The organism is Pseudoalteromonas sp. Angola-4 (assembly GCF_028599265.1).
GTDB classification, from domain to species: Bacteria; Pseudomonadota; Gammaproteobacteria; order Enterobacterales; family Alteromonadaceae; genus Pseudoalteromonas; species Pseudoalteromonas atlantica.
In genome coordinates this window covers 1-57,671 of sequence record NZ_JAQREK010000018.1, presented here as the reverse complement: position 1 = coordinate 57,671, position 57,671 = coordinate 1, and the positions used below count along the sequence as shown (strand labels likewise).

The window sequence follows — 57,671 nt, the reverse complement described above, 5'->3', positions numbered from 1 at the left end:
AAAATAACCTTGCAAAAATAGATTACAGGTGTAGTCTTAATTTAAAGATTACATTTGTAGGCAATAAAATGATTGAGTTATCAAAAGCAGAATTCGACGTGCTTGATGCGCTTTGGATTAATTACCCAGCAACCGCCAGCCAAATTATTGAGCGCTTAAGCGATGACAAACAATGGCACGAAAAAACCATTAAAACCCTATTGGGTCGATTAGTTAAAAAAGGCGCACTGACCTTTGAAAAAGACGGCCGCCAATATATTTATACTCCTTGTATGGAGCGCGCCGACTACACATTAAAAGAAAGCAAAAACTTTATTGAGCGCTTTTTTAGTGGCCGCATAGCGCCGCTGGTAAGCGGGTTTGCTAAATCAGAGCAGCTTTCGCAACAAGATATAAACGAGTTAAAAAAGGTCATTGATGACTGGGAAAAAAACCAAAAGTAAGGAGTGGCTATGGATATTCAAACCCTGTTTAACTGGTTACTAGAGCAGCAATTATTACTCAGCATAATGCTTGGCGGGTTTATTATATGTGAGCGTTTTAGTTTAAGGCTGCTTGGCCCAGGCTTTGTGTATAAATTAGTATGCCTAATCCCCGTATCGTTACTGGTTGCAAACTTACCAAGTAACATTAAGCCACTGCAAAATAGCGCCATTAGCCATTATTTAATAACGCCTAACCAGCCCCTTATTAATAACTTAGGCCTAAATTGGGCCGTGCTTTATGTAGTGGTTAGCTTAGTGCTGTTTAGCATAGCGTTTGTTGTGCATATTCGCTTTATAAAAAACCTGCAGCTCAATTATTTAATTAATAGCGAACACACTCTAACCTCACACATTAAAACCTATACCAGTAATCATATTGCATCGCCAATGGTGGTGGGTATTTTGCAAAGTAAGCTCATACTGCCTAGTAATTACAAAACCCAGTTTGATAAAGCCACTTTGGCACTTATTTTAGAGCATGAGGCTGTGCACATAAAACGCAAAGATAACCTAATAAATGCCCTGCTGTTACTGACTACTATTTTAATGTGGTTTAACCCGCTCGCGTGGATGGCTTACGCAAGCTTTAGGCGCTTGCAGGAGCTAACTTGTGATCAGCGGGTACTTGCCAATAAAACCACACACCAACATATTTTATACAGCAAAGCCTTAGTTAACTGCGCGGCAGCAACGCCCGCAGGCCTAATGGCTTACTCACACTACGGAGATAAAAAAAACATGTTACAACGACTTACCAATATAAAGCACAGTAGCAATCACTCTCGCCTTGCCAAAGGTGGCTTACTGCTAATAGCAACAAGCATGCTTAGCGGTTTAGCCATAGCAAAACAGCCCCAAACTGAAATAACGAAAGAGGATCATATTTCACCAACAATACGCATTGAACCTGTCTACCCAGCCCAAGCCGCTAAGCAAGGCATTAGCGGCTCGGTTGTATTAAAGTACGATATAGCCGCCAATGGCAGAACAAAAAACATTAGTGTCATTCAATCTAAGCCGTCAGACGTTTTTGATAAATCAGCTAAAGAAGCGCTGGCAAAGTGGGAGTATAAAATCTCTGAGTCAGGCTTTAATGATGTACTTGTACAGCTCGATTTTGCTATAAACAGCGAGGTTGCTAATACCGATTTAATAGAGCGAATTAAAGTATCGCATTAAGGCTAATAAGTGATGCAAGAGCACAAAGCAAGCGCCCTTTTAGGCCGCTTGCTTTGTGGTTTTAACAATAAAATTAAATACTCACTACAATCATGGCAATGGCAGTGCCTAAGCCAATAAACCATACAAGCGAACGTATAATATCTAAGTTCAACCAATAAAAAATGCAATACAAAGTACGCGAAACTATATGAGTAACCGCCAAGGTTTCGGTTACTGCATTTACCGAGTTAGTTCCCAGTACCACCGCAATAGCAACGGCAAACACTGCAAGTGATTCAAAACAATTTTGATGAGCAGCGAGCGTTCGCGCACCAAAGCCCGTTAATTTTGCTTGTTGAGAACGCGGGTGTTTATTGTCGTATTGGCCAAACTTTGCCATTGCAATGGCCACTGGTATTTTTGCAAAATAAGGCATTAATACAGCAAGTAATGCGCATACTACTAATGTTGTCATAATTTATTCTCTTGTTTTAAAACCTAGTTATTTAACCAATACATATAACACACATACACAAAAAAGCCGCCAACACGTTTTATGACATACGCAGGCGGCTAAACAATAACATCATACTTACTATAGCTAAGTTTACCTATAAAGCAGTGCGGCATAATGTCGCAGGTGATGAATATTCACTATCACCCTTAATGCATCGCATTAATAACTAAAGATTGTTAACTTATAGACCTTATTTTTTTTACCGACGACCCCCATGACCTGGATCTTTTTCACTTTTTTAGCCGCCTTTATGCAAGCATGGCGAAATGCCCTACAAAGTAAATTAAGCGCACATGCAAGTGTAGCTGGCGTAACCCTTTCGCGCTTTATTTTAGCCGGCCCTATTGCTGCAGTGTATTTGTATGGTCTTTATCAATATAAAGACACAGCCATGCCTACCTTTAATAATGCCTTTTGGGGGTTTGTTATTGGCGCAAGTGTTATGCAAATACTCGCCACCGGCTTAATGGTAAAGCTGTTTAAAATGAATAATTACGCCATAGGTGCAGGGCTTGCTAAAAGTGAGGCGTTAGTAGCGGCTATTTTAGGGGTATTGTTTTTTGGTTCTGCGCTTAGCCTTCTTGGGTGGCTGGGTGTATTTTTAGGCGCTATTGCGGTGCTTTTACTTAGCGGCATAACCAGCGTAAAACACTTTGATGCTAAAACAGCGTTACTTGGCCTTGCCTGTGGTACCAGCTTTGCCCTTACATCGCTGTGGGTGCGTGAAGCGAGCTTAAATTCAGGGTTATTGTTTCCACACTCAGCTGCATGGGTTTTACTGTTTGTAATAAGCCTACAAACGCTTATATTACTTGGCTATTTATTACTAAAAGAGCCACACACTGTTGGCAAACTTTGGCAATATAAAGGCACCACTGCCGCAATTAGTACTTTTAGCTGTGTAGGCTCTATTGGCTGGTTTAGCGCAATGAGTTTACAGCACGTAGCGTATGTTAAAACGCTTGGTCAGGTAGAGGTATTTTTTACCATGCTAATTGCTGTACTTTGGCTCAAACAGCCACTTAAAAAGCAAGATACCGCGGGCTTAATACTTATAGCCATTGCCGCTGTTTTAGTAATGCTGCCAAATTGAGAACATAAAAAAGCGCAGGCTTTTAAACCTGCGCTACTATAGGCTGCTTATAACGTTTAAAGCGAGTATTAAGCGCTCTTTTTAAGAGCTAATTTTTAGCGTTATCACACCGCAAATGATCATGAGTACACCAGCAATACGGCCAAACGTGGCTGCATCACCGTAAAGTAATATACCCACTAAAAACGTACCCGCAGCACCTATTCCGGTCCATACGGCGTAAGAAGTCCCCATTGATATTTGCTTTTGTGCAAGCCACAACATAAAACCACTGGCTGTTAAAAATGCAATGGCCATTACTATACCCTGCCAGCGTGTGTCGGGATTTTGTGAAATTTTTAAACCAATTGGCCAGCCTATTTCAAGCAAGCCGGCAATGACTAAATAAACCCATGCCATTAAACATCTCTCTTTTTCAAAATTACGTCGTATAAATCTTCGCGGCGATCTTTTAAATTGCGCACCGTACCTTCGCTATGAAGAATTTTTAGCTTATCCATATCAAGGTCGCTAAATAGTAACATTTCAGTATTAGGTGTGGCTTCATTTAATGTTGCATCGTGCGGAAAAGAAAAGTCAGACGGGGTCAATACTGCCGATTGCGAGTACTGTACGTCTAGGCTTTCTACCTCAGGTAAGTTACCCACTGAGCCTGCAATAACCACATAACATTCGTTTTCGATTGCGCGCGCTTGCGCACAGTGACGAACCCGTAAATAACTATTTTTAGTGTCGGTCCAAAACGGCACAAAGAGTATATCAAGCCCCTGCTTGGCTAATATGCGCGAAAGCTCTGGGAACTCTACATCGTAACAAATTTGAATACCTACACGCCCAGCATCGGTATCAAACACGGCAATTTTGTCGCCGCCTTGAATCACCCAATCATTTTGCTCATGCGGGGTTATGTGTATTTTGCGCTGCTCGTCTATTTTACCGCTACGGTGGCATAAGTAACTTACGTTATAAATTTTATCGTCTTCGGCAAGTGGCATAGAGCCGGTAATAATATTGGCGTTATATTCTATTGCCATACGCGACATCGCGTTTTTAAACGTCTCTGTATATTCAGCTAAATAGCGGATAGCTTCGGTTTGATTATTCTGATCACCTAAACCCATAAGTGGCGCGTTAAAAAATTCCGGAAATAATATAAAATCGCTTTTGTAGTCAGATACCGTATCTACAAAGTATTCTACCTGCTTGAGCATTTCGTCAACCGACTCTACACAGCGCATTTGCCATTGCACCGCACCAATACGCACTATCGATTTAGTTGATTCGAGTACGGTGTCGGTTGGCTCATACATTATGTTATTCCACTCAAGCAAGGTGGCGTAACCTACAGACTCTTGATCCTCCGGCAGGTACTTTTTAAGTAACCGTTTTACCTGAAAGTCGTTAGAAAGCTGAAAACTTAAAATTGGGTCGTAAAGCTCTTTTTGGTCAACCTTTTCAATGTATTCCATTGGCGTCATTTCACTACTGTGGTTGTAATAACGCGGAATACGGCCACCGGCTAAAATAGCGCGTAAGTTATATTGGCGGCACAACTCTTTACGGGCATCATAAAGACGGCGCCCTAAGCGCATGCCTCGGTGGGTTTCGCTAATTGCTACATCTAAACCGTATAGCGCATCGCCGTCGGAGTCACTAAATACTCGGTCGTGCCCATCGGCTATATCTTCGTAAGTGTGAGGATTTGAAAAACGCGCGTAGTCTACTTGTACGCTTAGTGCTAAGCCCACCAGCACGCCATCATCTACAATGCCTATTTGCCCTTCAGGGAACTGATCTATCAATCTAAAAATAGTATGGCTTGGCCACGCGCCACCTAAATCAGGATAAGCCTGATCCATCAAGGTTTTAATTTGCGGATACTGCTCTTTTGTTAAGTTACAAATTTCTAGGTGGGTTTTTTCTGCCGACATACACAACTCCTTTGGGCATAATAAAATAAAAGCCGAATGTACGCTAAAGTACACTCAGCTTTGTATCATGTTTTTTACGTTACGCGTACTACTTTAAGCTGCGATAAAAAAGTGTAGTCACTTTCTCTTTTGGCAACCAGCCTGCGTATTCAAGGCCAAGCTCTGCCAATGGATCGGCTTTTAGTACTTGCTCTAAGCTTGCGTTATTTTGCATTGCTTTTAGCATTAAATCTTTGGCTTTTTTAACAAGTTTAGCATACGTTTCCAGCCCTGAACGGTCACTTACCGGCCCATGCCCGGGTATCACTATGGTGCGCTCATCTATTTGCTTAATAACGTCATTTACGGCTGCTAATATTCCATCAACACTGCCGCCGCTATCTACATCTACAAACGGCAAGCTGCCAAAGTTAAAGTAAATATCGCCCATGTGCACTATGTTATCGTTATTAAAAAATATCACTGAATCACCGTCGGTATGTGCATGGGCGTAGTGCACTACATGGGCGTGTTCGTTATTAAAATGCAGCTTTAAATCGTGGCCAAAGCTAATGCGTGGCAGGTAATCTGAGTTTGCACCGTGTTTTTCTTCTAATCGCTTATGTACGTTGTCGTGCGCAATGACATGCGCACCGGCTTTGGCAAAGCTTTCGTTGCCGCCAGTGTGGTCGCCATGATGATGCGTATTAATTACAAACTCTGCACTACCGGGTTTTAAGTCACTAATGGTTTTTTTAATGTCGTTTGAAAGCTTAGCAAATTGGTCATCAATAATGTAAATGCCATCTTCCCCTACACTTGCGGCAATGTTACCGCCTTGGCCAAACAGTACATACACACTGTCGCTTAGTTTTTCTGCCGTTACCGGATTTTCATCTGCATGTGTTGCACTGCTAAGTAATAAGCCTGTTATTAATGCGGGTAGTATTTTTTTCATTTTAGTTCTCTGTTGATTTATTAATGATTATATAGAACGTGATTAACTGTAATTTAGTTCATCGTGCTGGCTCTATCACTATTTGATGTATTAGCGTTTGTGGTAGTAAAGGCGTGTGCTTACCTTCAATGTAGTCACTAAAGCCTGCACGATAAAACGCGGATAGCGGATGCCCCGACTGCCCACCGGGCACTGCCATAATGGCGTTTTCTAAATGCCCTGGTTGGGCAATAAAGCGCTGCGATGCACCAAAGCTTTTGCCTTGTACGGCGGGCATGTAGCTATCGCCAAAAGCTGGCGCTACAGGCATATTTAAAAGCTTAGCCAGTATGGGCATTTGTTTAGCAAACGGGTGCTCAATATTAAGCGCATTTACTTTACCCCACTGCCAATTTTGCAAGTTATCCCCATACTCAGCCCCAAGTGCTGTCACTGTTTGGCTAAATGCACCTAATAACTGCTCGTCCCAATTTTTATACTCAGGGTTTACCCATGAGCCCGGCCTATCCTTAATAAGCTGCCATATAGCTGGTTCTAGATCGCGTTTTACATATTTAAGCGTGGCGTCTTGCTCATTAAGTTTGTTCTCCATGCTTGCAAATACAGTATTAATTAATGTGCTGCGGTAGTGTTTAACTAAGGTATAACCTACCGAGCTTGCACATGCGCATTGCTGCCAGTTTTCAAGTGCACTTATGTACTGTGCGTTTTTAGCTTTGTTTTTTTTAAGCTGATTAAGTAGCAATGTGTGCCATGGCGTTAAAAAGCGGGCTTGGTTATCAAGCTGTAGCGCGTAAAAGTCGCTCTCAGCAAAGCTTTGTTTTTCAAATAATCTATCACGAATTTGGCTCGAACGTGCCCCTAGCGCGTACCCGCCATTGCCAAAGCGTGCATTATCAGTGGCCGACACAACGCGGGAATTACCTGTCCATAATCGTCCATTTTGCGGGTTTTTAACATAAGGGCGCTGAAGCTCATTTTGCTGCCAGTCGGGTGAGTATTCGTTTGCATTAACACTTAGCTCACTCGGTGTTTTACGCGCCGGTATAGCGCCAATATGTTGCCATGCAGCACTGCCTTGGCTATCTACCACCATTAAATTTTGTACCGGAATACCCACATCGCTTGCCACATCTAGCGCATCATCTACGCTAGTGGCTTGCTCTAGTTTGAGCAGGTCCATGTTTACAGCATAAAGTTGGTGTGCAGCCCAGCTAAGTGCATAAGGCTGTTTATTTATATATTTTACTGGGCCATATTCGCTTAACGTTAATGGGTAGTTTTCTACCTCATCATTTGGCAGCGCTATTGGCTCATTTACTTGCCATGTTTTACTGTCATCATTTAGCGCTATCCAATCAGCGGTATCTATGTAGCCGTTAGTAAAGCCCCAGGCAATTTTATTATTTGTACCCACCACAATAGCAGGGGCGCCGGGTAGCGATACGCCAGTTACCTGAGCTTGCTCGCCATTTTGTGTGTAATTAAGCTGCGCCCTGTACCAAATAACCGGTACCGCCATAGATAAATGCATATCATCAGAGAGCATGGCTGCTCCCGTTTGGGTATGCGCACCGGTTACTGCCCAGTTATTGCTGCCGCGCTCTTGGTTTGGCTGAATATTTTTAACCGTGTGCTGTGCTTGCTCTGGAAGTTGAGGAATGGTGCCTGTAAACGGGGCAAGTTTACTGCCATCAAGCGCCGCTTGGTATTGGCTAGGTTGTGTTAAAAAATCAACCATGTGTTGCCCGTATGCTTGCTCAATATGTATGAGAGCTTCATCTCGCTCAAAGGTGGCACTTTGCAAATCAAGGTACATGCTAAATATAACTAATAGGCTATCTTCACTTTGCCATGGTTTTTGCGCTCCGCCTGTAAGTAAATACTCAAAGCTTGCAAAGCCAACTTGTGCCAGCCCTTCGTTTACACCTTGGGCGTAGCTGTTTAATAGTTGTTTATCGCTTTCGGGTAAGGTGTTTAATATAGCGCGGCTGCGTTTTCGCAATTGATGAAAGCGCATTTTTTTATCAAGCCCAAGGGCCGCTTTACCAAATAACTCACTAAGCTCACCGGCGGCGTTACGTCTTAATAAATCCATTTGAAAAAAACGGTCTTGCCCATGCGCATAGCCTAGCCCGTATGCCGCGCTATTGCGGTTTTCGGCCTTTATAACCGCCTGCCCTAGTGCATCACGCGAAATAGTAACCGGCTTATTAATTGCTGTACTTTGGCCTTTACCATCAAGTGTGGGCATACTTAAACTTAATACGCCATACACAAGCGCTGTACCAGCTAACCCTAAAACCACAACGAGTAACACTAGCCATTTGATTACTTTAAACATTAATTTGTCCTTTGCACCATTTGTTGCACATATAATAACCATAGTTTTATTAAATAATAATGTTCTTACTCGCAAAGGGTGAAATAAACATCAAAATCCACGATAATAGCCATTCCACATTTTGTGCAGATCTAGTTGAGACTCATATGACTGAAAAAACATTTATCAAAGGTAAAGACCGCGACCTAGAATCGTCTATCTCTACCATGCAAAACAAGTTAAAAGCGCTAAACATCAATGTTGAAGAAGCACTTTGGCTTAACCCTGTAGCTAACTGTTATTCAGTTCATATAAAAGACAGCGACTGCGGTGTAATGTTTACCAATGGTAAAGGCGCAACCGATAAAGCATCTATCGCCTCTGCGTTAGGTGAATACTTTGAACGATTAAGCTGTAATTACTTTTTTGCCGACTTTTACCTAGGTGAAGAATTTGCAAACAGCGACTTTACTCATTATCCAAATGAGAAATGGTTTAAAGTTGAAGGCAATGAAGTGCCAGAAGGCATAATGGACGAAAGCCTTTGGGATTACTTTGACCCAGAGCGTGAGCTTAATGCCTCACACCTTTTTGACTTTAACTCAGGTAATAACGAGCGCGGCATTTGTACATTGCCATACACACGCCAACGCGATAACCAAGACGTATACATTCCGGTAAACGTAATTGGTAATATTTTTGTTTCTAACGGCATGAGCGCAGGTAACACTAAGTTTGAAGCACGTGTACAAGGGCTATCAGAAGTATTTGAGCGCGCCATTAAAAACCGTATTATCGCAGAAGGTATTTGTTTACCTATCGTCCCTGAAGAGGTTGTAAAGCAATACCCTAAAATTCACGAGGCGTGTGAAGAGCTACGCAGCCATGGTTTTCATTTACGTATTGCCGATGCATCACTAGGCGGTAAATACCCTGTAATGAGCGTAACGCTTATTAACCCTGTTGATGGCTCTGTGTTTGCCTCATTTGGTGCTCACCCATCATTCGAAGTTGCCCTTGAGCGTACGGTTACCGAGCTACTACAAGGTCGTCGCCTTGATCAACTTGATGTGTTCCAACCAGCTACTTTTGACAACGATGAAGTTGCAACGCCTGAAAACATTGAGCTGCACTTTATCGACTCAAGCGGTTTAATCTCGCATGACTTTTTCCGTGCCGACGCCGACTTTGACTTTGTTCATTGGGACTTTAGCGGTACAACAGAGCAAGAATACAACTTCTGTACTGACTTAATTCACAGCATGGGCCACGACATTTACATTATGGATTACACACACTTAAACGTGTATGCATGTCGTATTTTAGTACCAGGTATGTCAGACATTTACCCAGTAGATGAACTAATTTGGCGTAACAACAACGAAGGCGCTAAATTCCGTGAAGCATTCCTATCGCTTGATCAGTACAATGCGCAGCAGTGGATGGACATTTACGACAGCCTAGAAGAAGCAGGCCACAGCGATATTATTCGTGCTGCTGAATTTATTGGCCTTGCCACCGATGCCGACACACCTTGGCATACACTGCGTATTGGTGAGCTTAAAGCGCACTTATGTTTAGCCGCAGGCAACGAAGAAGCCATTGATTGGGTAGACTGGATACTACACACAGGCCAAGTAAACGAAGATGCAATGCGTCACTTCCGCTGTTTAAAAGCCATTCTTGAAATTAAATATGATGACGAGCGCGACTACGCCGACTACCAAGATGCACTGGGTTTAATGTTTGGCAGCGATAACGTAACGCTGGCTATTGAAATAGCAGAAGGCCGTAAATTATTTAATGGTTTAACCTTCCCAGGTTTATCGCTTGAAGGCTTTAAAAAGCATGCAGCACTACTTGATGGTTACCGTAAGTTACATGTCGCTAAGCAAAACCATTGGGCACGTGAAGTAACCGATGCTTAATAGTTAAACTACTAATTATAAAAATAAAACGGCGCTAATTTATCAGCGCCGTTTTTATTTATACAATAAATTAGCTATAGTTAAATTGCCTAAAATAACAGCATGACTTAGCCAATGCCGCCAAAAAATAACAACAAAAAAAACACTACCAGCAACTATAAGCTGACCTTTTGGTTATCGCTTACGCTAATAATACTAGTGAGCATTGTATTAGATAGAATTAACTACAATCGCGCAAAAGACGCCCACCGCCTACAAATTTTATCTCAAGTAAGTACATACCGTGCACAACTAGAGGCCACCTTGGTATCAAACATTCAGCTTGTTCGTGGATTAGCGGTTGCTGTATCAGCTGAACCTGAGTTACAACAAGCACGGTTTGAACAAATTGCCGCGCCTTTGTTTAAAACCTCCAGTGAGCTGCGCCATATTGGTGGTGCACCCGACATGATAATTCGTATGTCTTACCCACTAAAAGGTAACGAAAAAGCCATTGGCTTAAACTTTTTAGAAAACAAAAACCAACGCCTAGATGCCATTAGAGCCCGTGATACCAATACTATTGTTATGGCAGGGCCACTTAAACTAGTGCAAGGCGACATTGCCCTCATTGCCAGAGTGCCTGTTTATATTCCGCCCGAAAACCGCTTTTGGGGGTTATTATCGGTAGTGCTCGACATTGAAAAAGTATACAAAAACTCAGGCATAAAAGAGCTTGAAAAAAACTACAACATTGCTATTCAAGGGCGTCATGGTTTAGGAAAAAAAGGCGAGTTTTTTTATGGCAATAACAATATAACCACACAAGAGCCGCTTGATTTTACGCTTAATTTTCAAGGGGGAAGCTGGCAATTATACGTAGCCCCTAAAGAAGGTTGGAGCCCTGCACCTTCAACTATATGGCCGCTTAGAATCGCCATTATAATTATTTGCGGATTACTAATATGGGCGTTCTTATTTTTTTTAAAAATGCTAAACCGCCAGCAACAAAACGAAAAAATGCTGGAGGCAATGAGTGACCTTGCCCAAATTGGGGCATGGTCATTTAATTTAGAAACCAAACAAGTGTATTGGTCAGATATGACCAAAAAAATCTTTAAGTACCCGCTAAACAAAGAGCCTACTTGGCCTACAAACTTAAATTACTTTAAAGCCGGTGAAAGCAGAGAACGTATCACTCAACTGGTTGAATCTGCAATTAAAGAAGGCAAAAGTTACGAGGCCGAACTTGAAGTAATTGACTCTGAAGGGCGCGAAATGTGGGTGCTTATTCATGGTGAAGCTGAGCGCAAAAACGAGCGCTGTGTAAGAATATTTGGCTCATTGCAAAATATTGATACCCGTAAGCGTATTGAGCTTGAAAACAGCAAAATTGCCCTACATAATGAAATTTTAGCGTCGCTTACAGCCAACGACCTTATTTTAAGTGGCCAATTAAGCCAATCTAAACAAGTTATTACTGAATCTATTTGCCATGCTTTAAACATTGAGCAAGCCAGTATTTGGTTTTTTAATAGCTCAAAAACCTCATTGAGTCCTATAGCAGCCCATAATATTGAAAACAGAATGGGTAATAATAATGCGGTATGGCTTAAAAAAGAGGCGCCAGATTTTTTTGAAGCCATAGAAAAACACGCAGTGTTTAGCACAAGTGATGCCCAAAATCACCCACTACTAAAACCCCTTAAAGCGCATTACTTTGCGCCGCTCAATATTAATGCCATGCTGTGCGCAATCATACCGGCGGGAAATGGCACCATTGGCATAGTATGCGCTGAGCAATGTGCTTCAATGCGCCCGTGGTCACGTAACGAAGAAAGCTTTTTAATTGCTGTAGCCGCTCTCGTGGGCAGCTTGCATTCAAGTCAGCAACGTATTGAAACAGAGCAACAGCTAGTCACCGCCAAAGAGGCTGCAGAGCAAGCAGTAATGGCTAAAAGTGAATTTTTAGCCAGTATGAGCCACGAAATAAGAACCCCCATGAACGGCGTACTGGGCATGCTAAATATTATCAAGCGCACTCAGCTCAACCAACAGCAAGAGCACCATATTGAGCTTGCACAATCTTCAGCCCAGTCGCTGTTAAATATAATTAACGACATTTTAGACTTTTCTAAAATTGAAGCAGGTAAACTTGATATAGAGAATGTGCAATTTAACTTACCTAAATTACTTGGTGAAGTTGTTGAGTCGTTTGCGCTTAAAGTGGAGCAAAATAATACCAATCTCATTTTAGATGCCACCCAAATTACTATCAGCGAAATAATTAGCGATCCGAATAGGTTGCGTCAAATTTTAAATAACCTGATTGGCAATGCCGTTAAGTTTACTATTGATGGGCAAATTCTGGTGACCGCGCAGATAGATGAAACCACCGATGGCAGTTTTTTACATTGCTCTATTATTGATACCGGCATAGGAATAGACGCAGAAAAACAAAAAACTTTATTCGACTCATTCACTCAGGCCGATGCCTCAACCACCCGCCAGTTTGGCGGCACAGGCCTTGGCCTAGCTATTGTTAAGCAGCTTTGTGAACTAATGGAAGGCGAAGTAAGCGTAACCAGCATGCTAAATGAAGGCAGCACTTTTTCGTTTTCTATAAAAATACAGCCCCGTTTAACTAAAGCGCAAGATTTACCCAGCCACTTAATTAATAACAAACATATTTTAATTATTGATGCCTGCACACTTAACGCCAATATTGCCGCCAAACAATTACGCGTATGGGGCGCACACGTTAATATTTTAAATGACTATAGCGGCATCATTAATTATTTTGATAACTGCGATACCCAACCAGACGCATTGCTAGTCGATTATCATTTTTTTGAGCAAGCTGCGCACCCACAAATAAATACATTAAAAAACCGAGTAACCACCAAGCAAAGCAAACTGGTTGTTATGGCACCGATGAGTTATTCGCAAGAGCATAACAACATTGGCATAAATATAGACTGCCTGATATTTAAACCGCTTACTCCGTCAGATTTATTTGATTCACTCACTAACGATAAATACATTGAGCAACAACAGCGCCAAGCACAACTGCAAAATGAGTTAACCGAAAAGCCCAAAGAAATATCAGCGCAGGCGCAAGTGCTTTTAGTAGAAGATAACAAAGTAAATCAGGTGGTGGCCTCAGCGTTGTTAAAACAAGTTGGGCTTACCTTTGATATTGCACAAAACGGCCAAGATGCACTAGATAAGCTAAACAGCAGCCAAGACAAAAAATACCAGTTAGTTTTAATGGACTGCCAAATGCCCGTGATGGATGGCTACCAAGCCACGCAAGCTATACGCGAAGGAAAAGCGGGTAAGCATAATAAACATATTACAATCATTGCTTTAACGGCAAACGCAATGCAGGGCGATAGAGAGAAGTGCCTCGATGCAGGAATGAACGATTATTTAACCAAACCTTTAGATTCCGCAGCACTAGAGCCTAAATTACAACAATGGCTTGGTACACAATAAAGGTGTAAGCTAAAAATACTGTTTACTAATAAAGAAAAGCCATGCATTTATCAGCAAATCAGCAGCGCGTTATTGGCTGCCTTTTAGAAAAACAAAGCACTACACCCGAGCATTATCCACTGTCGTTGAACGCACTGACGAATGCGTGTAACCAAAAATCAAATCGAGACCCGGTTGTAAACTTGAGCGAAAGTGAGGTGCAACAAACACTTGATGAGCTTATAAGTCAGCGCCTTGTAACGCTAGACGAAGGGCTTTCGGGGCGAGTTAATAAATACGACCACCGTTTTTGTAATACAGAATTTAGTAGCTTACAGTTGAGCGCGCAGCAACGGGCAATTATATGTTTACTGCTGTTACGCGGCGCACAAACACCCGGTGAGCTAAGAACGCGCAGCGCTCGCCTAGCTGAATTTACAAACGTTAGCGAAGTAGAAACCGCCCTGAGCGCGTTAGCAAAAGATGACTACGTAACAAAGCTTGAGCGCGAGCCCGGCAAACGAGAAAGTCGCTACATGCACCTTTTTGCTGACCCAGCAGTAGCGCCAAGCCAAGTGCCAGCTAAAGAAGTCGCAGAAGTTAAAAACGATGAAATTAACGAGTTACTTGCAGAAATTGAGGAACTAAAAGCCGAGCTTAGCCGTATAAAAGCACATTTAGGACTTTAATTAATAACCACTAAACCAGATAATGTAAGCCTATTTAAAAACAACTTATTAAATAACGAGGAGCTGGCCATGCGCGCCGAAATTATGGCTGAAATGAAAGTTCAGCCAACTATTGATGTAAACGCCGAAATTACCCGTCGAGTTAACTTTATAAAAGCACGTTTAGTGGCAGCCCATAGTGTATCGCTAGTGCTTGGAATTAGCGGCGGTGTTGACTCATCGACCTGCGGGCGCTTGTGCCAATTAGCCGTAGATGAACTAAACGCAGAGCAAAACACTAATAAGTACCAATTTATTGCGGTTCGTTTGCCATACGGTGTACAAGCAGATGAAGACGAAGCGCAAATGGCCGTTGATTTTATCAAGCCAAGTAAACGCATGACCGTCAACGTAAAACCTGCTGCCGATGCATTACACGAGCAAGCTATGGCGGCAGTAGTAGGCAGTGGTGAAGAGCTACCTGAGCAAGCTAAAGTTGACTTTGTAAAAGGTAATGTAAAAGCACGTCAACGCATGGTAGCGCAATACGAAATAGCTGGCTTTTGCCAAGGCCTCGTTGTAGGTACCGATCACAGCGCTGAAAACATTACTGGTTTTTACACCAAATTTGGTGATGGCGCATGCGATTTAGCCCCGTTATTTGGCTTATCAAAACGTCAAGTTCGCGCACTTGCAACTACCTTAGGTGCGCCTGAACTATTAGTAACAAAAGCCCCAACAGCTGATTTAGAAAGTGACCGCCCAGGCCTCACCGATGAAGAAGCATTAGGACTGAGCTATGATCAAATTGACGACTTTTTAGAAGGCAAGCCGGTGGCTGCAGAGGTTGAGCAAAAACTAACTGATATTTATGTTCGCACTCAGCATAAGCGCCAACCCATTCCGACTATTTACGATGATTTATAACGGCTAAGCAGCTAGTGCTGCGTATGCACTAGCTGATCTATTCACCGTATTATTACGTAAAACAAAAAACTGATTTATAGTTAATTTTAACGCCTGCCAAAGAGAAAACTGCATTACATGACATCTCCTATTTTAATAACAGGCGCTGGTCAACGTATTGGCCTTGCGCTTGCTAAGCACTTTTTATCGCAAGGCCAAGCTATTATTATTACCTATCGTACGCGCCACGATGCAGTCGACGACTTAGAACAACAAGGCGCCGTATGTATACACGCCGACTTTAGCAGCGATGCCGGTATAGCTAGCTTTATTGAAACACTCAAACAGCAAACTCACTCTTTACGTGCCATTGTGCACAATGCCTCTAGCTGGGACTGCGAAGCCAGTAACCCTGATTTTTCGAGTTTGTTTGATAACATGATGCGCATTCATGCCAAAACACCGTATTTAATTAATAATGCCTGTGCACAGCTATTAATGGCATACCAAGCTGATGCTTGCACACCGGCTGACATTATTCATCTTACCGATTACGTTGTTGAAACAGGTAGCCCAAAGCACATTGCCTATGCCACAAGTAAGGCTGCACTTGATAACTTAACCAAGTCGTTTAGCGCTAAGTACGCACCAAATATAAAGGTGAATTCGGTTGCGCCATCGTTGATTATTTTTAATCAGCACGATGACGAGGCTTACCGTGCTAAAACCCTTAAAAAATCTCTTATGGGTATAGAACCAGGTTGCCAAGAAATTATTAATAGTATTGATTTATTACTGCGCAGCCACTACATCACAGGCCGCGCTTTGCCTGTGGATGGCGGCCGCCATTTAAAGTAGAACACACATTAAACTGAGAAATTTATGCATGACGATTTAAAGCAAAGCTACCAAAATATTATTACCGCTGTGGGTGAAGATGCAGGCCGAGAAGGTCTTCTCGACACACCAAAACGTGCAGCAAAAGCCATGGAGTATTTAACTAAAGGGTATCGTCAAACGCTTGATGAAATTACCAATAATGCGGTATTTAACTCAGACGCTGACGATATGGTACTTGTACAAGATATAGAGCTTTACTCTATGTGTGAGCACCACCTATTACCTTTTATTGGTCGTTGCCATATTGCTTATATTCCCGATGGCAAAGTACTAGGCTTATCTAAATTTGCACGTATTGTTGATATGTTTGCGCGCCGCTTTCAGATACAAGAGCAACTTACTCATCAAATTGCTAAAGCAGTTGAAGAAGTAACCGGTGCTAAAGGCGTGGGTGTTATTGTTGAAGCTAAACACATGTGTATGATGATGCGCGGTGTAGAAAAGCAAAACTCAAGTATGCGTACCTCTGTAATGCTAGGTAACTTTAGAAGTGACTCTAAAACGCGTAACGAGTTTTTACAGCTTATTAAGGGTTAATTATGGCCAACGCAATTATTAACGTAACCAACTTACGCTTACGTACATTTATTGGTTTTAACCCAGAAGAACGGGAAAAAAAGCAAGATGTAGTGATTAATTTAGAAATTCACTACCCTGCTGATGACGCCTGTAAAACAGACGAAGTGGACCAAGCGCTTAACTATAAAGTGATCACCAAAGAGGTGATAAACCTAGTAGAGCAAGGGCACTTTTTGTTGCTTGAAAAGCTGGTTGCCGAAATACTTGCAGTATGCCATACACACCCAAGCGTGCATTACGCAAAAGCCAGAGTAGATAAACCGCATGCACTGCGCTTTGCCGACTCAGTTTCGCTCACGCTTGATTGGTCAAAGTAACTTTATAAAACTGCTTGTGCACCACTGGCAAGGGCAATAACGGCTAAATACCGCGCGCCTTTGCCAATGCTCACTAATAATAAAAACAGACTAAAACGCACTTTAAATATGCCGCCAATTACCGTTAGTGGGTCGCCCACAATCGGCAGCCAAGCAAACAGTAAGCTATATACCCCATATTTTTTAAATTGAGATTGCGCTTTTTCAATTCCCTTGGCTGATACCGGAAACCACTTTTTGTGCTTAAAACGCAGTACATGAGTTCCCAACCAATAATTAACACAACTTCCTAGCACATTACCTGAAGTAGCGGCTAACCACAGCAGCCACAGATTAGCTTTTGCTTGGCTTATCATGGTAACAAGTACCACTTCTGACGAACTTGGTAATAAAGTAGCGGACACAAACGCACTAAAAAATAAGGTGATATAAAGCATTAAGTACTTAAAGTAAAAACCCAGCATACAGCTGGGTTTATTAAAGGGTCGTCATTTATTTTATCAAATTTAGACTCAGTGGGTAATTAAACTCTTTCCCTTCATTGGCTTTAATACTGGCTAAAACCACCATGATAAAAGAAAAAATAGCCACTAAAGGCAGCAAAACGAGGCCGATTACGGCAAATACCAGTAAAAAACATACAAAGTAAGCTATAGCCATAGTAATTTGAAAATTAAGCGATTTTTTACCGTGTAAATCGACAATTGACATTTCATCTTTTTTAATAAGCCATACCACTAATGGCCCAAGTATAGAGCCAAACGGAATAACAAAACCGGCTACAGCGCTTAAATGGCAAAGCACAGCCCATGTTTTTTCGTCTTTTGATAACGGCTCAAGCTGTTGATTTTCTTCCATTACGCTCTCCTTATTAGTTAATACATACTGCCTTTTTATTGAGCAGGTGTCTATATAGAGGCAGCTATATTGTTAAATAACACGCCCTAACCCGCTGTGATAAAAAAGTGATAACTTTGTGAGAGTTTCTTGAGGTGGTTATTCAATACTTAGCCTGAATCATCACTTACAGGAAATAATAATGAAAGCTTCAGCATTTACAGTTGCAACCCTTTTAGCAGTAGCTAGCCAATCAACATTGGCAGCAGAGCTAGAAGTAGAAATTACTAACCTTACTAAAGGCCTTTACTTTACACCGGTACTAATAACAGCACACGATAGCGAAGATAAACTTTTTGAAGTCGCAACCGAAGCCTCTGCTGCACTGCAAGCAATGGCTGAAGGCGGCGATATATCAGCACTTGTTACTCAAGCGTCAGCATCGAGCAGCGATATTGCAGAAAACCCAGCGGCAGGCCTTTTAGCACCGGCGGCATCTGCAACAGCAGAGCTCACAACTACCGATGGTAACGAATACCTATCTGTAGCGGCTATGTTACTGCCAACCAATGATGGCTTTGTAGGCCTTGATAGCTGGAAAGTTCCAACAGAGGCAGGCACCTATACTGTTTACCTCAATGGTTATGATGCAGGTACAGAAGCAAATAACGAACTTGTAGTAGAAGGCTCGGGTGCACCTGGTGTATTAGGTATCCCTGCTGCGCCGGGCGGCCAAGCAGGCACTAACGGTACAGGTATTACAACTGGCGATACAAATACGATGGTGCACATTCACCCTGGCGCCCTTGGCGATGATGACCTAGAAGGTGGAAACAGTGATTTGAATAACACTGTACACAGATGGTTAAACCCCGTTGCAAAATTAACTGTGACGGTTAAATAGGAGAGTTAATTATGTCATCTCTTTCTAATTTTAAAAAAAGTGCGCTTATTTTACTGTTAGCCAGCTCACTAGCCGCATGTGGCGATAACGATAATAACGACTCTATTGAAGAGCAAGAACCTGTGGTTGTTGTAGAGCCCGAACCTGTTGTTTATGAGTTTACTATCACTTTTAGTAACTTAACGGCTGGACAACCACTATCACCACTCTCGGTCATTGCATTTGATGAAACCCCACCATGGAAATTTGGTGAGACGGCTTCTGTTGGTTTAGAAATGATTGCTGAAAGCGGCGCTAATGAAGAGTACCTTAGCGATGAAAATGCACTTGCTTCAGCCTCGGCTGAAGGCGGCATTGGCCCAGGCGAAACAACCTCTGTAACCCTTTTAGTTGATGCACAAGATGTTCTTAATTTATCTTTTGCTGCCATGCTTGGGAATACAAATGACGCTTTTACCGGTCTTAGTTCTGTAGATGTATCAACATTGGAAGTAGGCGGTTCAATATCACGAACGACGCCCGTTTACGATGCAGGTACGGAGGCGAATACAGAAACAGCTGACACTGTGCCTGGTCCCGCTGCTGGCGGCGAAGGGTTTAACGAAATACGCGACGATATTGCCGATATAATCACAATGCACCCAGGTGTTGTGTCTAATCAAGATGGCTTATCAAACTCTGCACTAGGTGCTGAACATAAGTTTGATAACCCAGTATCAAAAATCGTGATCACTCGTACACAGTAAAATAGCTTGTAATGGGGATGTGAGGCGACACGGATGTCCCTTTTTTACGAGGTTAACCATGCGGCACGAAAAAATACTGGTAGTAGAAGACGACAGAGAAATAGGGCAATTAATAACAACTCAACTTGCTGCGTTAAATTTGCATGTTGACCATGTTGTAAGCGCTGAGCTCGCACTTAAAAAAATAGCAAAACAACCTTACGGGCTTATTCTACTGGATATAAACCTGCCACAAATGGATGGCTTGAGTTTATGCCGTAAAATTAAAGAGCACTACCCTACCATTTCCGTTATTTTACTTACCGCGCTCAGTAGCGATATGGATCGTGTAATTGGTCTTGAAATGGGTGCTGATGACTATATTTGCAAACCCTTTTTTGCTCGTGAATTACAAGCCCGCGTTAAAACACAATTACGCCACCGCTCACAACTTCTAGCGATACAAAATAACGAAAACGACAGCCCGTGCAACGAACAAACGCTAAATATCGGCTCACTCAATATTGAATTTAGCTCACATCAAGTTTATTTAGACGAACAAGCACTTAACCTCACCGCCACTGAATTTGATTTACTGGTATATTTTGCTCGCCACCCAAACCATGTTTTTAGCCGCCAGCAATTGCTCGACAAAGTATGGGGGTATCAGCACAGCGGGTACGAGCATACCGTTAACTCACATATAAATAGGCTACGCGCCAAACTTGAGCTACATCATCAAGCGCCTATTATCGAAACCGTTTGGGGCGTTGGCTACAAACTAAACCCAAGCCAACTTACTTAAGAGCCTTATTATGAACCTATCTTTGTATCAAAAATTAGCGGTGTCGTTGGTGGTTATATTTTGCTTTATTTGTGCACTCGTTTACAGCTGGAGTAAACAACTAGAGCTCACCTCAAAACATCATGGCGAGCAAAACCTGCACTTAGCCCTTGCTGAGCATTTAGTACAAGATAACCCATTAATAAAAGAAGGCGTATACGACTACGCAGCCCTAGAAAACCTATTTCATACCTTAATGTTATTAGGCCCCGCATTTGAGTTTTATTTTGTAGATGAAAACGGAAAAATCCTCACTTACTCAGCAAAGCCTGGTAAAGTTAAACGCACTCATATTAATTTAGCCCCTTTAAAAAAGCTGATTAACAACCCAGCTGCAGCGCCAATTTATGGTGATGATCCAAGAAATAAAGCGCAGCAAAAAATATTCTCTGTAGCGCCTGTTTTTAATAACGATAAGCTGCAAGGGTACTTGTATGTAATTATTGGCGGTGAAGCTTACGATACCTCTTTAAACACAATTAAAAATAATGACAAACTATGGCTTGCCGCATTATGGCTTGGAGCTGCACTTGCATTTTTACTGATTGCGATGCTTATTTTACTGCGCTTTTTTACCAATCCTATTCAGCGATTAGCCCGTGATGTAAGCAATATTGAAGCAGCTAATTACAGCCTTACCGATACCAAGCTCAGTAACTATTCAACCCAAAAAAGTAACGAAGTGCACAGTTTAGGCCGTAACATTCAAGCCATGGTTACCCGGATTGACGAGCAATTTAAAGCACTTGAGCAAAGCGATAAACAGCGTAAAGAGCTACTTACCCATTTATCGCACGACTTACGTACGCCTCTTGCCTCTTTGCAGGGGTTTTTAGAGGTGCTTAACCAATCGAGGTCGCAATTAAGCGCTCAAGAACAACAAGCATACTTACATGTATCCCTTAATAACTGCGCGCAGCTTAAACAGCTTATTGAACAAATTTTTGAATTAGCCCATTTAGAAAACGGCGAAATAAGCATACACAAAGAAACCTTTAATTTAGGTGAGCTTATTTACGATTGCATTGCGAAGTTTTCTCTAACCGCCGAGAAAAAAGGCCTTAACTTAACGGTAGAGCCTGCAATTTGCGATTTTCCTGTTGTAGCCGATATTGCAAAACTTGAGCGTGTTTTAAGTAATTTAATTGATAACGCAATAAGGCACACACCTAAAGGCGGCAGCATAGCTGTAAACGTTAAGCGTATTGATGAAAAGCAATTATTTGTGCAGGTTTCTGACACCGGCGCGGGTATTAAGCATGATGAGCTAAACGCTATTTTTAATCCGCATTACCAGGCTTCAAATTCAAATAATGAAGGGCGCCAACAAGGTGGCTTAGGGTTGGCTATTTGTAAGGGGTTACTAAAACTTATGGACAGTGAAATAAATGTACAAAGTGAGCTGGGCAAAGGCACTATGTTTAGCTTTAACTTGCCGCAAAAAATAAAGGTATAGCCAACGGCTATACCTTTAGAACATTACTTAATTTTGATTTTGTTAGTTTTTAATACCGGCTAAGTCAAGCATAAATGCATAGTTTAGCGCAGTATCTTCTAGGCGTTTAAAGCGACCAGACGCCCCGCCATGGCCGGCTTCCATATCTATTTTAAACAGCAGTTTATTATCATCTGTTTTATAGTCACGCAGCTTTGCAACCCACTTAGCCGGTTCAAAGTATTGAACTTGTGAGTCATGTAAACCGGTAGTCACTAACATATTAGGATACGCTTGCTTTGAGACTTGATCATACGGCGAGTACGACAGCATGTAATCGTAATACTCTTTTTCATTTGGGTTACCCCACTCACCATACTCATTGGTAGTAAGTGGTATGCTTGCATCAAGCATGGTGGTGACTACATCAACAAAAGGCACTGCTGCAACCACCCCTTTATATAGCTCTGGTGCTTGGTTAACCACCGCGCCCATTAATAAACCACCAGCACTACCACCGTAGGCAAATATTTCGTCTTTTGCGCCATAACCTTGTGCCACTAATGATTTGGTTACATCAACAAAGTCGTTAAAAGTGTTCTTTTTAGTTAATAACTTTCCGTCTTCATACCATGGGCGTCCTAACATTTGCGAACCACGCACATGCGCTATAGCAAACACAAAGCCACGGTCTAATAAGCTTAAACGTGAGCTTGAAAAAGTAGGGTCCATAGTGGCGCCGTACGAGCCATAACCATATTGCAGTAACGGGTTAGTCCCTTCTTTTTTAAATGTATCTTTACGGTACACTAAGCTTACCGGCACTTTTATACCATCGCGCGCACCTACAAAAATACGCTCCGAGGCATAGTTATCTGCGTTAAAATCACCTAACACGGCTTGCTGTTTAAGTAGGGTTTTATCACCCGATTTAAGGTCAATATCGTAAGACGAAACCGGTGTCGTCATACTGGTATAATAAACACGTAATTTGTCGCTGTTTATATCGTTGTTGCCATAGCTTGCAATGGTATAGGCACTGTCGTTAAAGCTTAGCGTGTGCTCATCTCCAGTCGATAAATGGCGAACAATAAGGCGCGACTGACCCAGTTCTCGCTCTTGATATACAAGGTAGTCTTTAAATAAATCAACGCCTTCTAGCTTAATATCATCGCGCGGCGCAATTACCGTTTGCCAATTTGCTTTATCATGCGCTTTATCTACATCCACCTTCATAAGCTGAAAGTTAACCGCATTTAAGTTAGTGACGATGTAATACGTATTGCCAAGCTTTGAAATACTGTATTCAAGGTCGTCCTCACGCTCAATTAAGCGCTTAGGTTTAGCTTTATTATCATCTGCGCTGAGTACCGACATACCAGAGGCATTGGTGCTGCTGTGCCAAATATATATTTCTGAGCCATCTTTGCTCTTACTAATACCCGTGTAATAACTTGTATCAGCTTCTTCGTAAATAAGTTCATCATCGCTTTGCGGTGTACCTAACGTATGGCGAAAAACTTGATAGCCAAGTAAGGTTTGTGCATCTTTTTTAATGTAGTAAAAGGTTTTATTATCGTTTGCCCAAATAACGCCGCCGTTTGTTCCCTCAAGCGTGTCTTCGAGTAATTGGCCTGTGGTTAAATCTTTTACCTTTATGGTGTAAATTCTACGGCTAACGGTGTCTTCCCCGTACGCCATTAAATTTCCGTTAGTACTTACAGATAAGCCACTTACAGCAAAGTAGTCGTGATCTTTGGCCAACGCATTTACATCTAAAATAACTTGCTGATCAATGCCTTTAAAATCGCTACTGCGAACATAGGTAGGGTATTCGTTTTCGCCACGCGTTTGTGATGAATAAAAATAGTCGCCTTTTTTAACAGGCACCGAGTCATCGTCTTTTTTAATACGCCCTTTTAACTCTTCAAATAACTTATCTTGCAATGTTTGAGTATGCGCAAGCATTGCCTCGGTATAAGCGTTTTCAGCATTTAAGTAACTTATAACATCTGGCGCTTTACGCTCGTCATCACGCAACCAGTAGTAATCATCAATACGCGTATCGCCATGAATCGTCATTTCATGAGGTACTTTTTTAGCAATTGGCGACACGGCGCTCACTGGTTTTTCTGTTTGTTGTGTTTGCATAGTAGTTGCTGTATCTGAAGGTGTACTTTTTGGCGCATTATCACACCCGGCTAGCACAGCGAGTGATAACGCGGCTAGCGTGAATGAAGAACGAATCATTATGAAATCTCTATAGTTTTTATTATTGGTGCTATTAAATATACCTAATAATAAAGCGTGGTGTAATTTAGTTTGTGAAGCTATGTAAAAAGGGAGCCGAGGCTCCCTTTAAAATAACGTGCTAGTTATAAAATTACTTTTGTTTACGACGACGCATAAATGCAAACGGCGCAGCAAGTAATGCTAACCAAGCTAGTGAGCCCGATGAACCATTGCTTTCAGGCTCTGGTGTTGGCGTCACTGGCTGAGGGTCTGCAATGGTATCGTTAACAACGATTGATACCATAGTTTCTTCGGCGCTAGTGCCTGATGCTTCACGCACTGTGTATGTAAAGCTATCTTCACCAGAGAACTGTGCATTTGGCGTATAATCAATCGTGCCATCTTCATTCACGGTTGTAGAGCCATTTGCAGGTGCAGAAACCACCTCAACAGTTGATGCCACTAAGCTGCCATTTACTTTTACACCTTTATGAGCTGAAAACTGCGTATTATCAGTCTCAGATGAAGCTAGTGCATCAAATACAAAACGCGACTCAGCCATATCATTAGCTAATACATCAATAGTCACTGTTTGCTCTTCATCAACTTCTACCGCATCTGCAGCTGTGTAATGGCTACGATCTTTTGCAAAGGCTTGATATTCAATTGCAACACTACCACCCTCTACTCGATTAACTATATACCCTTTACCCAAGGCTGTACCTGTCATAAGCGTATCTAATGTTTCACCTACTTTCCCATCTGCGGACTCAACACCTGCCGAATAAGGTGCTGGTAATACAGGCACATCAATGTAGTTAAATCGAATTTCATCGCTACCTTCTTTAATAATTACTTGGAACGTATATTCTTCGCCTGTTCCTGCGTAAATCTGGGCGTCGTGCCATTCAACAACATAGTAAATATCATCGCCACCACTCAATACACCAATGTACAACTCACCACCACCAGTAGCGCCACCGGCTAGGTCAAAATCAGCCCATAAAGGAGCGATAACACCATTTGGCGCAGTTAGATTTGGCATTATTTGTGGATTCCAACCACCCGAAGTACTTACCGAGTCACCTACAGCAATAAAACCATTATCAGAGATAGTAAATGCAGAGTATTCTTTACCATCAAACATAAAGTCTGCATTAACAGAAACACTAAACTCATCACATTCACCACTACATGCGAATGGTGCAATCCCTAAATCTGGTAACGATAGAGTTCCTAAAAAGTCCTCGTCGTCAATTGTAAAGCCAGTTCGAGCTACTTGGCCTTTCCAGTTAATCTCTTTGCGATCTTCACTTAACGTAATTGTTCCTGCGCCGTTTGTTTCTGTTGCCACAGGGGTTGAACCCTTAAGTAGCTCAGCATTTTCATCAAGCTGAATATTAATTTCAAACTCTTCACTGTAAACAGTATTTTCAAAGTTAACGTCAACTTTAGCTGGAGTTGAGCTATTTAATGAGTCTGCATCTACAGATACGTTTAACACGCTTGCGTTAGTTGTTTCATCATCATGAATAGCAAATGGTAAATGTGCGATTTGACCTGTCTCAGTATGAGTCCACACTACATGACCAAAGTTCCAGCCTTTAACATCATTAAACGTTGAATCAATATCAAGGTTAAACTCAGCAACATCAGTACTTGTTTCTGTACCTTCTGCATCCGTTGAAGTAGAACCATGCGCGCCAAGCATAACGGTGCTAGGCGAAACTGTAATTTCAGCGCCTTGCATATCGGTTACTACTTTTGCAGTCCACTCACCAGCAACATCAGTCATATTTTGCACGGTATTTGAGAAGCTACAAACGCTTAAACAACTAGGGTCAGCGTAAGAGCCATGAGAAAACGTAAGTGCAGCGTCTAATGCGCTTGGCATATCTAATCGACCAGCACCTACATCAAATGCATCAGCTTTGGTTACTAAGTCTTCTTTATGTAGGCCATCCATTTTAGATGAGCTCATAAGTGCCGTTTTGATTTGTACCGCATTCCACTCAGGGTGAGCTTGCTTCATCAATGCTGCCGCACCAGCAACATGGGGACTTGCCATACTTGTGCCTGTAATCGCATTAAAGGTAATACCATTACCTTCATCTGGCGAGTACGCAGATAAAATATCTGTACCTGGCGCTGCAATATCAGGTTTTAAGAAGCTAGGCTCGCCATTAGGACCACGCGAACTTGAAGAGTTTACTGCATCAGTAAATTTCTCTTGAATTGTTCTTTTAACACTAGGGTCGAGTGAAGCAATAACAGGCTCTTCAGCTGCAGTTAACAGCTCAACCAAGCTTAAACCATCTTCTTGGCTAATCGCTGAGGCTGGAATAGTTGCCTCATCCATAGACATACCCATAGCGCCACCAGCAACGTTGTTATGAATTATAACCGCCGTCGCGCCCGCTTTTTCAGCATTTGCCGCTTTAGTGGTAAAGGCACAACTACCACGAGAGATCAATGCTACAGAGTCAGCAAATGAGATATCTTCAGCAAACTCTTCACACCCTTCAAAATTATCAGGAGCAATCACTTGCGCCGAAATAATAGGAAGTGAAATAGGGTCTGTTAATAAACCATTGCTTCCTTCAATACTTAAATAGGTTTCGCCTGCCACTTCAATTTGTTGAGAGAAGAAACGCCCTGTTTGTGTATTAGCAACTGTTAAACCAGACTCAATACAGCTAGGACAACCAATAGTTTGTGCGCCGTTACCATCGTTACCTGCTGCGGTTACAACCACTACACCCGCTTCTTCTGCAGCAGTGAATAAATCACTGTATGCACTGCTTGATGGATTACCACCAGCACCACCGCCCCACGAGTTATTAATTACGTCTGCGCCATCTTTAATGGCCGCTTCTAATGCCCCCATTAGTGCAACGGTAGTACCGCTGCCGCGTCCATCGGCTGTGTGCCAAAGCGCTTTATAAGCCATTAACTGTGCCGCTGGTGCCACACCTGAAATTGACACGTTATTGTCTTGGTAAGTAATTTCAATTGGGTTACCTACAGCAGTACCAGCAACATGCGTTCCGTGACCGTCGTAACCTAGTGGAGAACCAATATATTCATCAGGATGAACATCACTTGGTGTTGGGCCAAATGCACGCGCCACAATTAATTTATTATTACAAAAATCAGCTTCACCGCCCTCTATACGACAGTAATCTGGGTTTTCTGCAATGTAAGCCGCTTCTTCTTCACTAAACTCTGCGGCTGCAAAACCCACATCTGAAAACATAGGGTTTTCTGGACGAATACCCGAGTCAATAATAGCAACTTTAACGCCTTTACCAGCTTCAGACTGACCACCAAGCGCTTGCCATGCCTCAACGCCTTTAATTACGTCAATAGAAGCATCCATTAACGTGTGGTATTCAGTATCTAAAAATACTTTTTTAACACCTGAAAGTTGCGCAAGCACTTCTTGTTGACCTTGCGCGCCTTCAATTACGATACCGTTAAATAGCGTGCTAAATGAATGTGATACAGAGCCACCACTCACTGATGCAGCATTTTTCGCTACACTTTTTTGTTTTGCTTTTAAGTAGCTGCTGTACTTTAAAGCCGGTGCTGAAGATAGATTAACTTTACTATCCCCAGTTACTGCTGCAGAGGTTGCTTCAAGCCCTGCAATGCCGCCTTTGTAGGTTGCTAGCGGCTCGTCTTCAAGTTGAATAATATAACGCGCTTTATTAGAAATAGTTTTATTTTGAGAGTATGTTTTTACACTTGATGTTTCTGGGACATATCCTTTAGATAAATCAGGTGCGGCGGCTGCACCGTATGACATCATAGCTAAACCAATAGCTGATGAAATAGCGGTTCTTTTTAGTGTTATATTAGACATTATTTCCCCTGGAGTGAGTTTTATATTATTGTATTTACTCAATTCAATATTATTAGAATTGTGATTTTAATATAAAACTTCAGCACCTATGCTAGCAACAGCGATATTACAAGTAAGTTACAACCCGACGTGCTTAAGCACTCTTTTTGCACTTAACATACTGTATATTAAGTGCTTTTATATTGATTTACATTTGTAAACCACTGTAAACAAATCCTAACTCCTCTATGGAAAATAAATGAGTAACGACGTTATAAATATTTTAACCATGGCCAAAGTAATTCAGACTGCCGTCGCCCCTGTCTTTTTAATTACGGGTATTGCTGCCACGCTCGGGGTTTTATCTAATCGTTTAGCACGCATTACTGACCGTGCGCGACAACTTGAGCGAAAACTCAAGGTAAGTACCGATGAAGACTTTAATAAAACCCTGGCCACAGAGCTGCGAGCCCTGTTAAAGCGCTCTCGATGTATTCATATTGCTTTTAGTATGAGTGTGCTTAGCGCCCTGCTAGTATGCGCTGTGGTTATGCTGTTATTCTTATCACACATTCAGTCTATTAATTTAGGGGTAACAATTGCCAGCTGCTTTGTGGCTGCAATGGCCTTATTAATATGTGGTTTTATGTCGCTACTTGGTGAAGTATTTTTGGCCACCCGCAGTATGCGCCGAGGGATGATATTCGCTGATATAGATTTAAACGATTAACTTTTAATTAATTTTGCTCTATTCGCTTGAATAAAAGCAGAGGCTAAGATACAAAAACACTCGTCGAGAAATAAAATATAAGGATTAATAAACATGAAATTAAAACAATTTTTAGCAGGGGTTGCTTTAGCAACATGTACACTTAGCGTATCTGCAAATACTGCATTTAAAGAGCCAAGTGATGCTATTGAATACCGTCAAGCTGCGTTTTCTATGATTTCAGTGCAAATTAGCGATATGGGCGCAATGCTAAAAGGTAAAATTCCTTTTGATGCAGAGCAATTTAAAATGCGCGCTAATAACGCAGCAGCTCTTTCTAAAATGCCATGGGAAGCGTTTTACGAAGGCACTGATAAAGGTGATACAGCAGCATTAGCTGATGTATGGTCTGATAATGCAACCTTTGTTAAAAAAGCCAATGCCTTTGCTGCCAATGCAGATAAGCTAGCTTTAGCAGCTCAATCTGGCGATAAGGCGGTAATTGGTAAGGCATTTGGCGCATGGGCCAAAGGCTGTAAAGATTGCCACAAGCAATTTAAAGACTAATTACAATTAAAACAATACACACTAAAACGGCGCTTTATGCGCCGTTTTGTTTTTTTGTTAGCTATTAACTTAGCAAATAACTAAGTGGTTCTTTGCCCCACGTAACTGCCAGTAGCACTAACAATCCAACAAAAATAGCCCACGCCAACCAAGGAGCTTTCGTGTTATCTATATTAGTTTGAGTGGCTTGCTCGCTGTTAGCCTGTTTACCGGTGATCATTGCTTTGACAAGTGGTTTTCCTTTTATTTTATACACAACAATGGCAGTAACATGCAGACAAATGGCATAAAATAAAATATCGAAATTAAGGCGGTGCAGCCAATTTGCAAAATCAACCGTTGAGCTCGACACATACTCAACCAAAGGCCCATCAGTCAAAATGCCATCACTGCTCATTAGTCCGGTCACTAACTGCACTATAATAAGTACAAAAAACAACAAAACCATGTAGCTACCTGGCGCCGAATGACCCACTCCTTTACTGGGTTTTTTAAACTCTTTAAATACTGCTATTGGCGAGTGCAGTAACGCGCTTAACTTTGCCGTTTTACTGCCCACCAGCCCCCAAACTAAACGGGTCACTATTAATGCGATTGCGAAAAAGCCAGCCACAAAATGAAGCTCAATCATGCCCTCGTCAATGCTAAAGTAAAGCACAGCAATATTAATCACTAATAACCAATGAAAGCTTCTTATAAAGCCATCCCATACTTTTATACTTTGCATATAAATCCTTAACTTGTTGCCAGGCTCTGGCACATTATTTTGATACTAAAGCCATTATTCCAAAGTTTTACTACCGCTGCATTAATGATATTACATAAAGCGCTATTTATGGCACACTAAACGCACAAACTTATTACTTACTTGTATTAATGAATATAACTAAACGCGCAGTATTAAAAGGTTTTTTTGATATGCTCCCGCTTTGTCTGGCGGTTGTTCCTTGGGGAATATTATGTGGCTCTTTAGCGATTCAAAATGGCTTTAGTGCCTTTGAAACACAAGCAATGTCATTACTTGTATTCGCGGGTTCAGCACAATTAGTTGCAATTGAACTAATGGCCGGTAACACCCCTTTACTGACTATTTTATTTACCACATTTATTATTAGCTCTCGGCATTTTTTATACGGTTTAGCCGTACGCCATAAAGTTATTTCACAGCCATTACGGTGGCGCTTACCAATAAGTTTTGTACTAACCGACGAGCTGTTTGCCTTTTCGCATCACCGCAAAGCCTATAAAACAAAAGCGCGCCTAATATACGCTTTAAGCGCGGGTTTTAGTTTTTATATTGCATGGAACCTTTGGACACTCATAGGCATAGTTGCAGGAAGTGTGCTCCCTGATTTAACAAATTTAGGGCTCGACTTTGCTATTGCAGCTACATTTATTGCGCTTGTGGTACCGGGCATAAAAAATTTAGCCTCGCTGGTTACTGTGATTGTTGCGGGTATTAGCGCCACAGTTTTAAAAAGCACGGGGTTTGAGTTGTGGTTGGTTTGTGCTGCTCTACTTGCAATGAGTGCAGGCTACTTTACTGCAAGGCTTACACAAAAAAAGGACAGCCCATTATGATGCTCACTATATTATTAATGGCGTGTATTACCTTTTTTACTCGTTACTTATTTTTACATCAACGCCTTGGTTTTAAAGTGGGCCCTAAAATGCAGCAGTTTTTAAGCTTTAGCGCACCCGCTGTACTAACCGCTATTTGGGTACCCATTATTTTTATAAATGAAGACGGGCTCAACCTAAACTGGCACAACCCTTATTTAAGCGCAGCCATCGTTGCCATTATTGTTGCCTATAAAACACATAATATTTATTACACAACGCTTGCCAGTATGGGGTTATTTTTAATTTTAAACTAGGGCGTGTTGACCTTTGGCGTTTGAATTTGCAGCAGTATGTTTGGTTTTTAGGCAAGGCAGAGCCTGTGAAGTGTGGTTATTCCCCATAAATAGGCGATAACGTAGCATAAATGCCAAACATGCGCTGCCCTTTGGGTTCTGCCTAGGGGCGATAAACTCTTTGTTGCCTACATGGATGTAGGTAAGGGGCGTGAGCAGGACGCGGAAGCTTTGCTCGGTTTTTACTTAGCCCACTAGGTTACAAACCTCGCGCCGCGATTTGATCGCCCCTAGGTTGAACAAATTTCAATCCGCAAAGTTCAACACGCCCTAAATAACAACCAACCCATTAGCGCATAGTTAAGCGCGGTATTAACAAGCCTAAATTTTATACTTTTAGTAACGCGCTACAGCGGGTAGAATGTAGCTAACAACAATAAAAAAGCATCCATCATGCATGAATTTCATCAATTAACGGCTACTGCGTTAGACGGTAAAACAATTAATTTTAGCGACTTTGAAGGCAAGGTTGTGCTTATTGTTAATACCGCAAGTGAGTGTGGTTTTACTAAGCAGTACGAGTCGCTACAAACTCTTCATAGTAAGTACGCGAAAAACGGATTGGTTATTATTGGTTTTCCATGTAATCAATTTGGTCAGCAAGAGCCAGGCGACGCAACGCAAATACAACAAGGCTGTTTAATTAATTACGGGGTAAGCTTTTTAATGGCCGCTAAGGTGGATGTAAACGGTCGTCACGCCCACCCTGTATTTAGGTATTTAAAATCGGCCTTACCCGGCTTTTTAACACGAAAAATAAAGTGGAACTTCACCAAGTTTTTGATAGCGTCCGATGGCACACCTATCAAGCGCTATGCGCCTTTTACAAAACCAGAAAAGCTAGAAACCACTATTCAACAAGCACTCGCTAAATTAAGTGCACAATAAGTAATAAAGAGGCATAAAGCCTCTTTATTGCCAATATTTAGCCTTTAAACATGCGTAAACGCACATTCAAACCCTAATAAAAAGGCGCATTATTTTAACTAGCACAATTTAGTCTATGTAATCGTTTAAGTCGTCTTCACCTAGATTTTTACGCAAACGTTTTTGCTCAAGGTAATCTTCCAACTTCTTTTTCACCTTTTGCTTTTTTTTGTCATGCTGATTACGCCCGACCATTTCGTACTCGTCTTCAACAAAATCATCATCTAGCGCATCGTAACTAAATGTCTTACCCACAACCCACTCCATAAAGTGTTTGAGACCAACTCAGGTTTATTCCTGCACTTGGTAAATTAAAAAATGTTTAGCGCTAAAATACGAACAAATTAACACCAAAATAAAGCCACGTGACTATCGTAAATAGCCTTCATGTCAATATTGTGAATAAATAGCGCTAAATTAAGAAAGTGGAAAGTGAGAGTTTTTTATCGTTTCGACAAATAAAATTTATCATTTATTTATTTTTAGTGTTTTTGACTAAAAAGTAGTTTATTTATCAAAATTAAAAATCATTACAAACACACAAATTTTCATAACCCACTGTTTTAAAATAAAAACAAATAATGGCATCAAACTTGTTAATACTTAGCTGTCATCAACAATTATTAGAGAATAAACATGAAAAATTTACTATTAGTAAGCGCTTTAATTTGTACACCCGCTGCAATGGCACATAACGATAACAATGCGGGTATTTCGTTTAGCAATGAGCAGTGCAATGTAGAGTTTAAAAACGATGTACGCATTAAACCTAGCGAACTAGAAATTTTTACCGCATCTAATCAATTCATGCGCTTTAACAGCAATGGCAACTTAACTATAAATGGCGAACAAGTATCCATTAATAGCGAACAGCGCCAAGCGCTTACCCAGTATTCTGACAACTTACGTACGCAGCTACCTGAGGTCGCTAATATTGCCCTAGACGGAGTAAAAATAGCCGGTGTAGCACTAGAGGAAGTAGCTAACGCATTTAATATTGATGGCCTTGATGACTTATCTGGCCTGATGGACGATATAAGACTTGAAGTAGAAAACACCTTTTATCAACAAGGTACGTTTGTAATGGGCCAACAAAGCTTTAATCAATTTGGTGAAAACTTTGAACACCAATTTGAGGAGCAAATAGAAACCGTGGTTGAGTCTGCCGTTATGCAATCAATGGGCAGTATTTTAGTTGCTTTAGGCTCTGAGCTGCTTGGTTCGGGTGGAGATATGGATGCATTTGAGCAACGCATGGAAAATATGGGCGCGCAAATAGAAGAAAAAGTAGAGCTGCATGCCAGTGCGCTTGAAAAGCGTGCCAACTCTTTATGCGACAGCTTTGCCAACATAGCACAGCAAGAAGAGCAATTAGTAGCGCAGTTACCGCAGCTAAAAGGCTACGAGTTATTTACCATTAAACAAAACTAATACACCGCACCGTATTTAACATCCCTTTAGCAGCACTTGTATATTAGGTGCTGCTTTTTTCATTCTTTTAGCGTGTGAGCCAGCGCACCTAACGTGGTAATAGCCTGGTCTATTTTTTCGCTCCACTGCACCCCGTAACTTAGCCTAATACAGCTTTTATACTTATTACTTGCTGAAAAAATAAGTCCGGGGGTTATGCTAATACCAGCTTCTAACGCCAGTAAAAATAACTTTTGACTGTCTACCCCTTGGCCTAAATCAAGCCAAATAACACACCCACCTTTAGGGTCACTAATACGTGTATTTTTAGGCATCGCGTTTAATAAGCACCACCGCATGCGCTCTTTGTTATTACGTAAGCGCTGCCTAAGTACTTTTAAATTACGGTCATACTCACCACTGGCTATAAACTCAGAAAGCGTCCACTGATTTATAAGTGAGGCAGAGCAACTTAATGCACGCTTATGCCGGCGCGCTTGACCTGCAAACTTGCCTGCTATTAACCAACCTACTCGATAACTTGGTGCAGCCGTTTTTGAAAACGAGGCGCAGCTGATCACAAGCCCCTTTTTTGAATACGCTAAAGCGGGCGTGCCACGCTTGGCAGTAAAGTGCAGATCACCGTACACATCATCTTCTATAAGAACAACATTATGTGACTCTATTAAGTCCACCATTTGCTTACGGCTTTCATCGCTCATAAAGCTGCCAACCGGGTTATTTATGGCGGTCGAAAACAAGCATGCTTTTATATCATGTTGTTCAAGCGCTTGAGCTAAGTCGTTAAGCCAAATACCATTGTCGGGGCATAGCGGAATTTCAAGCGCCTTTAATCCTAAGCTCTCTATTAGTTCAATAATGCCGTGATAACACGGGGTTTCAATTGCAACCACATCGCCGGGCTTAGTAACACACTTAAGTGCGATAGCCAGCGCCTCTTGCGCGCCATTGGTGATCACCAGTTCATCTATATTTACACCAATACCAAAGCCTAAGTATCTATGCACTAATTGCTTTTTAAGCGCAGCAAAACCATCAATAGGGCCATAATTAATAACACTCGCCCCAGCAATTGTCATAACCCGGCGCATGGTACGGGCTAAAGCTTTATCGGTAGGCGCTGCAGCAACGGGATTGGCAATACCAAAGGCAATTATATTAGGTTGATGAATAGCGCTGTATACCTGCTCTATTAATGCTTGTTTATTTACAGTGACAGGCTCACGGCTTAGTTTTACACGCTTTGGCAAACTGTAAACTGTATTAAGCACCGTTAAAAAGTAGCCCGATTTTTCACGTGCCTCTACTAACCCTTGATCTTCTAACGCTTGATACGCTTGCTTAACCGTCGGAATGCTAATATTTAAGTTACTGGCCATTTTACGAAGCGAAGGAAGCTTTTCCCCAGGTAGTAACACCTTTTGCGCTTGCATGTCTTTAATTAGTTCAATAACTTGTTGGTATAAAAACTCGGCTTTTTGCTTATTGGCAGCTGGCTGCATATCTCGCCTCAAATCTGTATAGGTTACATTTATACTTTTCTGTATATGGTAAGTATACAGATAGACTCTAAAATAACCACTCAATCGGTTTTTTAGAGGTTTGCCATGAAAAGCGCAGCGCTATATCTCACAACAGTGTTAATTTGGGGCTCTACGTGGCTCGCGATTTCGTTTCAGCTAGGCGATATTGCTGTGGAGCTTTCTTTGTTTTATCGCTTTGCCATTGCAGCTGCATGTATGTGGCTATTTGTGGCCTACAAAAAGCCTAATATGCGATTTTCGTTAGTCGATCATGGCTTTTTTGCTTTATTGGCCATTTCTAACTTTGGCTTAAATTATTTGCTTTTGTATTGGGCACAAAACTACCTCTCATCGGCAATGGCCTCTATTGCATTTTCAATGTTGCTGATAATGAACATAGTCAACACCCGTTTATTTTTTGCAAAGCCCATTGCCAAACGTATTTACTGCGGCGCGTTAATTGGCGTAGTGGGTATTATTTGTCTGTTTTGGCCGCATTTACAGCAATTCGACTTGAGTAATGGGGCGTTGGTCGGGTTACTACTTGCCCTTGGGGGTACCTTTGTGGCTTCATTGGGCAATATGATTAGTGTACGTAATTCTAATCGTCAAATAGGTGTGCTGCAGGGTAACGCATGGGGCATGTTATATAGCGCAGTAGGTTTAGCCGTTTATGTATTAATAAATGGTATAACGGTCAGTTTTAGTGCCCCTACCAGCTATTGGTTGTCGCTATTGTATTTATCGGTTTTTGGCACTGTGATTGCGTTTGGCTGCTATTTTGCCTTGTTAAAAAACATTGGCCCCGAAAAAGCAAGCTACGCCATAGTGCTGTTTCCGTTAGTGGCCGTTGCATTAAGCAGCTTTTTTGAAGGCTTTGAATGGCATGCAAACACCTTTGCCGGCTTTAGTTTAGTACTACTGGGTAATGCAATTGTACTTACCCCCACAAAAAGAATTAACGCCTTTTTAGCAAGCCGCTGCGTTGCTAAAAATGGCTCCGTCCCCAGTTAGAGGCGTTTTTAACGCACTAACACAAAAGCGCCTACCCTACTGTAGGCGCTTTTTTATTGGTATATGAAAATTAATAGCCTGCTCATGAATAGCAATAACCGCGGGCGTAACACCTACTAGCTCGCCATCGGCCTCAATTAATAAATCTCTAGTATTAATACGCGCCTGTTTGAGTTGGCTATAAGTAAGCTTTTTTAAAGTATGGTGGCGCTTAAAAATTAATTTAATAAAGCTATATAAGTGATCAACAAGACTACCCGCTTGCATTTGGTAGCAATCAAGCAGCCCATCATCAATTTTAGCCCTAGGTGCTATTTTAATGCCGCCACCAAAATACTGAGAGTTCGCAAATACAGTTATTAAATTTTGATAGCTACATTGCTTATTTAAAAATGCTCCATTTAGTGTGCTTGCTTTGTAAGTAAAGAGCGATTTAAAGCTCATCCACTTATAGCGCCAAGCTGACATGCTTTGTAAATGACCCAACTGCTTAATTACATGAGCATCAAAACCAACACCAGCCACATTAATAAAGTAACGAGTATTAATTTTACCTACATCAATTAAGTGTGTGGGGGCATTAAAAATAGCGTTTTGCCATTGTTTAGCTGTGCAATGAAAGCGACGGGCAAAATCGTTGCCCGTACCACAAGGTAATATTGCCAAACTACATGCACTGTTAATCACGCCATTAAGCGCCAAATTAAGCGTGCCATCGCCACCAATAGCCACTGCTATTTGGCTTTTTTGTGCATTCAATTTAACGTTTGCTAAGTCGTACTCAAAATTACCTGTCGTTTTAACCGTAATATAGAGAATATTTTTCTTCTGGCATGTTTTTTTAAGCCAATCAAAGTGTTCTAACACCACGTTTTTTACGCTCGGTTTAACTATTATTAACAACTGCAAGTAATTTACCTCCTATGAGCCAGTACGCCAGCATAAATAAGAATTAAGTTAAAATTAATTTATCTGAATAATTAATCATAAAAGTGCGTAAAAATTTACTAAAAACATTAAAAAACACAAAAAATACTTATAAAACAAATTAAAAGCTTGTTCCCCTGGTTAAATAACTATGCAAAATGGGCACTTAGTAGTTTTAATTAAAAACAAAACAATACAAATTCAGATAAAAATAACTAATAGCCAAGCCTTAGTTTATATTGTTGTATTTTTAAACAAAAAAGAGTCAAAATGCTCGCGATTTAAACACATACACCTTGGAGCAAAGACATGAACCCAATAAACACCCTAAACCAAAATGCAGCAGCCCACCTTGGCGTAAAACCAACTAACCGTAAAGCTAAAATGCTTGCTAAATTAAACCGTATGGGCAAAAAGTTAGCATTAAACAGCGCCGCGCAATACAAATAATCAACCTTGTTATGATTATTAAGCAGGGGCAGTAAACAACTAACCACTATTGAAAGCGCTTCTTTAGCTCCCTTAGTTTGCTGCCACCCTTTAATTTTTAGTTTAAATCCTTCTAATTTCCCTCTATTTACAAAAAAAACCGTAATTACGCCTACTTTTTAAGCAAACAGTTTATTTGCTATTTACACGACGGTATCACCTAAGTATTATTCTGCGTCACGGAGAGATGGCAGAGTGGTCGAATGCACCGGTCTTGAAAACCGGCATAGGTTTGTAGCCTATCTAGGGTTCAAATCCCTATCTCTCCACCACTATTTAATTAATGGTATGAATAAACTACCGTTAATACAATCTGTTATGCGTTGGAGAGGTGTCCGAGTGGCCGAAGGAGCTCCCCTGCTAAGGGAGTATAGAGTTTGTAGCTCTATCGAGGGTTCGAATCCCTCCTTCTCCACCATTTCTTATTAAAAACCGCTTAGTTGCGGTTTTTTTGTGCCTGAAATTTAACAACCCATGTAGCCAAGGAGGGTGAGAATCCTCGCTAGGGTTCGATAAAATGTCTGGAACACTTTAAGCCGCCGTAGGCGTTGCAAAGCAATTAATTACATGGATGTAATTAAGCTAATCCCTCCTTCTCCACCATTTCTTATTAAAAACCGCTTAGTTGCGGTTTTTTTGTGCCTAAAATTTAACAACCCATGTATCCAAGGAGGGTGAGAATCCTCGCTAGGGTCCGATAAAATGTCTGGAACACTTTAAGCCGCCGTAGGCGTTGCGAAGCAATTAATTACATGGATGTAATTAAGCTAATCCCTCCTTCTCCACCATTTCTTATTAAAATAGGTGAATCAAAACACATTGAATACACTGGGTAGTTACGGCATTATTAATAACAACTCCACTAACGTAAGTTTAATTATGTTTCGTTTAATTGCACCTTTAATAGGCCTTGTGGCTTTAAGTACACACGCAGCCCAAGACATTACGGTTTATAAATGCACAATTAAAGGAGTCGCTACATTTAGCCAAACACCCTGTGCTGACAATGCAGAAGTTATTAAGCTAAAACAGCCACTAGTTGCCGATAAGTACGGCAATAATGCAAACTCACCCGCAATTCCTGGTGCCTCTGTAGATAACTACATTGAGATTAAAAAAATTGATCGTGAAATTAAACGCCACCAGCTTACTATCAAAAACTATAAAGAAGACTTAGCCGACGCCAAACAACAAGCCAGCTATGTTACTCAAGATCAAGCTAATAGAATGGGCGCCGAATCAATAGCCGATGCGATAGCCACTAAAACTACGGCGATTCAAAATCGCTATAACGCATTAATTAGTGCTGTAGAGCAACAAATCTCTATTTTACAGCAGCAAAAACAGCAGCTGAGCAAACAACCTTAACTGCTAAATAAGCAGTTTACACGTTGCGCAAGGTACACTTTTTACAACATATATTAAAAAATACCGCAAATAACATACTGTTCGCTATACTGATATTTAAAATTAAGTACTTTTAAAAAGTCAGGGAGCTATGTGAAAAATTTTAACTCAAAATATCATTCAGTTATCTTTTACATAATTTTTTCATTAGCGTACTTTTTAATTGGTATTTCACTCACTAAACTCGCCTTTAATACTCAAATTATCCCGGTATGGTTACCTGCAGGCATTGCCTTAGTTGGATGCTATATGTGGTGGTGGCGCTTCATTCCAGCGCTTTTTATAGCAGCCTTTGCTTTTAACTTTAATATTTTTGACAGCACAGCTCACGATATGGTGTTGGTTGGCAATACCTTCAGCCAAGCCATGTATATTGCTATTGGCATTGTATTGCAGGCAATGGTGGGGGCTGGTTTACTTAAATATTGGCTTGGACACCCGCTGTATTTTAAAAAACGCGCAAGTATCATTTATTTTATTCTTGTTGTGGGCATTGCGGTTAGTTTAATTTCAGCAAATTTTGGGGTTTTTGCGCTGAGCCAATTTAACTCCGCATACGATATTAAAGATCATTGGCAAAATGTGTTATTTTGGTGGCTAGGAGACTCATTAGGCGTAATTATTGCCACTCCTCTGCTATTGGTGCTTACTCAGTTTAAGGGGCAAAATAGGCCTATATCGCCGCTGCCTACGTTAGCGGTATGTAGTATTTTATTTGTATCTGTTGCAGTAACTACCCAGCTTTATAACCAAGAAAACAGACAAAATACCGTTAAAGTCGCCGAGCGAGAAGCTCACATTATTGAAAATAGCTTATATCGCTACATCAACCAAAGTTTAATAGCGGTGCAAAGCTTAGCCAGCCAAGTACAATCTAACCCAGATTTAAACCAACAAGACTTTTACGCCTACGCCAGCGAGTTACTGGCACAGCATTCGTTTATTAAAGCGCTTTCGTGGAATCAAAAAATAGCGCAAAGTGAGCGAGCTTCGTTTACCCAAGAAGTTGCCGATATATACCACCTAGACTTTGAAATTGTCGGCGAGCCCCTTGAACCAGACGATCCTATGGTCATCGTTAAATACATTGCTCCTTTTAATGGCAACCAAAAAGCGGTTGGTTTTAATGTGTATTCAAACCCAGACAGAAAAGCATCGCTAGTAAACCCTGCAATTAGGTATCAGCCAGTCAGCACTAAAATTATTCAGTTAGTGCAAACAGCTGAGCCTGAGCCTGCCTATCTGCTATTTGCCCCCGTGTACGAACAACAACAGCAAAAAGCTATTATAAAGGGGTACGCAACAGGTGTGTTTTTAGTGCGTAATATTATTGAGCAAGCGATTAACGAGCAACAATCAGAGATGTTTTCTATTGCGCTCTATGAAGATGTAAATAAGCCCGCATTTTATAGTAACTACGGCAAAAGTTTAAATATTGCTCAGGGCAGCCGTGTTATGAAACTAAAACTCAGCTTTGGTGGGCAAACATGGAATGCACATTTAGCCTTAAAAGAAAAATACCTTGCCCCCCATAATAACCAATTAACACTGTATTTAATGGCCTTGCAATTGGTGGTATGCGCTTTAATTTTAATTGTTTTACTGCTTTTTAATCAGCAACAAATTGCCCTTACCCGAAAAGTCGCAGAGCGCACCCATTCGCTTGCGCAAGCTAAAAAGCAATCTGACTTAGCTAATCAGGCTAAAAGCCGATTTTTAGCCAATATGAGCCATGAAATACGCACACCATTAAATGCAGTTATTGGCTTTTCATCATTAGCGCGCAAAGAAGACAACGCACACACTCTTATTGGTTACTTAGACAAAATAAACTCTTCATCTAAAAGCTTACTAAACCTGATTAACGACATACTTGATATTTCAAAAATTGAATCACATAAGCTTAAGCTAGAAAGCACAGCGTTTGACCTTCATGCAATTATAAAGCGTATTAACACAATGTTTGAGGCCAGTGCAGCCAATAAAGGCATTGGCTGGCAGGTTAGCAGTCATCTTCCGGTAGATACTTGGTATGTAGGCGACCCTTTACGCTTTGAGCAAGTAGTGCTAAACCTTTGCAGCAACGCAATAAAATTTACAGAGCAAGGCAAAGTAAATGTAGACTTTGGCGGAGAGTTTATCAGTACTGACAAAGTTAAAATTACCGTAACCGTTACAGATACGGGTATTGGCATAAAGCCTACCCAGCAGTCCAAGCTATTTAGTGCCTTTACCCAAGCCGACGACTCAACATCAAGGCGATACGGTGGCACAGGCCTGGGCTTAACAGTCGTAAAAGAGCTCAGTAAATTAATGGGCGGTAACGTCACATTACAGAGCGAACCAAACGTTGGCTCTACGTTTAAATTTGACGTTGAGCTTCGCACCAGCCCAGTACAAGAGCAAGCCGAGCTTGTATACTCGGGTACTAAATTGGCGGCTTTAAAAGTGCTAGTAGCAGAAGATAACCCGGTAAACCAAATGGTAATTAAAGCCATGCTAGGCTCATTAGGTATTGTTGCCCATATTGTCGAAAATGGTGAAGCGGCAGTAGATATAGCAAAAGAGCAACACTTTGACTTAATTTTAATGGACTGCCAAATGCCAATAATGGATGGTTACAGAGCCACCGCCCTAATTAGGCAATTTAAAAGTGAGGTAGAGCTGCCTATTATTGCGCTGACCGCCGATGTTATGCCTGAGGATAAAGCCCATGCTCAAGCCGTTGGTTTTAATCAGCATCTTGCAAAACCGCTAGAACTGGTTAAGCTAACCGCGTGCTTAGCCCAATACGCCGAAATTGAAGAGCACTAATACAATAATGCGCTAAATAAATGCGCTTGTGTTAACTTAGTTTAAAACGCCACCACCCACTATAAAGCAGCCCAAGGTAAGCAGTAATGGCAACTTTTACCCACCAATGGTTTAGTGATATTAACCAGATAGACGTACACGAATGGACTCGATTATTCGGTAATGAACCTTTTACCCGCCATGCATTTTTATATGCATTAGAGCAAAGCCACTGTGTAAACAAAGAGACAGGCTGGCAGCCTCTGCACTTAGCGGTTTATGAAGCTGACAAATTAGTCGCACTCGCACCTGGGTATTTAAAAAGCCACTCTTACGGAGAGTATGTTTTTGATTGGGCATGGGCAGAAGCCTACGAGCAACACGGATTAGCCTATTACCCTAAATGGCTAAGCGGTGTACCTTTTAGCCCTATTGAAGGCCAGCGTATTGCCATTGCACATACGAATACACAAAGCGTATACGAGTACATAAAAAAGCAATTAAATTTAACCAGTGTGGAGCAAGGTTGGTCTGGCTGGCATGTTAACTTTTGCCCAAAGGTTCAAGCTCAAGCCCTGTGTACTGACGAAATAATGCAGCGCGTAGGCGTGCAGTTTCAATGGTTTAATAAAGGCTTTAAAACCTTTGACGATTTTTTAAATACACTCACCGCACGCAAACGAAAAACGCTAAAAAAAGAGCGAGCTAAAATAGCACAGCAAAATATTACCATTGAATGGCTGCAAGGCTCGCACCTAAGCCCTGAAACAATGCAGCTATTTTGTGAGTTTTATCAGCGTACTTATTTAAAACGTTCTGGGCATTTAGGGTATTTAAATATTGAGTTTTTTACTTTATTACAGGCACTAATGGGCGATCAGCTAATTATTATGCTCGCCAAAAAAGACAACAAAATAGTGGCAGCAACACTAAGCTTACAAGGTAAAAATACCTTGTATGGCCGCTATTGGGGCGCCAGCGAAGAAATAGACTCTCTTCATTTTGAGCTGTGTTACTACCAAGGGATTGAATTTGCGATTAAGCATAACTTACATTGCTTTCACTCCGGCGCTCAAGGTGAGCATAAAATACCTCGTGGGTTTGAGCCTGTTTTTACTTACTCCAGCCACTATATTGTTGAACCCGACTTTAGAGCAGCAATAAACGACTACCTAAAGCGAGAACGCCAACATATGACAATTTATAAAACGCAGTGCGCTGATTTACTGCCGTTTAAAAACCAATAACTGATTGTTAGCTGGCATAGCTGTATCACTTATGAGTCTAAGGCCTGCTTGTGTTGCTAATTGCTCTATGGCCTCAAAATCACGAATGCCGCTAAATGGGTCACGCTGTGTTAAAAAGCGATCGAACTCTTCATTACTTGCACTTGTAAACTGCCCTTGGTATTTGAAAGGGCCATAAATACACACTACTCCCTGGCTTGCTAAGTGCGTTGAAACCCCTTTAAAAAATTGCTCAACCAACTGCCAACTTACAATATGAAACGTATTTGCTGTGTAAATAGCATCTACGTTATTTACCGGCCATGCATAATTCAAATCAAGCTCAAGAGGGCCGTGTAAATTAGTTAAATTTGCCTCCTTAAGCCATAAATTTATGCCCTCATGGTTAATATGGCGATCACTTGTATACCACTGTAAATGCGGTAATTGCTCAGCAAAAAACACACTATGCTGCCCCGTACCCGAGCCTACTTCGAGTACCGATTTTGTCTTATTAAAAGCCGTTTTAAGCACCTCTAAAATAGGACCCTTATTGTTTTCACACGCTTGTGAGAAAGGTTTGATCATGACCTGCACCAATATTGAAACTTATTGCACAACATTAACGCAAAAAAAATGGTACTGAACAATTAAAGTTTTATAGATAATTTATAAAAGTGAGTTAATTCATGGCACTAAAATAAAAATAAGACGATGGTATGTATTATGCTTTAATTAAATCAACCCTAAGTAGGGTGTATTACCAATATTAAATACGAGGATAAAATTATGCATACTCCCCCTTACACCGCTGTAGACGCTGTGGTCTCAGTGACAGAAAAAAGCACCGAAAAACCAAGTAGCACCTGTGATAGTAGAGCCACTGTAATCGACTTACTTTCTCACTGTAACCAAAATCAACAGGCGCTAAAAAAACATGAAACAGACCAAATATTCATTCTTGGCTATAATTGATACTCAATTAAACGCTGCAAATAATTTTTATAATAACTGTTTACACTGAAACCGATTAAATGTAATGATAACTATTATCGTTAACTTAAATCGGTTTTTTTATGTCTCCCTTTCAGGCATTACAGCCTTATCATCATGAACTTGCTTGTAACTGCTTACGCCCAGGCTTACATGCGCCTATGGTGGTAGCTCACTACATAGAAACCGCTTTAAACGTTGCTAAAAGCTTTGAAAAACAGCGTAACCCCTTACTACAAGAGTTGTATTTATTACGCACTCACCATGAAATTATCAATAAAATGTGCGACCCTCTAATACACAATGCCATTCGTAAGCAATGCCTTGAGCAATTATATAAACCCTTATTGGCATTAAAACGCTTTTACTATGCACATAACGATACTGAAAAATTTTTAAAACTTGAGCGCGAAGCTCGCGTACTCAGTCACGAATTTAACCCTTTTTAAGGAGCGACTTATGAGCAATTTTAGAACCGAATCCGACAGCATGGGTGAATTACAGGTCCCTAATGATGCGCTATACCAAGCGCAAACCCAGCGTGCAGTTAACAACTTTGCTATTAGCGGCTTAACTATGCCAAAACAGTTTGTAACAGCGCTTGCATACATTAAGCAAGCTGCAGCACAAAGTAACTTTGAGCTAAATCACTTAAGTAAAAGTAAAGCCAACGCTATTGAGCAAGCATGCCAACAAATTATTGATGGCGAGCATTACGAGCACTTCCCGGTTGATATTTTCCAAACTGGCTCAGGCACCAGCTCGAACATGAACGCTAATGAAGTTATCGCAACGCTTGCAACCCGCATTGGTAATGAGCCAGTTCACCCCAACGATGATGTAAATATGGGGCAAAGCTCTAACGATGTAGTGCCTACAGCCATTGCACTAAGTAGTGCTATTAACGTGGTTTATGAATTACTGCCATCTCTTGAAAAACTATCGCAGAGTTTAGAGCAAAAAAAGGCAGACGTTGGCAAAATAGTTAAAACAGGCCGCACGCATTTAATGGATGCCATGCCCGTTACATTTGAGCAAACGCTAAGCGCGTGGCAATCACAAGTAAATAATGCAGCCTCAGGCATTCGCCATAGCTTAGAGCGAGTATGTGAGCTTGCCCAAGGCGGGACTGCTGTTGGTACGGGTATAAATGCTGATGGCGAATTTGCCTCAAAGTTTGCTAAAAACTTAAGCGCAAATGTGGGTATAAGTTTTAAGCCAAGCAGTAATTTTTTTTACAATATTGGCTCGCAAGATGCCATTGTAGCGCTCTCAGGTCAGCTAAAAGTGCTCGCTGTAGCACAAATGAAAATAGCCAATGACTTACGCTGGATGAACTCAGGCCCACTTGCCGGGCTTGGCGAAATAGAGCTTGAAGCACTGCAACCTGGCTCGTCGATTATGCCGGGTAAAGTAAACCCGGTGATCCCAGAAGCGGCAGCCATGGTAAGCGCTCAAGTTATAGGTAACGATGCAACCATCACCGTGGCAGGCCAAGCGGGTAATTTTGAGCTAAACGTAATGCTACCTGTTATTGCGCACAATATTTTACAAAGCATTGAGTTACTTGCTAATAGCGCCCAAGCATTGGCAGATAAAGCCATTGCGAGTTTTAAAGTAAACCAAACCAATATTGATAAAGCACTGGCCAAAAATCCTATTTTAGTGACTGCACTTAATCCGGTGATCGGTTACGAAAAAGCAGCCAAAATAGCCAAGCAAGCCTACAAAGAAGCCCGCCCAATAATTGATGTCGCAGAGCAAGAAACCGACCTTTCACGCAGTGAATTAGAAACACTGCTTAACCCCACTAAACTTACCCAAGGCGGTTTATAAAGGTAAATCTAAAACGGCTTTAATTACTTGATAATATAGTTTTTATTGCCGTTAAAAATGCACCGTGTATGATAGTGATGAATAATTCATCACTATCAAGGTTTGTTATGCGTACTCAACTGTTAGCCCTACTTTTACCACTTTGTTTAACTGCATGCCTCGAAACAACATCGCAAGATGCACCAACTAACTCGGTGAACGAGCTTAAAGAAGTACCGCATAAAGAAGTACCTCAACAAACCAGCAGTGAAAACAAGCACAAAACCCCTACTGATGCATCACAACCCATAAAAACCGCTTTAAAAGCAGTATCACTTAACGACATTAAAACCGCAAAAAGCGAGCTTAATACGTTAATTGCCAATACACAGTGCGATACCTCGGCACAATGTAAGGTTATGCCTGTAGGAAGCAAAGCTTGCGGCGGACCAAGTGATTATGTTGTTTACTCAACAAAATCAGCTAAAGAGGGGCAAGTCAGTTCGCTTGCAAAGCAAATAACAACGCTTGAAAAAGCCTACAACACACAAAATGAAATGATGAGCACGTGCCAGCATTTAACTTCTCCAAGCACGCAGTGTGTTGAAAATAAATGTGTTAAACTTGAAGGTTCAGCGGTAAGTGTATTTTAAGGACAAGGTTATGAGTTGTTTACCATCAGCAATTAAATTATCAATTGTGAGTGTTGCCACCAGCGCAATGCTATTACTTAGCGGCTGTGCAAGCACATCATCAAGTACTGAGCAAAATCAGAATTTGTCTGACTTGAACTACGATCTTAATAACATTGTTAGTGATAATAGTTGCACCGCAAGCTTTCAATGTAAGGTACTCGAAGTAGGAGCACGAGCATGTGGTGGGCCAAGTAAGTATGTTGTGTATTCAACGCTTAATACCTCTCAAGAGCACGCCGAAGAAGTTGCCCAAAAAATTACACAACAACAAAAAGCGCAAAACAAAGCGCAAGGTTTAACCGATTGCTCACCGGTACTTGAGGTACAAACCCTGTGTATTAATCAGCAATGCCAGGCATTTGATATAAAATAGCGCAAACGCCAATTTCAGCGTTAACCTATAAAGGGTATTAACGCTGAAATAACCACCACCAGCACCACACAAATTCCTGCTTTAACAATGTATTTCATTGGCATTTCTTTTTTTACCCAGTACGCATAAATAAATCGCACAAAGTAACTTGCAGCTGTGCCAAATAAAGCAAAAATAATTAAGTAAGCAATTAAAATAATATTCATATAAATCTAAATTAACTACTTAGTGTTTTTAGTATGAGCAATTAATAACTCTGCTACTTGTTGCTTTACGGCTCGCTTATCATCACTTTGGACATTAAATCGTGTTGCAAGTTGGGCTATTTCATCATCGTTTAAATTAAACGATAGGCGCTGACGTGTTTTTTTAGACTTTACATCTAAGCCTAAAATTTTACGGATCATATCTGAGGGCGTAAGCTCTTGGTCAATGGCCTGCTTTTTTATCGACTTTTGTACTTCGCTGCTTAAATCAAATGCCATTTGTGTGGCACGCACGGCTTGCTCTTGACGTAACCACTTGTCTTTAGCATCACTCACTTCGCATCTCCTGGAAACAAGTCGACTATATCGGTAATTGGGCGTGTTAGCGTTAGTGACACTTCGGTCTCACCGCCATCCCATATTTCAATATTTAAGCCATGCCCTTCGTCTGGCGATGCTAAGCAAATCATTTCACAAGGTTCGCCACCCTCTTGCTCATAGCGCGGTAGTGACTGGCCACGAAAATCTTTGTTATGGAAATAGCACACATAAGGCGATTCACTTTGCTGATAGCTTTTAGCTAAAAACTGCATAAACTGCTCTGGCGTATTTTGTACCTGTATATGGGTTAACGACTCTTCATCAAAAATACGTGCAAATTCGTCTAGCCCAAATATTTGCTCTACGTCGTCACGCTGAATTTTGATTGAAAAATTAGCCCACTGCTCGCCATCATCTTGCTCAATTTGTAAAAATACCACCTGTCCGCTGTTCGTCTCTAGCACAAACTCAGTATCACTACTGTGCTGATATTGATAGGTTTGAATATCAATAACACGCAGCGTTTGCCCTTTTAACCACGACGGATACGCAAATGAATCGATAACGCTAAACATGTCACCTTTTTTAAGCTCACTTGCATGGTTAAGCTGACGTTCTGGCTCTTTTTTAGATTTGAAAAAATTAAACATAATGAGGCATCCCTTAAGCAAAAAAGGTAACTAAGCCACGCTTAATTACCTTTTATTATAAATGTACGAACTATTAGCCGTTTTGCTTGGCTTTAATGCGCGCTAAAATATCAGCACTTTTTGGGCTTGTATCGCCAATACCGGCTTCAGCCATTTTTGCTTTTAAATCGTCGCCATTTGTATCTGACTCAAGTTGCTTAGCAGCGCCTAACTGGTCACTACGATCTTGCTGGCGTTGTTTAATACGCTCAAGCGACTGACGAGCCGATGTCATAGACGAGCTATTAGTATTAAGCGTGCTGTTAACCGCCATTGTTGCTTGCTGTACGCTTTCTGTGGTTTTAACCATAGTAAGCTGACGCTGGTTTTCTTTAATCGACTTTTCAGCGTCTTTAACTTGTTGTTTAAGCGCTACAATATGATTGCTAAAACCTGCTAATACTTGCTCGTTTTCAGCTTTTTCAGCTTCAAAGTCGCCAATTTTTTCGGCAATTTCTAATGCTAAGGCTTCGTTACCTTTTTCAAGTGCTTGGCCTGCATATGCTTCGTGCTCAGCAATTGATGCATCAACTGCGCTAATTTTACGCTTAGTTTGCATTTCTTTAGCCATTACTTCTGTAAGGCTCTTTTTAGCACGATTAAGTGCATTTTGCGCATCTGCTATTTCTTGTTCAAAAATACGAATGCCGTTTGCATCTACAATTGCTTCGCCCGCTTCACGCGCGCCGCCACGTACTGCTGTAAATAATTTTTTTAATATACTCATAATCTTAACTCCACTAACTAGTTACTAATCGTTTAAATACAAGGTCACGGCTTCTAGTGCGTCAATAGCGTTGTCAGCTAGTGTCACTAGTTCGTGGGTAATATCATCTAATGATGAATTTACCGACAGTGCACCAAAAATCGCGTATTTGTTATCGATTTTAGCAAATGCACTCAGTGGAATTGGCACGTTTAAACGTAGTAGTGTTTCGTTTAACTCGTTGCGTAATTCACTTTTTACTTCATCTTCGCCAAACAAGTAGCTAATACATAACAACTGCTCTTGTGTTTGCGTAACAAAAATTGGAAGCTCATCGTTTCCATCAACTATGACTTGTAAAACATCTTGCTCACCAGGGTTGGCAATCAAGAAAGACTCAAAGTTAGCGCCTTCTGTTTCAAAAGAAGCTAATTTTATTGAAAGTTCATTTAATTCCATGTCTCTGCCTTTTTGCTGTTTGACATATTATGTCTGAGTTAAGATTCGCATGGCCGACATATTATGTCAACCATGTTTTATTAATTTTTATACAATTCGCTTTCTATCTGCCACGCATTACGGTAGTAATCATATAGCTGACCAGAACCTAACCTATTGACCTCAATACTTTTAACTTGTTCAAAATACTGGTTAGGAAATACAAAGCTGGCTAATAAATATTCTTTACTTACCCACCTTGATGGCACCGGCATAGCGCTTATATTTTTAATTCGCCCACTGGCTGGTTGACCCATTTTAGTGGCTATTGTCCACCCCCATTGCCCAAACGAAGGAATATTTTGCTGGTACTGCTCAACATAATCAAAACCCGCCGCTTTTACCGTTTTAGCAATACTTAAAAATGCTTTTTTGGCATGATAAGGCGAGGTAGACTGCACAGCCATTGCGCCATCGGGAGCTAACAATTGACGTACATGGTTATAAAAATAGTCGCTGTACATTTTGTTTAAATCGGGATGATTAGGGTCCGGCAAGTCAATTAAAATAGTGTCAAATTGCTTACCTTGATCAAGGAGCCTTTCAACCTCTAAAAACGCATCTCCCACAATAATATTGGCGCGTGGGTCTAACATCGAGTGTTTATTTAGCGCTAATAACCGCTTACTTATAGACTCAGGCGCTGTAAAATCACCGTCTTTATGGCCAAATAAATTAAGCAGCTGTGCATCTAAATCAATTAACGTTACGTCGTTCACTGGCCACTTTAAAACATCTCTAAGGGCAAGCCCGTCGCCACCACCAATAATTAATACGCTATCGTGCCGGTTTGATGCGAGCATTGCCGGATACACCAGCATTGAGTGATATATTTGCTCATCAATACTCGAGAACTGTAAACGTCCATTTAAATACAAGTCGGTGATAGGCGCTGGCTGGTTTTTACTTAAGCGCTCGGTTAATACTACATGCTGGTATTTAGTTGCTTGTGAGTAAATAACTTTATCTTTATAAAGTACATTGCTTAAGCTGTTCATCCAGCTACTACCCATCACTAAAATAAACCCAAACAGTGCCAGTAATACTATATGGCAGATCAGAAGTGCCTTAGCAAAGCGCACATGAGCATGGTAGCGCCATAAAAAGGCGAGCCCTGCCAGTATATTAAAAAGAGCTGTCCACGCTGCAGCTTGCATTATAGGCATCGCCAGCATAATGCTTACCCAAATAGCCGCACCAATACCCGCGCCAATATAATCGGCACCATAAATAGTGCCTGCATTGTTTTCTAAAAAACGCCCGTACACATGTTGGCGAATACGTGCAATAAGCGGTATTTCCATACCAATAAATAAACCCAGTACTAAACCAAACACATAAGGTAAAAAGCGTGACCACTCTTGCAGCTTTTGAAATACATAGCCATTGAGCACAACATCTGGAGGTAAATTAAAAATACTAGAAAACAAATGAGGAAGTGAATAACTTACAGCAATTACACCGGCTATTGCCAAAATACAGCCCATGCCAACCAGGGCAATAATACTTTCAAGCCAAGCAAAGGCGGTAAAGGCATCTTTAAACCAACGGGCTAAAAATGCGCCTAAGCCCATGGCAACTATCATTGTGCCAATCATGGCATAGATAGCACTCTCTACAGAGCCCAGTACCCGCCCTGCGTAATGCGAAAGTAAGTATTCATAAATAAGGCCGCACCCAGCGAGTACGGCCATAACAGTTATTAGTAAAATATCGTGCCCAAGTAAACGTGATTTACTTGGGCTAGTTGTAGTTGATGACACTGATTATGCGCCTAGTAAGGTTGCCATAGTAATACCGACAGCAAACGACACTGCAGCAGAAATAGCACCTACACCTACATTTTTCTGACGGTTAACTTCATCTGAAATATCACAACCTGATAAAATTATTTTGATGGTGATTAAATGCAAAATGATGAATGCCACTAAACTTACAATCGCGCTAATAGCCCAATAAAGCAGGCTAGCATTAATGTTATCGGCCGCATACGGTGCAATACCTGATGCCGCAGTAATAGCTAAGGCACTTCCTACTAAAAAACCTGCGTAGCGTATACCTACAGCTAAATTGCCATCAATAATAGCTTGTTGTAAACAATCACCGCTTTTATTGGTACGCTTAAATAATTGTACGCGGTATTGGCTTACAAGCAGTAGTGCAACACTGCCAATAATAAAAGCAACAATAACGATAGGCAGCCCGTGCCAACCCTCTGTTGCTACCCATAAAAGTGCAGAGCGAATCACAATAGCCACACTCACTACATGACCAAAGTCGATAATAGAGGCTGTTACATTACCTTTTACAATTTCGTCGTGCAGGCTGACTTTGCGAAGCGCGACCTTGTCTTGAAAAAAGTGGCCTAATTTAATCAGTACAATGGCTAATACACCATAGCCTAGCATTTGCAGGGCTTCTTGTTGTAACGACGCAGCAAAGGCGCCACTACTCACACCCGTTAATACAATGGCAAGTGCAACTAAGCCTGCCGCAAAGCTAATACCAAAAGCAAAGTTATCGCGTTCTGTTATTTCGTCATTTGCATGAAGGTTTGAAACCCAGCCCTTAATGTATTTCAGGCTTACAAATAACAACACGATAATTGCAAAATCAATCGCCAAAGCTTGTAGCGACCACGTAGTTATTCCATTAAATTCGTACATATTTCTAACTCCAACTTATTCTTTACTTACCACGGCTCACGCCACGAGAGGTTCTGCTACCGCTATTGCGTACCGATCCAGAGCTGTTGCTATAACTACTCGAACGCGAGTAACTACTGCGGCTTTTAGGCGGTGTATAACTACTGCGGCTTAAACCCGAGGCACCCGTTTTTTTGCTCGCATAAGGGCTAGTAAACTGTTTGCCTTGGCGTTGGTACGATTGACGCGTACGCGTTTCTAAAGCACTTTGCGTTTTAATTTGTTTAGGGCTTGAGTAACGATAGCGGCCGTAATCGTTGTAATAGCTATATTTACGGCGGCTGCTCCAACGTCCGTATTCAACACGGTCAAATACATCGCCTAAAATACGGTACATGCCGTACCACTGCCAAAAGCTAATACCATTACTATTAGTTTGCCAGTTACCGTAATTAGGGTTGCCCACCAATTGATTACCTTCGCCTGCGCCCTCTGCCTCTTTACTAATAGCACCAACGCGCGCAAGGCTGCCCTTAGACATATCGGCTAGCATATTAATCGGGTCCGTTAACGCATCAGAAAACAGCGTAGGCTTAGCCGCCTCACGTAGTAAATCAATACTGTGTAGCGTATCTTCGTAAGGAGGGATTAAATAAGTGCCTTTAATATCTTTAAGTCGTTGTGTTAAACCACTGTAAAGGGCACCCTGCCTTGTAGCATCAAGGGTAATTACATCAACAACCTGACTAAGTTCTGGCTGTTGCTGTTTAAGGAGTTTGCCATATTCTTTAAGCAATACAGCATTACGTATAGTCCCATTATCAAGCGCGGTACCAAGCTGTGCGAGCTCAACATCTGCCTTTTTAATAGACTCTTGAATTGTTTGTTGTAGTTGCTCTTCTTTAGATTGACAACCCATAAGCACTGCAAACAAACAAAACAGGCTCATAAGTTTCCAAGCTTTTATATTCGACATTCATGTCACCTGATTTAATAAATAACCGCATTAGTCTTACACAGGTCACTTATTAAGCCAAGAATGAAATTGCAACAAAGTAAGTCTGCCTAAAATAAAATAACCAGCTATAGTTACTCTATGAATTTAAACACATTCTTTTACTTACAAATTTAGTAAGTAACATCAGCGCTACGCGTAAGCCTTCTATTAATAAATAACAACAATAAGTAACAACTCTTTTAGTGAAAGAGCACGACAGTAAGAAGGGATTTGGCTAAATGTTTCATAGTATTCGTAACAAATTTATTATTATTACGACTTGTCTAATCGTACTAAGCGCTAGTTTTGTTTTTTATTTAGCTATTAATGAGCACGAGGATTTATACCGCCAATCAGTTGAAGAAAACCTCGATGCTATGTCATCAAATATTTCAGATAATTTGTTACGTGTTATGTCGCAAGAGATAGATTTATTTTCTATTACAACTGAGCTTTTGGGGTTAGATAGGTACGAGCACATAAAGTTTGTAAATGTATTTGATAGTAATTGGCAGCTAATACAGTTCTACGTGCACCCTAATTACTTAAAGTTCGAGGATTTTTCTCCACAGTTACAAGGGATCAAACCACAAAGTTTGCCCCGTACCGTCAGTGTTACTAACCAAGGCTTAGTTGCCTTAAAAACAATTGGTGAGGAGCAGTTCCCTATAGGCTACCTATTAATTGTTCAGGATTTTAATAAGCCCCTTAATGAAAGCAAAGCGAGCTTATTTTATAGTGCAGCCCCTATCGTTATTTTTAGTATCGTGATCACCATCCTCATCTCTTTTTGGATATACCAACATTTATTAAGCCCGCTATTAAAACTTTCTAAATTTACACAAAAAGTAGAAAAAACAACTAACTATCAACTCCAATACCAGGGCTCAGGCAACGACGAAGTATCGCAACTTGGCAAAGATATTAATAACTTACTTAACACTATTAATGCCCAAGTGCTCACTAATCAAAAAAACACCGCACAACTATTAAAGCAAAAGCAATCAATGGAGCACTTAGCTAACTTCGATATATTAACTGGCTTACCTAATCGCATGTTTATTATGGGCTTACTAAAAGAAGAATTAACACGCTGTAAAAGTAATCATCAAGATATAGCAATTATGTTTTTTGACGTAGATAGCTTTAAAGGTGTTAACGATACACTTGGCCATGAAACGGGTGACCTACTTTTAAAGGCAGTAGCCAGTAATATTAAAAAGCACTTACGCGAAAACGATGTTATTGCACGCTTAGGGGGTGATGAGTTTTTAATAATGCTGCGTAATATAAATAATTACACCGACGTTATTAATATTGCGGAGCAAATTATCAGCTCAATGCTAACGCCTTTTACTATTAACCAGTGGGATATACCCACCGGGGTAAGTATTGGTATTGCCCACGCTAAAGAGGCAGAGTTTGACATTAATACATTGATTAGTAATGCAGACATCGCAATGTATGCCTCAAAAGAAAAAGGTAAAGGGTCGTACACTGTTTTCCATAGAAAAATGTTAGAAAACAGCAAGCGAATGGCTCAAGTGGCTAATTTAATTAGTCATGCAATTGCGCAAAATGAGTTTGAAGTTGTGTATCAGTTAAAAATAGCTGCCAATGGTGAGGCTAATGGCCTTGAAGCCCTTATTAGGTGGCAAAGTGAAGAGCTTGGCTTTATTTCACCAGGCGAATTTATACCCATTGCAGAGCAAGCAGGTAAAATAAAAGCAATCACGCAGTGGGTTGTCTCCAGGGTATTTCAAGATTTACCCACACTAAAGCAAACTATAGGTAACCATGTACTCGTTTCTTTAAATCTATCGAGCCATGATCTTAAAGATAATCACTTTATTGATGTTGTAAAAAATAAACTGGTTAAATACAACGTCGACATTGCAAATATCCAGTTTGAAATAACCGAATCAAGCTATCTCGATAATTTTGAAAACTCCAATGAATTCTTTAATCAAATAAAACAAATGGGCGGGTCTATAGCTCTTGATGATTTTGGAACGGGTTATTCATCGCTAAGCTACCTGACAAAAATAGATATCGATACCATCAAAATTGACCGTATGTTCGTTAATCAATTTGACAGCTCAGAAAAGGATGCGGCGGTATTAAAGGCCATACTCGATTTAAGTAAACGCCTAGGTTTAAAAGTATGTAGTGAGGGTATAGAAACAGCCAGCCAAGCTAACTACCTAATTAAAAATGGCAGTGATGAAATGCAAGGGTATTATTTTGCAAAGCCTGTAGCCATAGCACACATTCCAGCAGCTAAAGCCCAAGCAAAAGAGGCATTTAAAGCGCTAACTTTAAAATAAATCAGCGCTACTAGTTAACCATAAATTAAGGCGTTAGCGTTACAACAGTTAGCTCGTCCGGAATTTTTGTATCAGCAGGTAAATAAGCAACTGCATTTTCTTCTTTCAATAAATACGCAATAATTTCTTTAGTCGAGCTAAACTCTAAGGGTGGCTTGCTACGCCCTGTAAATCTCATCTGAGCCCAATAAGCCTGAATTCTGGATTCGGTTAAGCCAACCAATTTCGTATTAAAGTCGATTCGTAACGGGTTTCCGGCGGGTAAATTTACTGCTTTAAATTGACGACTCATCGCGCCGCCCATATAAATATGGCGAACTTGCTGCTTACTCAAAGCTAAGTTTTTATTGGCCGTATTAACAACAATGATCACTTTAGTGGTGTGGCTATTATCCGCGTAGGCTTGTACGCTAATAAACAATAATGACCAAGTAAAAATACACAGCAGTATTATATGTCTAATCACGTAAGTTAACTTAGAGTACATCATCAAAATACCCAATCTAAGCCAATAAGGTAAAGATTCGTTTTTCTATTAAAGCTAACATCCTCAGGGATAACAAAAAAAGAATTACTAACCTCATCGCCCTCTAAAGCAGATACTTCCGCCTTTAATGCCAGATTAGGTAGCACATCCCATCGTATACCAAGTGTCCATGTTTTTAGTGAGTCGGGTGCCGACTCTGCAAACACGCTGTTATAAGCCTGTGCCAGCTGATCAAGCTCTACATTAGCACCAATAGGGATTTCATTCTGATTGGCATTAATTTCTACATCGCTGTCTGCAAAGGTTAGATGATAAGTAAAAGGTGCATTGTTATAGCCTACGGTTAAGTAATAGCTTCGTATAGTCGGAATTATATCTAACTGTGTTTTAATCTTTACCCATTCACCTCTAAAAAAATAATCTAAATTATCATAAATAACACCAAATTGATCTGCATGCGCACTGCCCTGCGTTGTCAGCGACGCCGCACTTTGGCTAAAATTAAAATTCTCTAAAACATCTTGTAGTTGGTTAATCGATTTAAGATCTAACGCTATGTTACCGTTATACCTTGAAGCCCTAAATTCTATATTTTCAATATTCAACTTCCCTATCACACCCACTAAATTATCCACCTCAAAACCTGTTTTAAAAGGGCCTATGCCAATACTTCCCGACTCTTCTCCATAGTACCCTTCAATACTGATATCAAAGTCATCTGAGCCAAATTTGTAAATAGCATCAATACCATTAAATGTTTTAAATAAGTACGTGTCGTATACTTGTTGTGGCGGATTGATCCATGGGTATGCAAACCCTACATCAGAGAAGTCGCTCATTGTAAAAAATGGGGTTCGCAGCTTACCGATTTTTATCTGTAGGTTTGTTGTGGGCGTATAAGTTAAATACAGCCATTCAAGTCCACTCTCACCAGATACCGTTGTGCTATCAGATCTAAATAACCCTTGTGCTGTCACTGACCAGTTTGTATTAAACTGATACTCAGCTTGAAGACCTATTAAACTTGATGGTGAAAAGTTAAGACTGTCATCGTAGCCTCTATATTCGACATCTTTTTCATCTAAATAACCACCAATAACACGCGCGTAGCCTGAAAAATCAAACTCACCCGATTTAGCCGGTAAATGGTGTAGGCTGACGATTAAAACGAATATCTGAAATATTTTATTTCGCATAGACACTCAGCAACCTATATAAAAAAGCGCTGAATATTAAAAAGTAACGACATTTTATAATTCTGCAGAATAATTATTATGAGGTATAACTATAGTCAAAGTTAAAGAGTGTGGATCAAAATAGTCTGAACTATAAGCTATTATTTTTATACATCTTAATAGATTAGTTAAGTTAAGAGACTTGCGTGTACTGTAATACCAATTCGCTTAATTAAGTGATCTATTTTGAGGGTGGAAAAACGTGTTGATGGCTAGGCTAAATGATTAAGTATTATTGCGTATTGGTATTACTACAAAGAGTTTGAGCTCTGTGTTGTGTTTTATCCGCGGGTTTCGTGATACTCAACCCACGCTACGGAGGTGGTGGAGACTGTGCGAATAAAATCTGGAATGTATTTTTACTTTTCTGCAGACGTAAAAAGCCCGGCTCTTTCGAGTCGGGCTTTCTTGTATTTGGAGCCTGGCGATGTCGTAGTGCCCACAGCGGTAAAGAGTCACATAGCAAATGGGACACTATCATTGCGTCGGGTGTCGCTTCGCTCGCCCGACCTACATTCTAGGTTTAAAAGTGAATTCATTACGAGTGCTTTTTTCACTTTCCTGTAGACGTAAAAAAACCCGGCTCTTTCGAGTCGGGCTTTCTTGTATTTGGAGCCTGGCAATGTCCTACTTTCACATAGCAAATGCTACACTATCATCGGCGCTGTTTCGTTTCACTACTGAGTTCGGCATGGGGTCAGGTGGGTCCAAAACGCTATGGTTACCAAGCAAA

General features: G+C 40.9%; 55 protein-coding genes, 2 tRNA genes and 1 rRNA gene. 33 read left to right on the top strand and 25 right to left on the bottom strand.

The genetic code is table 11. The features are described from left to right. Positions 1-68 precede the first annotated feature (68 nt). Positions 69-443, top strand: coding sequence for a BlaI/MecI/CopY family transcriptional regulator (locus tag PSH48_RS17370; protein ID WP_004588989.1), 375 nt, complete (start codon positions 69-71; stop codon positions 441-443). 9 nt (positions 444-452) lie between these two features. Continuing rightward, the gene (locus PSH48_RS17365; protein WP_273611959.1) at positions 453-1,664 is read left to right on the top strand and encodes a M56 family metallopeptidase; all 1,212 of its coding nucleotides are present in this window, start codon (positions 453-455) and stop codon (positions 1,662-1,664) included. 73 nt (positions 1,665-1,737) lie between these two features. Here the strand turns inward: PSH48_RS17365 and PSH48_RS17360 are convergent, their stop codons facing one another. Beyond that, entirely contained in the window at positions 1,738-2,121 is a 384-nt protein-coding gene (locus PSH48_RS17360; RefSeq protein ID WP_273611958.1) for an MAPEG family protein, read from the bottom strand. 256 nt (positions 2,122-2,377) lie between these two features. Between PSH48_RS17360 and PSH48_RS17355 the strand changes: the two genes are divergently transcribed. After that, the gene (locus tag PSH48_RS17355) at positions 2,378-3,256 is read left to right on the top strand and encodes a DMT family transporter (RefSeq protein ID WP_171036168.1); all 879 of its coding nucleotides are present in this window, start codon (positions 2,378-2,380) and stop codon (positions 3,254-3,256) included. Between the two features lie 81 nt (positions 3,257-3,337). Here the strand turns inward: PSH48_RS17355 and PSH48_RS17350 are convergent, their stop codons facing one another. The 4 genes from PSH48_RS17350 to PSH48_RS17335 all read right to left on the bottom strand — a co-directional run bounded on the left by PSH48_RS17350 (position 3,338) and on the right by PSH48_RS17335 (position 8,468). Continuing rightward, positions 3,338-3,655 (bottom strand): DMT family transporter, encoded by a 318-nt coding sequence (locus PSH48_RS17350; RefSeq protein WP_004588993.1) that lies wholly within the window; start codon positions 3,653-3,655, stop codon positions 3,338-3,340. Then, the gene (locus PSH48_RS17345) at positions 3,655-5,187 is read right to left on the bottom strand and encodes a bifunctional GNAT family N-acetyltransferase/carbon-nitrogen hydrolase family protein (RefSeq protein WP_029773759.1); all 1,533 of its coding nucleotides are present in this window, start codon (positions 5,185-5,187) and stop codon (positions 3,655-3,657) included. The genes PSH48_RS17350 and PSH48_RS17345 overlap by 1 nt, the downstream gene beginning before the upstream one ends. A gap of 88 nt (positions 5,188-5,275) precedes the next feature. Then, entirely contained in the window at positions 5,276-6,124 is an 849-nt protein-coding gene (locus tag PSH48_RS17340; RefSeq protein WP_273611957.1) for an MBL fold metallo-hydrolase, read from the bottom strand. Between the two features lie 58 nt (positions 6,125-6,182). Continuing rightward, positions 6,183-8,468 (bottom strand): penicillin acylase family protein, encoded by a 2,286-nt coding sequence (locus PSH48_RS17335; RefSeq protein WP_273611956.1) that lies wholly within the window; start codon positions 8,466-8,468, stop codon positions 6,183-6,185. Positions 8,469-8,614: 146 nt separating this feature from the next. On the opposite strand from PSH48_RS17335, the gene ycaO reads away from it, so the two are divergent. The 7 genes from ycaO to folX all read left to right on the top strand — a co-directional run bounded on the left by ycaO (position 8,615) and on the right by folX (position 17,201). Then, on the top strand, positions 8,615-10,375 hold the full coding sequence (ycaO, locus tag PSH48_RS17330; RefSeq protein ID WP_138579759.1) for a 30S ribosomal protein S12 methylthiotransferase accessory factor YcaO: 1,761 nt from the start codon (positions 8,615-8,617) through the stop codon (positions 10,373-10,375). Between the two features lie 114 nt (positions 10,376-10,489). Beyond that, on the top strand, positions 10,490-13,852 hold the full coding sequence (locus PSH48_RS17325; protein ID WP_273611955.1) for an ATP-binding protein: 3,363 nt from the start codon (positions 10,490-10,492) through the stop codon (positions 13,850-13,852). 41 nt (positions 13,853-13,893) lie between these two features. After that, positions 13,894-14,520: a YceH family protein gene (locus PSH48_RS17320; RefSeq protein WP_273611954.1), complete on the top strand. Its 627-nt coding sequence runs from the start codon at positions 13,894-13,896 to the stop codon at positions 14,518-14,520. A gap of 69 nt (positions 14,521-14,589) precedes the next feature. Continuing rightward, complete coding sequence (gene nadE, locus PSH48_RS17315; RefSeq protein WP_273611953.1) at positions 14,590-15,426, top strand: ammonia-dependent NAD(+) synthetase; 837 nt, start codon at positions 14,590-14,592, stop codon at positions 15,424-15,426. A gap of 117 nt (positions 15,427-15,543) precedes the next feature. Beyond that, positions 15,544-16,263 carry a dihydromonapterin reductase gene (gene folM / locus PSH48_RS17310; RefSeq protein ID WP_273611952.1) on the top strand — a complete coding sequence of 240 codons (720 nt, stop codon included), beginning with the start codon at positions 15,544-15,546 and terminating at the stop codon, positions 16,261-16,263. Positions 16,264-16,287: 24 nt separating this feature from the next. Further along, complete coding sequence (gene folE / locus PSH48_RS17305; RefSeq protein WP_273611951.1) at positions 16,288-16,842, top strand: GTP cyclohydrolase I FolE; 555 nt, start codon at positions 16,288-16,290, stop codon at positions 16,840-16,842. 2 nt (positions 16,843-16,844) lie between these two features. After that, positions 16,845-17,201, top strand: a complete 357-nt coding sequence (folX, locus tag PSH48_RS17300; RefSeq protein ID WP_024032091.1) for a dihydroneopterin triphosphate 2'-epimerase — start codon at positions 16,845-16,847, stop codon at positions 17,199-17,201. Between the two features lie 2 nt (positions 17,202-17,203). On the opposite strand, the gene PSH48_RS17295 is transcribed toward folX, so the two are convergent. Next, complete coding sequence (locus tag PSH48_RS17295; protein ID WP_273611950.1) at positions 17,204-17,638, bottom strand: YqaA family protein; 435 nt, start codon at positions 17,636-17,638, stop codon at positions 17,204-17,206. A gap of 55 nt (positions 17,639-17,693) precedes the next feature. Continuing rightward, complete coding sequence (locus PSH48_RS17290) at positions 17,694-18,059, bottom strand: DUF4870 domain-containing protein (protein ID WP_273611949.1); 366 nt, start codon at positions 18,057-18,059, stop codon at positions 17,694-17,696. A 181-nt stretch (positions 18,060-18,240) separates the two neighbouring features. Between PSH48_RS17290 and PSH48_RS17285 the strand changes: the two genes are divergently transcribed. From PSH48_RS17285 to PSH48_RS17270, 4 genes are read left to right on the top strand one after another with little or no spacing between them, the layout of a single operon-like run. Further along, positions 18,241-18,942, top strand: coding sequence for a spondin domain-containing protein (locus PSH48_RS17285; protein ID WP_024032094.1), 702 nt, complete (start codon positions 18,241-18,243; stop codon positions 18,940-18,942). Positions 18,943-18,953: 11 nt separating this feature from the next. After that, positions 18,954-19,688 carry a spondin domain-containing protein gene (locus PSH48_RS17280; protein WP_024032095.1) on the top strand — a complete coding sequence of 245 codons (735 nt, stop codon included), beginning with the start codon at positions 18,954-18,956 and terminating at the stop codon, positions 19,686-19,688. Between the two features lie 58 nt (positions 19,689-19,746). Then, entirely contained in the window at positions 19,747-20,472 is a 726-nt protein-coding gene (locus tag PSH48_RS17275; protein WP_004589008.1) for a response regulator transcription factor, read from the top strand. 10 nt (positions 20,473-20,482) lie between these two features. Next, positions 20,483-21,967, top strand: coding sequence for a sensor histidine kinase (locus PSH48_RS17270; protein ID WP_273611948.1), 1,485 nt, complete (start codon positions 20,483-20,485; stop codon positions 21,965-21,967). A 42-nt stretch (positions 21,968-22,009) separates the two neighbouring features. Here PSH48_RS17270 and PSH48_RS17265 read toward each other — a convergent pair whose 3' ends face one another. After that, the gene (locus PSH48_RS17265) at positions 22,010-24,196 is read right to left on the bottom strand and encodes a S9 family peptidase (RefSeq protein ID WP_273611947.1); all 2,187 of its coding nucleotides are present in this window, start codon (positions 24,194-24,196) and stop codon (positions 22,010-22,012) included. Between the two features lie 133 nt (positions 24,197-24,329). Next, the gene (locus PSH48_RS17260) at positions 24,330-28,043 is read right to left on the bottom strand and encodes a S8 family serine peptidase (RefSeq protein ID WP_273611946.1); all 3,714 of its coding nucleotides are present in this window, start codon (positions 28,041-28,043) and stop codon (positions 24,330-24,332) included. Between the two features lie 238 nt (positions 28,044-28,281). On the opposite strand from PSH48_RS17260, the gene PSH48_RS17255 reads away from it, so the two are divergent. After that, complete coding sequence (locus PSH48_RS17255; protein WP_029772237.1) at positions 28,282-28,752, top strand: DUF2721 domain-containing protein; 471 nt, start codon at positions 28,282-28,284, stop codon at positions 28,750-28,752. Between the two features lie 93 nt (positions 28,753-28,845). Then, on the top strand, positions 28,846-29,298 hold the full coding sequence (locus PSH48_RS17250; RefSeq protein WP_024032101.1) for a c-type cytochrome: 453 nt from the start codon (positions 28,846-28,848) through the stop codon (positions 29,296-29,298). Between the two features lie 64 nt (positions 29,299-29,362). On the opposite strand, the gene PSH48_RS17245 is transcribed toward PSH48_RS17250, so the two are convergent. Beyond that, positions 29,363-30,025, bottom strand: a complete 663-nt coding sequence (locus tag PSH48_RS17245; RefSeq protein ID WP_248452113.1) for a cytochrome b/b6 domain-containing protein — start codon at positions 30,023-30,025, stop codon at positions 29,363-29,365. A 149-nt stretch (positions 30,026-30,174) separates the two neighbouring features. Between PSH48_RS17245 and PSH48_RS17240 the strand changes: the two genes are divergently transcribed. The 3 genes from PSH48_RS17240 to PSH48_RS17230 all read left to right on the top strand — a co-directional run bounded on the left by PSH48_RS17240 (position 30,175) and on the right by PSH48_RS17230 (position 32,102). After that, a complete protein-coding gene (locus PSH48_RS17240) occupies positions 30,175-30,879 on the top strand; it encodes an AzlC family ABC transporter permease (protein WP_138685495.1) in 705 nt (234 codons plus the stop codon). After that, positions 30,876-31,175, top strand: coding sequence for an AzlD domain-containing protein (locus PSH48_RS17235; protein WP_004589018.1), 300 nt, complete (start codon positions 30,876-30,878; stop codon positions 31,173-31,175). The genes PSH48_RS17240 and PSH48_RS17235 overlap by 4 nt, the downstream gene beginning before the upstream one ends. 432 nt (positions 31,176-31,607) lie before the next feature. Then, positions 31,608-32,102 (top strand): glutathione peroxidase, encoded by a 495-nt coding sequence (locus PSH48_RS17230; protein WP_024032104.1) that lies wholly within the window; start codon positions 31,608-31,610, stop codon positions 32,100-32,102. Between the two features lie 108 nt (positions 32,103-32,210). Here PSH48_RS17230 and PSH48_RS17225 read toward each other — a convergent pair whose 3' ends face one another. Continuing rightward, positions 32,211-32,396, bottom strand: a complete 186-nt coding sequence (locus tag PSH48_RS17225; protein ID WP_004589020.1) for a PA3496 family putative envelope integrity protein — start codon at positions 32,394-32,396, stop codon at positions 32,211-32,213. A gap of 381 nt (positions 32,397-32,777) precedes the next feature. Here PSH48_RS17225 and PSH48_RS17220 point away from each other — a divergent pair, with 381 nt between their 5' ends. Then, complete coding sequence (locus PSH48_RS17220) at positions 32,778-33,572, top strand: YggN family protein (RefSeq protein ID WP_004589021.1); 795 nt, start codon at positions 32,778-32,780, stop codon at positions 33,570-33,572. A gap of 59 nt (positions 33,573-33,631) precedes the next feature. Here PSH48_RS17220 and PSH48_RS17215 read toward each other — a convergent pair whose 3' ends face one another. Then, positions 33,632-35,074: an aminotransferase-like domain-containing protein gene (locus PSH48_RS17215; protein ID WP_273611945.1), complete on the bottom strand. Its 1,443-nt coding sequence runs from the start codon at positions 35,072-35,074 to the stop codon at positions 33,632-33,634. A 105-nt stretch (positions 35,075-35,179) separates the two neighbouring features. On the opposite strand from PSH48_RS17215, the gene PSH48_RS17210 reads away from it, so the two are divergent. After that, positions 35,180-36,109 (top strand): DMT family transporter, encoded by a 930-nt coding sequence (locus tag PSH48_RS17210; protein ID WP_055255371.1) that lies wholly within the window; start codon positions 35,180-35,182, stop codon positions 36,107-36,109. A gap of 36 nt (positions 36,110-36,145) precedes the next feature. Here the strand turns inward: PSH48_RS17210 and PSH48_RS17205 are convergent, their stop codons facing one another. After that, positions 36,146-37,018 carry a diacylglycerol/lipid kinase family protein gene (locus PSH48_RS17205; RefSeq protein WP_273611944.1) on the bottom strand — a complete coding sequence of 291 codons (873 nt, stop codon included), beginning with the start codon at positions 37,016-37,018 and terminating at the stop codon, positions 36,146-36,148. A 327-nt stretch (positions 37,019-37,345) separates the two neighbouring features. Here PSH48_RS17205 and PSH48_RS17200 point away from each other — a divergent pair, with 327 nt between their 5' ends. From PSH48_RS17200 to PSH48_RS17175, 6 genes are all read left to right on the top strand, one after another. Next, positions 37,346-37,486: a hypothetical protein gene (locus PSH48_RS17200; protein ID WP_273611943.1), complete on the top strand. Its 141-nt coding sequence runs from the start codon at positions 37,346-37,348 to the stop codon at positions 37,484-37,486. Positions 37,487-37,706: 220 nt separating this feature from the next. Continuing rightward, a tRNA-Ser gene (locus PSH48_RS17195) sits at positions 37,707-37,797 on the top strand. 53 nt (positions 37,798-37,850) lie between these two features. Continuing rightward, positions 37,851-37,943, top strand: a tRNA-Ser gene (locus PSH48_RS17190). 461 nt (positions 37,944-38,404) lie between these two features. Then, on the top strand, positions 38,405-38,893 hold the full coding sequence (locus tag PSH48_RS17185; RefSeq protein ID WP_273611942.1) for an RNA-binding protein: 489 nt from the start codon (positions 38,405-38,407) through the stop codon (positions 38,891-38,893). Between the two features lie 132 nt (positions 38,894-39,025). Next, positions 39,026-41,746, top strand: coding sequence for an ATP-binding protein (locus PSH48_RS17180; RefSeq protein WP_273611941.1), 2,721 nt, complete (start codon positions 39,026-39,028; stop codon positions 41,744-41,746). Positions 41,747-41,832: 86 nt separating this feature from the next. Further along, positions 41,833-42,972 (top strand): GNAT family N-acetyltransferase, encoded by a 1,140-nt coding sequence (locus PSH48_RS17175; RefSeq protein ID WP_273611940.1) that lies wholly within the window; start codon positions 41,833-41,835, stop codon positions 42,970-42,972. Here PSH48_RS17175 and PSH48_RS17170 read toward each other — a convergent pair. Continuing rightward, positions 42,949-43,539 carry a DUF938 domain-containing protein gene (locus PSH48_RS17170; protein WP_273611939.1) on the bottom strand — a complete coding sequence of 197 codons (591 nt, stop codon included), beginning with the start codon at positions 43,537-43,539 and terminating at the stop codon, positions 42,949-42,951. The genes PSH48_RS17175 and PSH48_RS17170 overlap by 24 nt on opposite strands. A 201-nt stretch (positions 43,540-43,740) precedes the next feature. Here PSH48_RS17170 and PSH48_RS17165 point away from each other — a divergent pair, with 201 nt between their 5' ends. The 5 genes from PSH48_RS17165 to PSH48_RS17145 all read left to right on the top strand — a co-directional run bounded on the left by PSH48_RS17165 (position 43,741) and on the right by PSH48_RS17145 (position 46,827). Next, positions 43,741-43,926, top strand: coding sequence for a hypothetical protein (locus PSH48_RS17165; RefSeq protein WP_004589148.1), 186 nt, complete (start codon positions 43,741-43,743; stop codon positions 43,924-43,926). A gap of 101 nt (positions 43,927-44,027) precedes the next feature. Continuing rightward, the gene (locus PSH48_RS17160; RefSeq protein WP_004589147.1) at positions 44,028-44,393 is read left to right on the top strand and encodes a hypothetical protein; all 366 of its coding nucleotides are present in this window, start codon (positions 44,028-44,030) and stop codon (positions 44,391-44,393) included. Positions 44,394-44,403: 10 nt separating this feature from the next. Beyond that, a complete protein-coding gene (locus PSH48_RS17155) occupies positions 44,404-45,780 on the top strand; it encodes a class II fumarate hydratase (RefSeq protein ID WP_273611938.1) in 1,377 nt (458 codons plus the stop codon). Positions 45,781-45,887: 107 nt separating this feature from the next. Then, the gene (locus tag PSH48_RS17150; RefSeq protein ID WP_273611937.1) at positions 45,888-46,412 is read left to right on the top strand and encodes a hypothetical protein; all 525 of its coding nucleotides are present in this window, start codon (positions 45,888-45,890) and stop codon (positions 46,410-46,412) included. A 10-nt stretch (positions 46,413-46,422) separates the two neighbouring features. Continuing rightward, positions 46,423-46,827 carry a hypothetical protein gene (locus tag PSH48_RS17145; RefSeq protein ID WP_029772226.1) on the top strand — a complete coding sequence of 135 codons (405 nt, stop codon included), beginning with the start codon at positions 46,423-46,425 and terminating at the stop codon, positions 46,825-46,827. 20 nt (positions 46,828-46,847) lie between these two features. Here PSH48_RS17145 and PSH48_RS17140 read toward each other — a convergent pair whose 3' ends face one another. The 8 genes from PSH48_RS17140 to PSH48_RS17105 all read right to left on the bottom strand — a co-directional run bounded on the left by PSH48_RS17140 (position 46,848) and on the right by PSH48_RS17105 (position 52,868). Continuing rightward, on the bottom strand, positions 46,848-47,033 hold the full coding sequence (locus tag PSH48_RS17140; protein WP_004589143.1) for a hypothetical protein: 186 nt from the start codon (positions 47,031-47,033) through the stop codon (positions 46,848-46,850). 15 nt (positions 47,034-47,048) lie between these two features. Next, a complete protein-coding gene (locus PSH48_RS17135; RefSeq protein WP_004589142.1) occupies positions 47,049-47,369 on the bottom strand; it encodes a hypothetical protein in 321 nt (106 codons plus the stop codon). After that, the gene (locus PSH48_RS17130) at positions 47,366-48,004 is read right to left on the bottom strand and encodes a DUF4178 domain-containing protein (protein WP_024032119.1); all 639 of its coding nucleotides are present in this window, start codon (positions 48,002-48,004) and stop codon (positions 47,366-47,368) included. The genes PSH48_RS17135 and PSH48_RS17130 overlap by 4 nt, the downstream gene beginning before the upstream one ends. A gap of 73 nt (positions 48,005-48,077) precedes the next feature. After that, entirely contained in the window at positions 48,078-48,770 is a 693-nt protein-coding gene (locus PSH48_RS17125) for a PspA/IM30 family protein (protein WP_029772224.1), read from the bottom strand. 24 nt (positions 48,771-48,794) lie between these two features. Next, positions 48,795-49,208: a YjfI family protein gene (locus PSH48_RS17120; RefSeq protein WP_004589139.1), complete on the bottom strand. Its 414-nt coding sequence runs from the start codon at positions 49,206-49,208 to the stop codon at positions 48,795-48,797. 80 nt (positions 49,209-49,288) lie between these two features. After that, a complete protein-coding gene (locus PSH48_RS17115) occupies positions 49,289-51,010 on the bottom strand; it encodes a polyamine aminopropyltransferase (RefSeq protein WP_273609964.1) in 1,722 nt (573 codons plus the stop codon). A 3-nt stretch (positions 51,011-51,013) separates the two neighbouring features. Next, positions 51,014-51,913: a DUF350 domain-containing protein gene (locus PSH48_RS17110; protein WP_273611936.1), complete on the bottom strand. Its 900-nt coding sequence runs from the start codon at positions 51,911-51,913 to the stop codon at positions 51,014-51,016. 22 nt (positions 51,914-51,935) lie between these two features. Next, positions 51,936-52,868 (bottom strand): hypothetical protein, encoded by a 933-nt coding sequence (locus tag PSH48_RS17105; RefSeq protein ID WP_004589136.1) that lies wholly within the window; start codon positions 52,866-52,868, stop codon positions 51,936-51,938. Positions 52,869-53,128: 260 nt separating this feature from the next. Here PSH48_RS17105 and PSH48_RS17100 point away from each other — a divergent pair, with 260 nt between their 5' ends. Further along, positions 53,129-55,216, top strand: a complete 2,088-nt coding sequence (locus PSH48_RS17100; protein ID WP_273611935.1) for a putative bifunctional diguanylate cyclase/phosphodiesterase — start codon at positions 53,129-53,131, stop codon at positions 55,214-55,216. 25 nt (positions 55,217-55,241) lie between these two features. Here the strand turns inward: PSH48_RS17100 and PSH48_RS17095 are convergent, their stop codons facing one another. The 3 genes from PSH48_RS17095 to rrf all read right to left on the bottom strand — a co-directional run bounded on the left by PSH48_RS17095 (position 55,242) and on the right by rrf (position 57,667). Further along, a complete protein-coding gene (locus tag PSH48_RS17095) occupies positions 55,242-55,706 on the bottom strand; it encodes a hypothetical protein (RefSeq protein WP_443197780.1) in 465 nt (154 codons plus the stop codon). Next, positions 55,706-56,899 carry a hypothetical protein gene (locus PSH48_RS17090; RefSeq protein ID WP_273611934.1) on the bottom strand — a complete coding sequence of 398 codons (1,194 nt, stop codon included), beginning with the start codon at positions 56,897-56,899 and terminating at the stop codon, positions 55,706-55,708. Before PSH48_RS17090 ends, PSH48_RS17095 begins: the two co-directional genes overlap by 1 nt. Before the next feature lie 653 nt (positions 56,900-57,552). Next, positions 57,553-57,667: ribosomal RNA gene (gene rrf / locus PSH48_RS17085) — 5S ribosomal RNA — on the bottom strand. Between the last annotated feature and the right edge of the window lie 4 nt (positions 57,668-57,671).

Bases quoted from the DNA above. Each gene is read 5' to 3' on its own strand.
- PSH48_RS17370 (WP_004588989.1), top strand. From the start codon at position 69: ATGATTGAGTTATCAAAAGCAGAATTCGACGTGCTTGATGCGCTTTGG.
- PSH48_RS17365 (WP_273611959.1), top strand. From the start codon at position 453: ATGGATATTCAAACCCTGTTTAACTGGTTACTAGAGCAGCAATTATTA.
- PSH48_RS17360 (WP_273611958.1), bottom strand. From the start codon at position 2,121: ATGACAACATTAGTAGTATGCGCATTACTTGCTGTATTAATGCCTTAT.
- PSH48_RS17355 (WP_171036168.1), top strand. From the start codon at position 2,378: ATGACCTGGATCTTTTTCACTTTTTTAGCCGCCTTTATGCAAGCATGG.
- PSH48_RS17350 (WP_004588993.1), bottom strand. From the start codon at position 3,655: ATGGCATGGGTTTATTTAGTCATTGCCGGCTTGCTTGAAATAGGCTGG.
- PSH48_RS17345 (WP_029773759.1), bottom strand. From the start codon at position 5,187: ATGTCGGCAGAAAAAACCCACCTAGAAATTTGTAACTTAACAAAAGAG.
- PSH48_RS17340 (WP_273611957.1), bottom strand. From the start codon at position 6,124: ATGAAAAAAATACTACCCGCATTAATAACAGGCTTATTACTTAGCAGT.
- PSH48_RS17335 (WP_273611956.1), bottom strand. From the start codon at position 8,468: ATGTTTAAAGTAATCAAATGGCTAGTGTTACTCGTTGTGGTTTTAGGG.
- ycaO (WP_138579759.1), top strand. From the start codon at position 8,615: ATGACTGAAAAAACATTTATCAAAGGTAAAGACCGCGACCTAGAATCG.
- PSH48_RS17325 (WP_273611955.1), top strand. From the start codon at position 10,490: ATGCCGCCAAAAAATAACAACAAAAAAAACACTACCAGCAACTATAAG.
- PSH48_RS17320 (WP_273611954.1), top strand. From the start codon at position 13,894: ATGCATTTATCAGCAAATCAGCAGCGCGTTATTGGCTGCCTTTTAGAA.
- nadE (WP_273611953.1), top strand. From the start codon at position 14,590: ATGCGCGCCGAAATTATGGCTGAAATGAAAGTTCAGCCAACTATTGAT.
- folM (WP_273611952.1), top strand. From the start codon at position 15,544: ATGACATCTCCTATTTTAATAACAGGCGCTGGTCAACGTATTGGCCTT.
- folE (WP_273611951.1), top strand. From the start codon at position 16,288: ATGCATGACGATTTAAAGCAAAGCTACCAAAATATTATTACCGCTGTG.
- folX (WP_024032091.1), top strand. From the start codon at position 16,845: ATGGCCAACGCAATTATTAACGTAACCAACTTACGCTTACGTACATTT.
- PSH48_RS17295 (WP_273611950.1), bottom strand. From the start codon at position 17,638: ATGCTTTATATCACCTTATTTTTTAGTGCGTTTGTGTCCGCTACTTTA.
- PSH48_RS17290 (WP_273611949.1), bottom strand. From the start codon at position 18,059: ATGGAAGAAAATCAACAGCTTGAGCCGTTATCAAAAGACGAAAAAACA.
- PSH48_RS17285 (WP_024032094.1), top strand. From the start codon at position 18,241: ATGAAAGCTTCAGCATTTACAGTTGCAACCCTTTTAGCAGTAGCTAGC.
- PSH48_RS17280 (WP_024032095.1), top strand. From the start codon at position 18,954: ATGTCATCTCTTTCTAATTTTAAAAAAAGTGCGCTTATTTTACTGTTA.
- PSH48_RS17275 (WP_004589008.1), top strand. From the start codon at position 19,747: ATGCGGCACGAAAAAATACTGGTAGTAGAAGACGACAGAGAAATAGGG.
- PSH48_RS17270 (WP_273611948.1), top strand. From the start codon at position 20,483: ATGAACCTATCTTTGTATCAAAAATTAGCGGTGTCGTTGGTGGTTATA.
- PSH48_RS17265 (WP_273611947.1), bottom strand. From the start codon at position 24,196: ATGATTCGTTCTTCATTCACGCTAGCCGCGTTATCACTCGCTGTGCTA.
- PSH48_RS17260 (WP_273611946.1), bottom strand. From the start codon at position 28,043: ATGTCTAATATAACACTAAAAAGAACCGCTATTTCATCAGCTATTGGT.
- PSH48_RS17255 (WP_029772237.1), top strand. From the start codon at position 28,282: ATGAGTAACGACGTTATAAATATTTTAACCATGGCCAAAGTAATTCAG.
- PSH48_RS17250 (WP_024032101.1), top strand. From the start codon at position 28,846: ATGAAATTAAAACAATTTTTAGCAGGGGTTGCTTTAGCAACATGTACA.
- PSH48_RS17245 (WP_248452113.1), bottom strand. From the start codon at position 30,025: ATGCAAAGTATAAAAGTATGGGATGGCTTTATAAGAAGCTTTCATTGG.
- PSH48_RS17240 (WP_138685495.1), top strand. From the start codon at position 30,175: ATGAATATAACTAAACGCGCAGTATTAAAAGGTTTTTTTGATATGCTC.
- PSH48_RS17235 (WP_004589018.1), top strand. From the start codon at position 30,876: ATGATGCTCACTATATTATTAATGGCGTGTATTACCTTTTTTACTCGT.
- PSH48_RS17230 (WP_024032104.1), top strand. From the start codon at position 31,608: ATGCATGAATTTCATCAATTAACGGCTACTGCGTTAGACGGTAAAACA.
- PSH48_RS17220 (WP_004589021.1), top strand. From the start codon at position 32,778: ATGAAAAATTTACTATTAGTAAGCGCTTTAATTTGTACACCCGCTGCA.
- PSH48_RS17215 (WP_273611945.1), bottom strand. From the start codon at position 35,074: ATGCAGCCAGCTGCCAATAAGCAAAAAGCCGAGTTTTTATACCAACAA.
- PSH48_RS17210 (WP_055255371.1), top strand. From the start codon at position 35,180: ATGAAAAGCGCAGCGCTATATCTCACAACAGTGTTAATTTGGGGCTCT.
- PSH48_RS17200 (WP_273611943.1), top strand. From the start codon at position 37,346: ATGAACCCAATAAACACCCTAAACCAAAATGCAGCAGCCCACCTTGGC.
- PSH48_RS17185 (WP_273611942.1), top strand. From the start codon at position 38,405: ATGTTTCGTTTAATTGCACCTTTAATAGGCCTTGTGGCTTTAAGTACA.
- PSH48_RS17175 (WP_273611940.1), top strand. From the start codon at position 41,833: ATGGCAACTTTTACCCACCAATGGTTTAGTGATATTAACCAGATAGAC.
- PSH48_RS17170 (WP_273611939.1), bottom strand. From the start codon at position 43,539: ATGATCAAACCTTTCTCACAAGCGTGTGAAAACAATAAGGGTCCTATT.
- PSH48_RS17165 (WP_004589148.1), top strand. From the start codon at position 43,741: ATGCATACTCCCCCTTACACCGCTGTAGACGCTGTGGTCTCAGTGACA.
- PSH48_RS17160 (WP_004589147.1), top strand. From the start codon at position 44,028: ATGTCTCCCTTTCAGGCATTACAGCCTTATCATCATGAACTTGCTTGT.
- PSH48_RS17155 (WP_273611938.1), top strand. From the start codon at position 44,404: ATGAGCAATTTTAGAACCGAATCCGACAGCATGGGTGAATTACAGGTC.
- PSH48_RS17150 (WP_273611937.1), top strand. From the start codon at position 45,888: ATGCGTACTCAACTGTTAGCCCTACTTTTACCACTTTGTTTAACTGCA.
- PSH48_RS17145 (WP_029772226.1), top strand. From the start codon at position 46,423: ATGAGTTGTTTACCATCAGCAATTAAATTATCAATTGTGAGTGTTGCC.
- PSH48_RS17140 (WP_004589143.1), bottom strand. From the start codon at position 47,033: ATGAATATTATTTTAATTGCTTACTTAATTATTTTTGCTTTATTTGGC.
- PSH48_RS17130 (WP_024032119.1), bottom strand. From the start codon at position 48,004: ATGTTTAATTTTTTCAAATCTAAAAAAGAGCCAGAACGTCAGCTTAAC.
- PSH48_RS17125 (WP_029772224.1), bottom strand. From the start codon at position 48,770: ATGAGTATATTAAAAAAATTATTTACAGCAGTACGTGGCGGCGCGCGT.
- PSH48_RS17120 (WP_004589139.1), bottom strand. From the start codon at position 49,208: ATGGAATTAAATGAACTTTCAATAAAATTAGCTTCTTTTGAAACAGAA.
- PSH48_RS17110 (WP_273611936.1), bottom strand. From the start codon at position 51,913: ATGTACGAATTTAATGGAATAACTACGTGGTCGCTACAAGCTTTGGCG.
- PSH48_RS17105 (WP_004589136.1), bottom strand. From the start codon at position 52,868: ATGTCGAATATAAAAGCTTGGAAACTTATGAGCCTGTTTTGTTTGTTT.
- PSH48_RS17100 (WP_273611935.1), top strand. From the start codon at position 53,129: ATGTTTCATAGTATTCGTAACAAATTTATTATTATTACGACTTGTCTA.
- PSH48_RS17095 (WP_443197780.1), bottom strand. From the start codon at position 55,706: ATGATGTACTCTAAGTTAACTTACGTGATTAGACATATAATACTGCTG.
- PSH48_RS17090 (WP_273611934.1), bottom strand. From the start codon at position 56,899: ATGCGAAATAAAATATTTCAGATATTCGTTTTAATCGTCAGCCTACAC.